Source organism: Mesorhizobium neociceri (assembly GCF_013520985.1).
Classification (GTDB): Bacteria; Pseudomonadota; Alphaproteobacteria; order Rhizobiales; family Rhizobiaceae; genus Mesorhizobium; species Mesorhizobium neociceri.
Genome location: NZ_JACDTY010000004.1, coordinates 112,775 through 170,445, shown reverse-complemented (window position 1 = coordinate 170,445; position 57,671 = coordinate 112,775). Strand labels below are relative to the sequence as shown.

Here is a 57,671-nt window from a genome sequence, read left to right as displayed (position 1 = left end):
GATGGTCGATGATCCCCGACAGTAGGCGCGCTCGCTCCAGCGGCTGGCCATGACGTCAACTCCGGCGGCGCGAAAGTCGGCCTGGCAACGCATCTACCTTGAGCTCAAACGGGCGAGGAAATATCTCCAATCGCCAGGCGCGAGCCTTGGCGGCGTGCTGGTTGCGGCAAAGCGAACGCTCGAGCATAGGCGCGATGTCAAGCTTCGCAACAGGGCGGCGCGTGACGCATACCCTGCTTTGCCGGTTGCGGTGGCGAAGGACAGCTTCATGCTCGTCCGCATCATTGGCAACGATCTCGAGCCGCGGCACCGCAAAGGCCAGTCTTTCGACAATGCCCGCTTCATCCTGGACAATGAGCCGGCCTTTCCTGACTGCGACAAATTCTGGATCGTCAATCGGATAGCCGATCCGGATGAAGAGGCCCGCATCGCCAGGCTGCTGGAAGGCCGCGGCCAGAGCTTTCTGCGCATCCCCTTCGATCTCGAGGTCTATGGCAGGATTGCGTGGGACATCGACGGGCTGGCGGCAAAAGAGCTCCGGTTTTCCGGCAAAAACGACCAACCGGCCGAGCTCACGGCGCGCTATGAAACGCTCATCAGGCGCAGCAAGAACCGCTATCTGATGAACAACAACGGCGCCCGCAACAAAGCGCTCGAGATCGCCCGCGAGCGAGCGAAGTGGCTGATGCCGTGGGACGGAAACTGTTTTCTGACCGAGCAGGCATTCCGGCAGATACGATGGGCAATCGAGGCGAGGCCGTATCTGCCCTATGTCATCGTGCCGATGGCGCGCATCGTCGAAAATCTGGCTTTGCTCGACGAGAATTTCAAACCGCCGGCCGGGGAGGAGCCCCAGATCATCTTCCGCGCCGATACGACCGAGTTGTTCGACGAAAACTATGCCTATGGCCGCCGGCCCAAGGTTGAAATGCTGTGGCGGCTCGGCGTCCCCGGGCCGTGGGACCGCTTCCGCGACGACACTTGGGATTTCCCACGCCCGTCGCTGGCCGCCGATGCCGGGCTTTTCCACAAGGCCGGCTGGGTGGCGCGCCTGGATTCCGGGCGCTCGCATCTGGAAATCGGCAAGGCCGGTTTCCTCGCCCGCTGGACCAGCCGGGACGAAGCCATCGTCGATATGATCGACCGCTGCGATGCCCTGGCGACCGCAGCCAGGCTCGACCCGTCGCGCCTGGTTTTTTACGACGACGCTGTTCTTGCCGCGGCATCCCAAGACCATGACGTCGAGCTTCGCCATCTCGAAACGGCCGCCAGCGAGGTGCTCAATCGCCCTTCTGGCCCCGATCTCCATCAAGCAGGCGATCCTGCCCGCCTGCGCCACGTCCTGCACGACGCCACCGTGCTAGCCCTGGCGGCGACGGTGCTCGGTGAGCAGCGCTTTGCCGTTGATGCCGCGCAACGAATCCGCGCATGGTTCATCGACCCCGACACAAGAATGCACCCGCCTTGCTCGCAGCAAAGTGTCTTCGCGCTTGGTGATCTCCACTTCTTCCTCGACGCCGTCCGCCTTGTCGAACGGGCCGGGGGGCTGAATGGGCAGGACCGGGAGGACTTCCGGGCTTGGCTCGGCAGCTACGGCAAATGGCTGATCACCGCACCGGCGACAGAGTTTGGCAATCACGGTGTCGTCAGCGATCTGCAACGGGCATCGATCGCAATGTTTCTGAACGACGGCGCAACGCTGGCCAGGGTCCGCCTCCGCGCCCGCGAAAGGCTGGCGGCCGAGATCGCATCCGACGGCTCGCTTTTGAACCAAACGTCGAGCCTGCACGACACCATGCTCGCCTTGCAAGGCTGGACTTCCCTGGCACGGCTCTTGTCCTCGGTCGGCGACGATCTATGGCGGCATCAGGCTGCCGAGGGACAGGGCCTGATCCCGGCGCTGCGCCGGTTTGCAGCCAATATCGGCAGTCAAGATAATGAGACCATCGACCGGGATCTGGCTCGGCCAGTGCTGTTCGATCTCGCATGCCACGACCCGGAGACGACTACGCTTGCCGATATCGGCGCCATGACGGCCAGACAGCTTTTCCATCCCGACCAAGGCATCGCACCGTTCTGGTTCTGGCGGACTAAATTCTGATCCCGGCTTTCCAAAGCCGCAGCCGCGCTTTCAACAGCGGGCTGGATTCACGCGTCGCGATCGGCCGGATGTAGCGCCTGATCGTCCGGAACAATGCATTGGCCGGTTCTGCAGCCTGCGATCTGGCGATCATCTCAAGCGCCGGTTTCAGTTCGCCGAACCCATCATGCAGAATATGGGCCGAACAGGCCGTGGCATAGGGATGACCGGCCCGCGCCGCGGCAAAGTAGGACGCGAAATCCTTGCCCATGGCGTGGCCATGCACTGTCTTGCGCGACAGGGCCAAAAGCATTGGCAGCGGCACCTTGGGACGCGCCTCGAATTGTGCCGTCATGCGCGATTTCAAAATGGCTTCGCCGGCAGCGTAATCCTTCTCGCGAAAGTAAGAGGCCACGATCTTGAGCGCATAGACATCGTTTTCAGGGTCGAGCGCGTAGCCTTTGCCAAGAATCTCCCTTGCCCTGACTGGGCTGATTTCGTCCTCGATGGCCAGGAACGCCGACAGATAGCCGAAGGCCGCCTCGCGCGGATGATAGTCGGCGTGATTCTGGGCCAGCTCTCCGAGCATGAGTTGCGCAGCCCGCGGCGGGCTGAACAGCTTGGTGGCCTTGATGTGCGGAGAGCCACCCATCACCGAGGCCACCGACGCGAACACGCTGCTGCCGGCATAGATGCGCTGGCAGCGCGCCAGAAGCGCCATCTCGAAAAATGCCCTCAGCGTCTGATCCTCGAATTCGTTGGCGCCGAAATCGTCAGTCAGCAATGCGCCGGTTTGCGACCTCAGATAGTCGAGCGTCGCACGATCCTGGCCGACCAGCAGCGTCGCCATGCCCTGTGACGCGAGCTCGGCGATAATCGCCTTGGCCAGGGTCGAAGGGATCACCTTGCCGTTGAAATTCAGCATCGAACGGTATTTGCCGCGAACGATATCGCCGCTGCGCAGATGCAGCCCGACCATTTGCCCCGGAAAATGACAAGACTCGGCAGTACGCAGCGCATGTTGCACCGACTCGGCAAAGCCGATCGTCCTGATCGTTTCGGATGTCGCCAGCGGCTTTCCGTTGTCGCGAAAAGACTCCAGAACATTGAAATCGTTGCAGAGCCAGCCGCGAAAATAGCTTCGGCGGGCTGATGCATTCAGGCTTGCGCGAGTAAACTTGTTTTTCTTCAGAACCGCGAGATTCGTCTCTCTGATCTTTTCGCCCAGCCAGTGTTTTTCGATGAAGTCGGGATTAAAGATGTTGTCGACCGTATCGACGATGTGAAACGTCTTGTCCGAAACGGCTCTCTTCCAGGTGAAACCAAAGCGGTGGCCTGTTGCATCGGCAAGCGCCTTGGCGTTGACCATGGCCAGAAGCCGGCCGCCCAGCCCATCATCCCTGGTCGCGGCAATCAATTTTGCATGCTGAGAATTGGGATCAGGCCGCGCCGAGGCGGACATCACCTTTCTCAACATGCTGGAGAAACCACGCATATGTCTGTTCCAATCCACTGCGAAGCGCGTATCGCGGGCGCCATCCCGTTGCGAACAGCTGCGACACATCCATCAGTTTGCGCGGCGTGCCATCCGGCTTGGTCGTATCGAAGGCGATCGTAGCCTCGACGCCGGCGACGGATGCGACGGCTTGGGCGAGCTCGGCAATGGTGACATCCTCCCCCGGGCCGACATTGACGTGGCTGTCGCCGGCATAATTCTTCAACAGCCAGACCAGCGCATCGGCGGCGTCGTCGACATGCAGGAATTCGCGCCGCGGCGTGCCCGACCCCCAAACCTCGAGGTTGTTGCCGCCGCTCAGTGCCAGCGCATGCGCCTTTCGCATGAGCGCCGGCACGACATGGCTGCTCTGAAGATCGAAATTGTCGCCTGGACCGTAAAGGTTGGCCGGCATCGCCGAGATGTAGTCGACCCCATATTGGCGCTGATAGGCCTGGCACAGTTTTAGCCCGGCGATCTTGGCGATCGCATACCACTCATTGGTGGGTTCGAGCGGGCCGGTCAGCAGAGCGTCTTCCCGGATCGGCTGTGGCGCGAGCTTGGGATAGATGCAGGACGAGCCGAGAAACAAAAGCTTGCCGACCTCGCTGCGAAAGGCGCTTTCGATGACATTGCTCTGCACAACCAGATTTTCCTGCAGGAAATCGACCGGAAACCTGTCATTGGCCAGGATACCGCCAACTTTGGCGGCCGCCATCACCACCGCATCCGGCTTGTTGTCGGCCATCCAGCGCCGTACCCCTGCCTGGTCGAGCAGGTCGAGCCTGTCGCGGGACACGGTGAGCACTTCGCAGTCTTCGCTCGCCAGCCGTCGAACGATGGCCGAACCGACCATGCCGCGATGCCCGGCGACGAAGACACGCTTGCCTTTCAGTTCAAATGTCGCGTCCATCGGCGTGCCTCACGCAGAGCGGCTGTTCTGCCGCGTGCCGCCGGCCGCGCGCGCCAGATCGGCCTGCACCATTTCCGCCACCAGATCCCTGAACCCGGTGGTGTGCGACCAGCCGAGTCTTGCCTTGGCCTTTGCGGAGTCGCCGAGCAAAAGGTCGACTTCGGTCGGCCGGAAATAGCGCGGATCGATGCGCACCAGGACAGTGCCCGAGCCGCCATCGACACCGACCTCGTCTACACCCTCGCCTTGCCAGTCTATGCTGCGTCCGGTCTCGGCAAACGCCAGTTCGACGAATTCGCGCACCGAATGCGCCTCGCCGGTCGCCAGCACGAAATCGTCGGCTTCGCTGTGCTGCAGAATGCGCCACATGCCCTCAACATAGTCGCGTGCATGGCCCCAGTCACGCTTGGCATCGATGTTGCCGAGATAGAGCGTATCCTGCAGGCCGTGATGGATCGAGGCCACGGCCCGCGTGATCTTGCGGGTGACGAAGGTTTCACCGCGCGTCGGGCTTTCGTGGTTGAACAGGATGCCGTTGGCCGCAAACATGCCATAGGCCTCGCGGTAATTGACCGTGATCCAGTAGGCGTAGAGCTTGGCCGCCGCATAGGGCGAACGCGGATGGAACGGCGTCGTTTCGCTTTGCGGGATTTCCCGCGCCTTGCCGTAAAGCTCCGAGGTCGAGGCCTGGTAGAAACGCACCGACCTCTCCATGCCGAGGATGCGGATCGCCTCCAGCAGCCTGAGCGTGCCCAGCGCGTCGGCATTGCCGGTGTATTCCGGCGTCTCGAAACTCACCTGGACATGGCTCTGGGCGCCGAGATTGTAGATCTCGCTGGGCCGCGTCTCCTGCACCAGGCGGATGAGGTTGGTTGCGTCGGTCAGGTCGCCATAATGCAGGAAGAAGCGCGCACCACGCTCATGCGGATCGACATAGATGTCGTCGACGCGCTCGGTGTTGAACGAAGACGAGCGGCGTTTGACCCCATGGACAATATAGCCCTTCTGCAGAAGCAGTTCTGCAAGATAGGCCCCGTCCTGCCCGGTTACACCGGTGATGAGCGCCACTTTGTCCGTCATTGCCGCGTTCGTCCGCATCTAATCCCGGCAACGGAATACAGATTTGAAGCAAGAACGCAAATCCCCCATACGGGGGATACTTTTCAGCCGGCGATTGTGTCGTCCTCAGACACCTGCAACCGCGCAGAAATGCTTCATTCTGGCCAGCGCGAGCGTGGGATCGGCGAGCAACCCTGCCTGGTCGGCAAGGCGAAAGATGTCGGCGTAGTGCAGGATACCGCGCGCCGACTGCATGCCGCCGACCATGGCGAAATGATCCTGATGGCCGTTGAGCCAGGCCATGAAGACGATGCCGGCCTTGTAGTACTCGGTCGGCGCCTCGAAGATTTTGCGCGACAGCGGCACTGTCGGCGCCATCAGCGCATCATAGCCGGCGCGGTCACCATCAGCCAGTTTCGCCAGGGCCGCGTTGGCGACCGGGGCGATGGTGTCGAAAATGCCGAGCAAGGCATGCGAATGCCGCTTCCCGTCACCGGCGATCAGCTCGGGGTAGTTGAAGTCGTCGCCGGTGAACATGACGACGCCTTCCGGCAATCGGTTGCGCAAGGCGACTTCCTTGCCGGCATCGAGGAGCGATATCTTTATCCCCTCGACCTTATCAGCGTGGCGCTCGATGATGGCGACGACGGTGTCGAGCGCAGCCTCGAAATTCCCGCTGCCCCAATAGCCCTTCAGGGCCGGATCGAACATGTCGCCCAGCCAGTGCAGGATGACCTTGCCGGAGGCCTGACTGAGGATGCGGTCGTAGACTCTGATATAGTCGTCCGGGCCTTTGGCGACCGCCGCCAGCGCTCGGCTGGCCATCATGATCGCCTTGCCGCCCTCGCCTTCGACGAAGGCGAACTGCTCCTCATAGGCAGCGATCACGTCATCGAGCGTTCTGGCATTGCCCGGCGCCAGGTGATCGGTGCCGGCGCCGGACGCGAGGTCGGCGCCTTCGACACTGCGCGCCTCGGCGATCGCACGGCGGATCAATTCCTTGGCATTTGTCCAGTCGAAGCCCATGCCGCGCTGCGAGGTGTCCATCGCTTCGGCGATGCGGAAGCCAAGCCGCCACAGATGGTGGCGGAACGCCATTGTCTTGTCCCAGTCGACCACAGGGCGCGACCACGGATCGGTCATGGCAAAAGGATCGGCGACGACATGGGCTGCGGCATAGGCGATGCGCGGGAAAACCGCACCGATCCTGGGCTCCACCGGGTGGCCCACGAGCTTGTAGCTGACGCGGCCGCCATTCTCCGCAGGCAGGGTGATATCCATGGCAACCTCCGTTTGCGGTACTCTATAAATGGAACGTTCCAATAAATCAAGAACCTTTATGATTCCGGCGATTGAACCGGTACAAACGCCAAAAGGAGGCTAAGTCCCTTGTTGTGCACCCATATCGATCAATTTTTCAGCCCTCGTCAGAATCCCGATTGACTCTCGTTTGGCACAGTGATTAGAACGTTCCAATAGATTTGCCAATTCAGGCGGAGGAAACAAGCGTATGGCCAGCCGGGCCAAGGCAACGATCCTGGACATTGCCCGCGAGGCCGGCGTGTCCAAATCGACGGTGTCGCTCGTGCTGCAGGGCAGCGGGCTGATCCGGCCTGAGACCGCGGTCAAGGTTCGCAAGGCGATCGAGGATGTCGGCTATGTCTACAACCGCGGCGCCGCCAATCTGCGCAAAGCCCACTCCAACGTCATCGGCATGGTCATCAACGATCTCACCAACCCCTTTTTCGCCGAACTGGCGGTCGGCATGGAGCGTGTGTTCCAGTCGGCCGGCATCGTGCCCTTCATCGCCAACACGGCGGAGAATCCGGTGCGCCAGGAGGAAGTGCTGAAGTCGCTGATGGAACAGGGCGTCGCCGGGCTGATCGTCTCGCCGGCGCGCGGCACCACGCCAGGCGCCTTCCGCCGCCTCGAGACGGCCGGCGTGCCGGTGGTCTTTGCCATGCGCCGGCTGCCGGACAGCCGTATCCCTGTCATTGCCCCCGACAACCATCGCGGCGCGTACCTCGCCGCCGCCCATCTCATCGGCAAGGGCCATCGCCGGCTGGCCTTCTTCGGCGGCACCTCCGATCTGGTCGTCTATCAGGAGCGCCTGGGCGGTTTTCGCGAGGCATGCGAAACGCTTGGCATTGCCAGGCGTGACGTGCTCATCGTCGAAGGCGAGACCAGCCGCAGGGGCGGCATCGCCTGCCTGGAAACCGCCCTTGCCATGGCAGAGCCGCCGACGGCGGCCCTGTGTTTCAATGACGCAGTCGCCTTCGGCGTCATGCTGGCGCTGCGCAAGCGCGGGCTGGAGCCCGGCGCTGATTTCGCCGTCGTCGGCTTCGACGATGTGGTCGAGGCCGAGCATTACATGCCGGCGCTGACCAGCGTCTCGGTGGACACGGCAGGCCTTGGCGAGCGCGCCGCCCACGTCATGCTGAAGATGATCCAGTCGCGCACCACGCGCGCCGAGGACCATATCGGCGCCGTCAATCTGGTCGTCAGGGACAGCTGCGGTCCCGATCGCCGCGCCAGGCCAGCAGGAATGGGAGACGCGGCATGAGCGTCAGATGGGGACTGATCGGCGCCAGCACGATCGCCAGACAATTCATGATCAACGCCATCCGCGCGCAAGAGGGTGGCGAGATATCAGCGGTGATGAGCTCCAGTCCGGAGCGGGCCAAGACCTACGCCGCTGAACACAACATCCCGTTTGCCGTCTCGACGCTTGACGATTTGCTGGGCGCCGACATCGACGCCGTGTACATCTCGACCACCAACGAACTGCATCTCGAGCAGGCCCTGGCCGCGATCAAGGCGGGAAAGCATGTTCTGTGCGAAAAGCCGCTGGCGCTGACCAGCACTGACGCACGCACAATAGTCGCCGCGGCGAAGGCTGCCGGCGTCGTCCTTGGCACCAACCACCATCTGCGCAATGCCGGCGCCCACCGCGCCTTGCGCGACGCCATATCGGCCGGCCGCATCGGCAAGCCGATCGCCGCCCGCGTCTTCCACGCTGTTTACCTGCCAGAGAACCTGCAGGGCTGGCGCATTACAAAGCCCGAAGCCGGCGGCGGCGTGGTGCTCGACATCACCGTGCACGATGCCGACACACTGCGCTTCGTGCTTGGCGACGACCCGATCGAGATTTCCGCCTTCACCCAATCGGCCGGCATGGCCGGTAGCGGGTTGGAAGATGGCGCCATGTGCATCTGGCGCTTCAGGTCCGGCGTGATTGCCCAATCGCATGAAGGCTTCACCACGAAGTTCGCCGACACCGGCTTCGAGGTGCATGGTTCCGAAGGTTCGCTGATCGCCAAGAATGTGATGACGCAGAAGCCGGTCGGCTCGGTGCTGCTGCGCACCGCCAAGGGCGAGGAAGAGCTGAGCTTCGACCGCGAAGACCTCTATGTCAGGTCGCTGCGCCAGTTCCACGCCGCCATAAGCGGCAAAGGCCAGCCCTCCGCCACCGGCGAGGACGGCGTCTGGTCACTGGCCTCAGCCGAAGCCGCGCTGCAGTCGGAGAAATCCGGCAAGGCGGTCGCCATCGACCCGAAGCTTGGGAGCGTGAAGTGAGCAAGGTCGTCTCAGCACAGCAGGCAGCCGGCCTGATCAGAGATGGCATGACCGTGTCTGTCTCCTCGTCGAGCGGTCTTGGCTGCCCGGACGCGGTGCTCGCCGCCATCGGCGAGCGCTTCGACACTGAAGGTCATCCCAAGGGTATCACCACCCTGCACCCGATCGCCGCCGGCGACATGTACGGCATCAAGGGCATCGACCATCTGGCCAAGCCCGGCCTGCTGAAGCGAACTTTGTGCGGCTCCTATCCCTCGGGCCCCTCCTCGTCCGAACCGCCGCAGATATGGAAGATGATCGGCGACAATTCGGTCGCAGCCTACAATGTGCCCTCTGGCATCCTGTTCGACATGCATCGCGAAGCCGCCGCCAAGCGGCCGGGCGTGCTGACCAAGGTCGGCCTCGACACCTTCGCCGACCCGCGCCATCAAGGCTGTGCCATGAATGCGGCGGCTAGCGAGCCGATCGTCTCGGTGCAGCAGTTCGACGGCGAGGAATGGCTCTATTTCCGCTCGATCGTGCCCAACATCTCGATCATCCGGGCGACCACAGCAGACGAGCGCGGCAACCTCACCTATGAACATGAAGGCGCCTATCTCGGCGGCCTCGAACAGGCGCTCGCCGCCCGCAACAATGGCGGCATCGTCATCGCGCAGGTCAAGCGCGTCGTCGAAAACGGCACGCTTAAGCCGCATGATGTGCGCGTGCCCGGCGTGCTGGTCGACCATATCGTGATTGCGCCCGACCAGTTGCAGACGACGCTGACGCCTTACGATCCGGCGATCTCGGGCGAGATCTTCCGACCGCTGTCGAGCTTCCGCAACGCCGAGATGAACGTGCAGAAGGTGATCGCGCGCCGCGTTGCGATGGAGCTTCGCGACGGCATGGCCGTCAACATCGGCTTCGGCATCTCCGCCAATGTGCCGCGCATCCTTCTTGAGGAAGGCCAGCACGGCAAGGTCACCTGGGTGATCGAACAAGGCGCGGTCGGCGGCGTGCCGCTGCTCGACTTCAAGTTCGGCTGCGCCTCCAACGCCGAGGCTATCATGCCCTCGCCGCACCAGTTCATCTATTTCCAGGCTGGCGGCTTCGACGCCTCGTTGCTGTCCTTCCTGCAGATCGACCGCCACGGCTCGGTCAACGTGTCGAAACTGTCGGCACGGCCGCATGTCACCGCCGGCGCCGGCGGCTTTGTCGACATCACCGCGCGGGCGAAGAAGATCGTCTTCTCCGGCTTCTTCAACGCCGGCGCCAAACTGTCGCTCGCCGATGGCGGCATCCGCATCGACGCCGAAGGTAAGGTAAAGAAGGTGGTCAACGAGGTCGAGCACATCTCCTTCTCCGGCAAGCGCGCGGTCGCGCAAGGGCAGGACATCACCTACGTCACCGAGCGTTGCGTGATGAAGCTGACGCCGGACGGACTGATGGTGACCGAACTGGCGCCCGGCATCGACCTCGAGCGCGATGTGCTGGCGCAGTCCGAGACACCGCTCGGCGTTGCCAACGACCTCAAGGTGACGCCGACGGCACTCTATCACGACCGGCCGATCGGCCTGTCGCTCAATGGCGGCGCTTCGCTTGGAGGCGCGCATGGCTGAGCGCCTCGTCACCTTCGAGCAGGACGGTCCCATCGGCACCGTGACGCTGCGCCGGCCGGAAAAGTTCAACGCGCTGAACATTCCGATGCTGCGCGCTCTCGAAGCAGCGCTCGACGACGCGGAGATGGCTGAAGGCGTGCGCGTCGTGCTGATCCGTGGCGAAGGCAAAGGCTTTTGCGCCGGTGGCGACGTCGAGGCCTGGGCGCAAATGAGCGCCGCCGATTTCCAGGTGCAATGGGTGCGCTATGGCCACCGCGTCTTCGACCGGCTGGCCAGACTGCGGCAGCCGACCATCGCCGTTCTGTCCGGACATGCGCTGGGCGGCGGACTGGAACTGGCGGTCGCCTGCGACTTCCGCGTTGCCGAAACCCAGATCAAGCTCGGCTTCCCCGAGACGTCGATCGGCGTCGTCCCAGGCTGGTCCGGCACGCAGCGCGCCGTGCGCCGCCTCGGTGCGCAGGTCGTGCGCCGCATGGCGCTCGGTGGCGAGGTTTTTGCCGCCCCCGACGCGCTTGCCCTCGGCATCGTCGACCGCGTGGTCGAGACCGGCCAGGCGCTCGCCGAAGCCAAGGCATGGGGAGAAAAGATCGCCGAGCGCGGACCGCTCGCAACCGAAGCCGCCAAGCTGATGATCGCTGTCGCCGAAGGCGAGGACAGTGCCGCCGCGACCGAGGCGCTCGCCAGCGGTTTCATTGCGCTCACCGGCGACCTCAAGGCCGGCGTCGACGCCTTCAAGGCCAAGCAGAAGCCGGCCTTTTCGAGATCCTAGAGAAAGCACGATGAACGCACCGCTCAACATTTCCATGCCGACTGAGGCGTCCAAGGCGCCGAAGGCTTACAAGCTGCTGATCGACGGCAAGCACGTCGATGCACGCGACGGCCGCACGCTGGAGCGCAACAGTCCCGGCCACGGCTTCACCGTTTCGCGCTATGCGCAGGCCGGCGAGGCCGAAGTGGAAGCGGCGATGCAGGCGGCGCACAAGGCTTTCGAGACCGGCCCCTGGCCGCGCATGAAGGCGGCCGAACGCGCCGCCATCCTGCTCAAGGCGGCCGATCTGATCGAGGCCCGACTCGAAGACATCGCCCGCCTCGATGCACTGGAATCCGGCAAGCCGATCGCCCAGGCGCGCGGCGAGATCGGCGGTGCCGTCGACATCTGGCGCTATGCCGCCTCGCTCGCCCGCACGCTGCACGGCGAGAGCTACGCCAATCTCGGCGACGCCATGCTGGGTGTCGTGCTGCGCGAACCGATCGGTGTCGTATCGATCATCACGCCGTGGAATTTCCCCTTCCTCATCGTCAGCCAGAAACTGCCCTTCGCGCTGGCCGCCGGTTGTACAGCGGTGGTCAAGCCGAGCGAAATGACCTCGGCCTCGACCTTCGTGCTCGGCGACATCCTGATGCAGGCCGGCCTGCCCGCCGGCGTCGTCAACATCCTTGCCGGCCTCGGCGCCGATGTCGGGGCGCCCATGGTCAGCCATCCGCTGGTCGAGATGGTGTCGTTCACCGGCTCGACCCGCGTCGGCAAGATGACCATGGCGTCCGCCGCGCAGTCGCTGAAGAAAGTCTCGATGGAACTCGGCGGCAAGAACGGCCAGATCGTCTTCCCCGATGCCGATCTTGAGTCTGCCGCGGATGCGGCGGTGTTCGGCGGCTTCTTCAATGCCGGCGAATGCTGCAATGCCGGCAGCCGGCTCATCGTGCATGAGGCGATCGCCGACGATTTCCTCGCCACTGTTAAGGCCCTGACCGCCAAGGTGAGGGTCGGCGATCCGCTCGACGACCGCACCAAGGTCGGCGCGATGATTTCCGCCGATCATCTGAATAAAGTCGCGGGTTACGTCACGGCAGCCGCGAGCGGCGGCAGCGATGTCTATAGCGGGGGCGGCCAACTGGCCTCCAATGCCGGCCAATACCTCGATCCGACCATTATCCGCGGCGTTACCGAGGACATGGCCATTGCGCGCGAGGAAGTGTTCGGGCCGGTGCTCTCGGTGCTGACTTTTGAAACGATTGAAAAGGCGTTGCACATCGCCAACAACACGCCTTATGGTCTGTCGGCAGGGGTGTGGAGCGCCAGCATCGACACCTGTATGTCGGTGGCGCGTGGTGTGCGTTCGGGGACGGTCTGGGTGAACACATTCATGGAAGGCTACCCCGAGCTGCCATTCGGGGGCTACAAGCAGTCCGGCATCGGACGCGAACTCGGCAAACGCGCTGTCGAGGATTATACCGAGGAAAAGACAATCCAGTTTCATCGCGGCCAGCGCACCGGTTGGTGGGTCGGCTGAGTTTGGAAGAACCCGGTGGGCTTTCACCGGTCGTGTAATGCAACAAGGGAGGTAGTACATGTTGCGCAAACTGCTTATCGGAACGGCTCTGGCGACGACCTTTGCTTTCTCGGCGCATGCCGAGGACGTCAAGGAAGTTCAGATGCTGCATTGGTGGACGTCGGGCGGCGAAGCGGCTGCTCTCAACGTCCTCAAGGGCGACCTGGCCAAGGAAGGCTATGCCTGGAAAGACGTGCCGGTGGCCGGCGGTGGCGGCGACGCCGCCATGACCGCGCTGAAGGCAATGGTCGCGGCCGGCAATTACCCGACCGCATCGCAGATGCTCGGCTACACCGTGCTCGACTACGCGGCGGCCGGCGTCATGGGCGATCTGACCGAGACGGCGAAGAAGGAAGGCTGGGACAAGTCGGTTCCGGCAGCCCTGCAGAAGTTCTCCGTCTATGACGGCAAGTGGGTCGCGGCTCCGGTCAACGTCCACTCCGTCAACTGGCTGTGGATCAACAAGGCGGTGATGGACAAGATCGGCGGCGCCGAGCCGAAGACCTTCGACGACTTCGTCGCTCTGCTCGACAAGGCCAAGGCGGCCGGCGTCATCCCGCTCGCTCTCGGCGGCCAGAACTGGCAGGAAGCCACCATGTTCGACTCGGTCGTGCTTTCGACCGGCGGACCTGAGTTCTACAAGAAGGCCTTCAACGATCTCGACGACGCTTCGCTCAAATCCGACACGATGAAGAAGTCGTTCGACAACCTCGCCAAGCTCGTCACCTATGTCGACCCGAACTTCTCGGGCCGCGACTGGAACCTGGCCACCGCCATGGTCATCAAGGGCGACGCTCTTGTCCAGGTCATGGGCGACTGGGCCAAGGGTGAGTTCCACGCCGCCAACAAGACCCCGGGCACGGACTTCCTGTGCTATCGCTTCCCGGGCACCGACGGCTCCGTGATCTACAACTCCGACATGTTCGGCATGTTCAACGTTCCGGACGACCGCAAGGCCGCCCAGGTCGCGCTGGCCACCGCAACCCTGTCGAAGAGCTTCCAGTCGGCCTTCAACGTCGTCAAGGGTTCGGTTCCGGCCCGTACCGACGTTCCGGACACCGACTTCGACGCTTGCGGCAAGAAGGGCATCGCCGACCTGAAGGCCGCCAACGACGGCGGCACGCTGTTCGGCTCGCTGGCCCAGGGTTATGGCGCGCCTCCGGCGGTCGCCAATGCCTACAAGGACGTCGTGTCGAAATTCGTCCACGGTCAGATCAAGACCTCGGATGAAGCCGTGACCGAACTGGTCAAGGCAATCGACGACGCCAAGTAAGCGCTAGCCACCAAAACACCTTCCCCGCTTCGGCGGGGAAGGTTTCACCTCAGGATTGGCCGGCTAGCGCAATTCCAGGAAAAGTGTGAGCGGTTTTCCGTCCGGAATTGCGCAAAAGAAAGAGATAGAGCGGTTCGCCGTTTCCGTGAAACGGTGAAAACGCTCTTGAACACCATGCCGACCAAAGACCCGTATGCACGGGGCCGCCTTGCCGCCTGACGGCAGAGCATGGACGACCCGAAACGGGAGGAGCCTCATGAGTGTAGCGACAAGCCAGATCAAGCTGACGCCGGAGCGGTCGCGCCCCTCGGTGCGCTCGCGCCTGCAGGATGCGCTGCCGAAGATCGTGCTGGCGCCGAGCTTCGCCATCACCATCGTCTTCGTCTACGGCTTCATCCTGTGGACGATCTATCTGTCCTTTACCAACTCCAAGACCTTCCCGTCCTATGTCATCACCGGACCGCGCGCCTATCAACGGCTGTGGGGCTGGACTTTCGACTCCGACCCGCCATCGAGCTGGTACACGTCGATCGTCAATATGGGCATCTTCGGCTTTCTCTACATCGCCATCTGCCTGGCGCTCGGCCTGTTCCTGGCCATCCTGCTCGACCAGAAGATCCGCGGCGAAGGGGTGTTGCGGCCGATCTATCTCTACCCGATGGCGCTGTCCTTCATCGTCACCGGCGTCGCCTGGAAATGGTTCCTCGATCCCGGTCTCGGCCTCGAGCAGACCCTGCATCAGTGGGGCTGGACGAGCTTCCATTTCGACTGGATCAAGAACAAGGATTTCGTCATCTACACGGTGGTCATAGCCGGCGTCTGGCAGGCTTCCGGCTTTATCATGGCGATGTTCCTGGCCGGCCTGCGCGGCATTGACGGCGAGATCATGAAGGCGGCGCAGATCGACGGCGCCACCACCTTCCAGCTCTACCGCCGCATCGTCATTCCGCTGCTGCGGCCGATCTTCCTGTCGGCCTTCATCGTGCTCGCCCACCTTGCCATCAAGTCGTACGATCTGGTCGTCGCGCTGACCAGCGGCGGCCCCGGCGGATCGGCCTGGCTGCCGTCCAACTTCATGTATGAGTACACCTTCAAGCGCAACGAAATGGCCGTCGGCTCGGCAAGTGCGGTGATCATGCTGATGACCATCGTCGCCATCATCGTGCCCTATCTCTATTCGGAACTGCGGGAGAAACCGCGATGAGCGCTGTCGCCACCCCTGCCCGCCAGGCCTCCGGCGGCATGAGCACCAAGACCCTCAACCGCATCGTCATCTACGGGCTGCTGGCGCTGTTTGCGCTGTTCTATCTAATGCCGCTGTTCGTCATGCTGGTGACGTCGTTCAAGACCATGGACGAGATCCAGAACGGCAACATGCTGGCGCTGCCCAAGGCGCCGACCTTCGACCCGTGGATAAAGGCGTGGAGCGAAGTTTGCTCGGGCCTGACCTGCGTCGGCATGAAGGGCTATTTCTGGAACTCCATCAAGATGGTGGTGCCGGCGGTGCTGATCTCCACACTGCTCGGCGCGCTCAACGGCTACGTGCTGACCAAATGGCGCTTCCGCGGCCATACGCTGGTCTTCGCGATGATGCTGTTTGCCTGCTTTATCCCGTTCCAGTCGGTGCTCTTGCCGATGGCGACGATCCTCGGCAGCTTCGGCCGCTTCGGCGTTACCCTGCAGAACGCGACCGGTTTCAATTTCGGCCTCGGCAATTCGACCGTCAATCTCGTCTTCGTCCACGTGGTCTACGGCATTGGCTTCACCACGCTGTTCTTCCGTAACTATTACGAAGCGTTCCCCAACGAGCTGATCAAGGCGGCACAGGTCGACGGCGCCTCGTTCTTCCAGATCTTCCGCCGCATCATGCTGCCCAACTCGCTGCCGATCATCGTTGTCACCGTGATCTACCAGTTCACCAACATCTGGAACGACTTCCTGTTCGCCTCGGCCTATGCCGGCTCCGGCGACGTGATGCCGATGACGGTGGCGCTGAACAACGTCGTCAACACCTCGACCGGCGTCGTCGAATACAACGTCAACATGGCGGCCGCGATGATCGCGGCTCTGCCCACCCTGATCGTCTATGTCGTCGCCGGCCGCTATTTCGTGCGCGGGCTGATGGCCGGCGCGGTCAAAGGCTAAGCTATCAGGAAGGAACTACCCATGGCTTTTCTGGAAATTGATGGGCTGAAGAAGCGCTTCGGGAATGTTGAAATCCTGAAGGGTATCGATGTCGAGCTCGAAAAGGGCGGCTTCCTGGTTCTGGTCGGCCCGTCCGGCTGCGGCAAGTCCACCTTGCTCAACACCATCGCCGGCCTGGAGCAGATCACCGAGGGCGAGATCCGCGTTGACGGCCGCGCCATCAACGATCTGCATCCGTCCAAGCGCGATATCGCCATGGTGTTCCAGAGCTACGCGCTCTACCCGAACATGACGGTGGCCGGAAACATCTCCTTCGGCATGGAGATGCGCGGCGTGCCGGCCGACGAGCGCCAGAAGGCGATCGACAAGGTGGCCAAGGTCTTGCAGATTGGCCATCTCCTGCAGCGCAAGCCGAGCCAGCTTTCGGGCGGCCAGCGCCAGCGCGTCGCCATGGGCCGGGCGCTGGTGCGCGACCCAAAACTGTTCCTGTTCGACGAGCCGTTGTCCAACCTCGACGCCAAATTGCGTGTCGACATGCGCATCGAGATCAAGCGCCTGCATGCCACCACCGGCACGACAATCGTCTACGTCACCCACGACCAGATCGAAGCGATGACGCTGGCCACCAAGATCGCCGTCATGCGCGACGGCGAGGTGCAGCAGTTCGGGACCCCGGCCGAGATCTACAACAACCCGACCAATTTGTTCGTTGCCGACTTCATGGGCTCGCCAGCGATGAACCTTATCCCGGCGACCATCGCCACGTCAGGCAATGCGCTGTCCGTCGTGCTGCAGCGCGAGGCGCGCGAGCCGATCACTCTGCCGATGGCCAATGCGCCGACAGGTCTTTCGGCCTTCCAGGGCAAGCCGATCATCTTCGGCGTGCGGCCCGAAGCGCTGACCGATCCGGAAGGCGCCGAACGCAACGCTTCCAACATCGCCACCGCCGACCTCCACATCGAAGTCGTCGAGCCGGCGGGCTCCGACACGTTCGCGGTCACCAATCTCGGCGGCAAGCCCGTTGTGGCGCGGTTGCGTGCCGACGCCAACATCCAACCGGGCACCAGCACGCCGCTCGCCTTCAACCTGACCAAGGCAGTGTTCTTCGATCCGGCGACCGAGAGCCGCATTCGCTGATGTATGTCGCCCAAAAGTGGATCCGGTTTTGGGGCAACGACATGCATCAAAACAAAAAACCTAAAGCGCGTCAGGACGCGATTTAGGCTATGACAAATCCTGATATCGTCATCATCGGTTCCGGCATTGGCGGCGCCACGATCGCCTCCGGTCTGGTCGGCAGCGGCGCCTCGATCCTGATGTTGGAGCGCGGCGAACCCTTGCCGGCGACGCCGCATGCGCGCGACACGCGCTCGATCTTCGTCGATGGCCATTACCGTCCCAAGGAGATGTGGCGCGAAGCCGGCGGCGCTGCCTTCAATCCCGGCAATTACTACTATGTCGGCGGCAATTCGAAATTCTACGGCGCTGTGCTGATCCGCTACCGCAAGGAAGATTTTGCGGCCATGGAACACTTTGGCGGCGTCTCGCCGGCCTGGCCGTTTTCCTATGACGAATTCGAGCCCTGGTATTCGAAAGCCGAGCAGTTGTTTCGTGTGCGCGGCACGCTGGGCGAAGACCCGACTGAGCCATTCCACTCGATCCCCTATGCCTTCAAGCCGGTGCCCGACGAAGCGCCGATCGCGCGCGCCCGCGCCGAACTCAAAGGGCTGGGCCTACATCCGGCCTCGCTGCCACTCGGCGTCGACATCGACACCTGGCTGAAGGAGGGCAGGACCGGCTGGGACGCATTCCCCAACACCGGCCAGGGCAAGATGGACGCCCAGACGGCACCGCTGGCGGCGGCGCTAAAGGACAGCAACATCCGGCTCGAGACCGGCTGCTATGTCGAGTATCTCGAAGCGGCGCCCGACTGCAAAACCATCGCCGCCATCCACTACCGGCAGAATGGCGAGCTGAAGAAAGTAGCGCCGAAGCTGGTCATCCTGTCCGCCGGCGCGGTCAATTCCGCAGTGATCCTGCTGCGCTCGCCCTCATCTGACGGCAAAGGCCTCGCCAACCGCTCCGACCAGGTCGGCCGCAATTTCATGAACCACAATTCGAGCGCCATGCTGGCGATCGATCCGCGCCGCAGGAACGATGCCGTCTACCAGAAGACGCTGATGCTGAACGACTATTATCTGTCCGACGGCAAGGGCGGCAAGCCGCTCGGCAATGTCCAGCTGCTCGGCAAGATCGACGGCAATATGTTGAAGGCCAACGTCAAGCGCGTACCGAAATTCGCGCTCGATTACATGGCCGGCCACGCCGTCGACTGGTACCTGATGTGCGAGGACCTGCCCGATCCCGAAAGCCGCATCATGGTCGACGGCAAGGACATCGTCATGCAGTGGCGGCGCTCCAACATGCAGTCGCTCGACGGGCTGACCAAGGTGATGCGCGAACACTTCCGCGCCTGCGGTTACCCCATCGTGCTGTCGCGCCCTTTCGACAAGCGCACACCGTCGCACCAGTGTGGCACGATCAAGATGGGTGACGATCCGGCGACCGCGCCACTCGACCCCTTCTGCCGCGCCTTCGACCACCAGAACCTGTTCGTCGTCGACGGCAGCTTTCTGCCAAACTCCGCAGCGGTGAACCCGGCACTGTCGATTGCAGCACAAGCGCTGCGGGTGGCTGACCATATCCGTAAGGTGGAGCTTGCCGCATGATAGGTCGGCGCCGCCCCTCATCCGCCTGCCCGTCCTCCGCAGCAGCTGCGCTGCAGCTGCGGAGGGTGGACCGGAACCTGCTCCCCGTAAACGACAGGGCAATCGCATTTGGCGGTGCCAGTCCCCCACTCCGGCCGCTGCGCGGCCACCTCTCCCCCATGTCCATGGGGGAGAGGAAACCCAAGCCTTTCAAAGCAGCGACCTTGGCGATTGGCATTTCCTCTTCCCCCACGAATGTGGGGGAGAGGTGGCTCGGCGAAGCCGAGACGGAGTGGGGGAGCGCCATATGCGATTGACCCGTCCCGCAGCCATCGTCACCGGCGGCGCGCGCGGCATTGGGCTGGCCTGCGCCGAAGCTCTGGCCGATACGGGCTTCGACATTCTGATCGCCGATCTTGCTGATCAAACTCTCGACGAACTTGCTACCGACATCACCGCGCGCGGCGCAAAGTTCGCCTATGTCCGTTGTGATATCGCCAACCTGGACAACCATGCAGCCCTCGTCGACGCCGCAACAAACGCCTTCGGCCGCATCGACTGCCTCGTCAACAATGCCGGCGTCGGCGCCGTGGTGCGCGGCGATCTGCTGGAGCTGAAGCCGGAGAATTTCGACCGTGCACTGAACATCAACCTGCGCGGCACCGTCTTCCTCAGCCAGGCCGTCGCGAAGGCGATGCTGGCGGCGCCGGGCGACCATCCGAAATCGATCATCACCATCACTTCGGTCAGCGCCGAAATGGCGTCACCGGAACGCTCGGACTACTGCGTCTCGAAGGCCGGGCTTTCCATGTGGGTGAAGAACCTGGCGCTTCGCCTCGCCCCGGAAAACATCGGCGTGTTCGAGCTGCGGCCGGGCATCATCCGTACCGACATGACGGCGGGCGTCACCGCCAAATACAACGCGCTGATCGACGGCGGCCTGGTGCCGGCAAAACGCTGGGGCGAAGCCTCCGACATCGGTGCGGTGGTGGCGACGCTTGCCGCCGGCAAGCTCGGCTTTTCGACTGGCTCGATTATCAATGTCGACGGCGCGCTCTCGGTGCCGCGACTGTAGGTGGATAGTGTCATGACCGACTACATCATCGTGGGCGCCGGCCCGGCCGGCTGCGTTCTGGCCAACCGGCTAAGTGAGGAACCCTCAAATTCCGTTCTGTTGCTGGAAGCCGGCGGCAAGGACTGGCACCCTTACATCCACATGCCGGCGGGGTTTGCCAAGATGACCAAGGGCATCGCCTCATGGGGCTGGTCGACCGTGCCGCAAAAGCACATGCAGGACCGCGTCTTCTGGTACACGCAGGCCAAGGTCGTCGGCGGCGGCTCCTCCATCAATGCCCAGATCTACACGCGCGGCAACGCCCGCGACTACGATGCGTGGGAGAAGGAAGAGGGCCTGACCGGCTGGGGCTATCGGGACGTGCTGCCCTATTTCAAGCGGGCCGAGAACAACCAGCGCTTCGCCAACGATTTTCATGGCGACCAGGGTCCGCTCGGCGTGTCGAACCCGATTTCGCCGCTGCCGATTTGCGAGGCCTATTTTCGCGCCGGTCAGGAGATGGGCATCCCCTTCAACCCGGATTTCAACGGCGCCAGCCAGGAAGGCGTCGGCTATTATCAACTGACCCAGAAGGACGCCCGGCGTTCATCCGCTTCGGTCGCCTATCTGAAGCCGATCCGCGCCCGCAAGAACCTGACCGTCAGGACCGATGTGCTGGTGACCCGTATCGTCGTCGACAAAGGCCGCGCCATCGGCGTCGAGATCGTCGACAAACCCGGCGGCCAGAAGACCATCCTGCGCGCCGAGCGCGAGGTGATCGTCTCGTCCGGCGCCATCGGCTCGCCGAAGCTGTTGATGCAATCCGGCATCGGCCCGGCCGATCATCTGAAGTCGGTCGGTGTGACGCCGGTGCATGATCTGCCCGGCGTCGGCTCCAATCTGCAGGATCATCTCGATTTGTTCGTCATCGCCGAATGCACCGGCGACCACACCTACGACAACTACGCCAAGCTGCACCGCACGGCATGGGCCGGCCTGCAGTACCTGCTCCTGAAGAAAGGGCCGGTCGCCTCCAGCCTGTTCGAGACCGGCGGTTTCTGGTACGCCGACCCGACAGCCGCCTCGCCCGACATCCAGTTCCATCTCGGCCTCGGCTCCGGCATCGAAGCCGGCGTCGAAAAGCTGAACAATCCGGGCGTCACCTTGAACTCGGCGTTCCTGCGCCCGCGCTCGCGCGGCACGGTGCGGCTGAAGACCGGCGATCCGGCCGACCACCCGCTGATCGATCCGAACTATTGGTCCGATCCATATGACCGCGCCATGTCGATCAAGGGCCTGCGGCTGGCGCGCGAAATCATGCGGCAGAAGGCGCTTGCACCTTACGTGCTGCGCGAAGTGCTGCCCGGACCATCGCTCGCCAGCGATGACGAGCTGATCGATTATGCCTGCCGCACCGCCAAGACCGACCATCATCCGGTCGGCACCTGCCGGATGGGCCATGACGCCATGGCCGTGGTGACGCCGGACCTGCGCTTGCGCGGGATCGAAGGCTTGCGCGTCTGCGACGCTTCGGTGATGCCGCGTGTGCCCTCCTCCAACACCAATGCGCCGACCATCATGATCGGCGAAAAGGGCTCGGATATTATCCTTGGCCGCGAACCGCTGCCGCCGGCGGTGTTTTCTGGAAACCGCGCAGCGTAACAGGTTCAGGAAGGACCCCCAGATGATCAGGCACTGCGTCTTCGTACGCTTCCGCAGCGATGTCGCCGACACTGAACGAACGGCAATCCACGCCGACCTCGAAGGGCTGCGCCAAGTGGTCGAAGGCATGGACACGGTCCATTTCAGCGCCAATGTCAGCCCGGAGCCGTTCGCGCGCGGTTTCAGCCACGGCTTCACAATCGACTTTCGCGATGCCGCCGCCCGCGACGCCTATCTGGTGCATGAAGCGCATCAGCGTGCCGGCGGCCGATTGGTCGCAGCCCTCGAAGGCGGCACCGACGGGCTGATGGTGTTCGATCTCGATATTACGAAAAAGTGACCACCGTCTTTTCGAAAGCCGGCTGATCGCTGTTCTCTTTTGCGAGCCGAGGAACATATCGTTCCCCGGGGGATGCATTGGAGTACCGTCGTGACCCTCACCTCTCAGCAGAAGAAAACCGTCCTTGCCTCCTTCCTTGGCTGGACGCTCGACGCTTTCGATTTCTTCCTTCTGACCTTCCTGCTCACCGATATCGCAACTGAATTCAACACCGACGTCCCGGCGGTCTCCAAGGCGCTGTTCCTGACGCTGGCGACGCGCTTCATCGGCGCCTTCTTCTTCGGCATGCTGGCCGACAAATACGGTCGCAAGCCCATCCTGATGCTCAACATCGTAAGCTATTCGGTGATCGGCGCGCTGGCCGCCTTCTCGCCCAATCTCGGCATTTTCCTGGCGCTGCGGGCCTTGTTCGGCATCGCCATGGGCGGCGAATGGGGGCTCGGCAGTTCGCTCGCCATGGAATCCATTCCGCCCAGCGCCCGCGGCATGGTCTCGGGCATCCTGCAATGCGGCTATCCCACCGGCTATCTCTTGGCGGCCGTGGTCTATGGCCTGCTCTATCAGCAGACGATCGGCGGCTATACGATCGGCTGGCGCACAATGTTCCTGCTCTCCTTCCTGCCGGCGCTGATCGTTCTCTTCGTCCGCTCGCATGTGCCGGAATCGCCGGCCTTCGTCGAGGCGCAGAAATCCGTCAAACCGGGACTGCTTGAAACGCTGCAGAAGCACTGGGGCGTCGCCCTCTATGCGGTCGTGCTGATGATGTTCTTCAACTTCTTCAGCCATGGCACGCAGGACCTCTATCCGACCTTCCTGAAGAAGCAGCATGGCTTCGACCCGCACACGGTGAGCTGGATCACCATCGTCGCCAACATCGGCGCCATCGTCGGCGGCCTGGCGTTCGGCGCGCTGTCGGAGAAGATCGGCCGCGTCAATGCCATCACGCTGGCCTGCTTGATCGCCCTGCCGTCGATCCCGCTGTGGGCCTACAGCTCGACGCCGTTCATGCTGGCCATCGGCGCCTTCGTCATGCAGGTCGCTGTCCAGGGCGCCTGGGGCGTCATCCCGGTGCACCTCAACGAGCTGTCGCCCGGTGCGGTGCGCGCGACCTTGCCAGGCTTCATCTACCAGGCCGGCAACCTCGCGGCGTCCTACGGCGGTCCCTACCAGGCAGGCATCGCTGAAGCGCCTGGAGGCAGCTATGGCTACGCGCTGGCGCTGTTCGCCGGCGTGGTCGCCGTCTGCATCATCGTCGTCATCCGCTTCAGTCCGGAGCGCCGCGGCCAGGTAATGACGGTGCTGGGCTAACCCAGCCTGAGCGCCACAACACCGGCGACAATGCTGAGCGCGGCGGCACCGCGCCAGCCCGTCATCTTTTCGCCCAGCGCGAAGACCGAGATCATCATGGCAAACAGGATCGAGGTCTCGCGCAGCGACGCCACCGAGGCGATCGGCGCCTTGGTCATCGCCCACATGACGATCCAGTAGGCGGCACCGCTGAGCACGCCGGTGAACAGCCCGGCCTTCCAGTCGCGCGCCAGCACAGGCAGTGCCTGCGGTCCACGGAAGACGAGACAGAGCACCAGCGCGCCAAGGGCGTCGCAGATGAACAGCCAGGCGGCATAGCTTTGCGCCGTCGCCGCCAGCCGCGCGCCGCTGCCGTCGGAGAGCGTGTAGCTGGAGATGAAGATCGAAGTGCCGAGCGCAAAGCCGACCGCGCGCAGATTGATCCGTTCCAGATGCGCGCCGCCGCGAAACGACATCACCAGCGTGCCGGCCGACAGCAGCAGGATGCCGAGGACGGCGAACGGCGCCGGCATCTCCTGCACCACAACAACGCCGCCGAGCGCGGTCAGCAGCGGCGCCGTGCCGCGCGCCAGCGGATAGGTCTGGGCGAAATCACCGGCCTTGTAGGCGCCGATCAGGAAGGTTCGGTAGCCCATGTGAAAGATCACCGAAGCGATGATGTAGGGCCACACTTCGGCTTTCGGAAACTCGACAAAGGGCAGCACGAACAGCGCGGCAAACCCCATGCCCAGCGTCATCAGTGTGATCGACAGGAAGCGGTCGAGATGCACCTTGACCAGCGCGTTCCAGATCGCGTGCATGGCGGCCGCAGCAAGCACCGCGAAGAAGACGAAAAGCGTCATGGAGGGCTCAACGACCTCCCGAGCCCAATGGCGTTTCGAGATCGATGTCGACCCGGACCGGGAAATGGTCCGAAGCGATTTCGCCGATATCGGCGCTGACCGAGCGGACTCGGTCCGCGAACATGCCGCCGACGAAGCAATGGTCGAGCCGGCGCTTCGCTACCTTGCCGTCGATGGTCTTCACATGGGTGTGGAAATCGGCTGGCGGCTCGCTGGCAACGGCAGCCGCATCGACAAAACCATCGAGATAGGCGGCGCCGCGATGATAGGGCGTGCTGCCGACGATGTGGCGATATTCGGCGCTGCCCGGCTCCATGTTGAAATCGCCGAGCCAGATCGCCGCCTGCGGATTTTCCGGCTCGGCCTCGCCGCTGGTCCAGTTGCGCGAGGGCTCGTCATCGACGCCGCTCCACGGCCCGCCCTCGGACGGTGCGCGGCGATGCTCGTTGAGCAGATAGTCGATCTGTTCAAGTCGCTCCTCCGCCGCGATATGGGCGAGATGCAACGACAGGAACCGCACCGGGCCGGCCGGCGTGCGGATCATGCATTCGAGCGCCGCATTGCGGGTGTTGAGGGGCCGCAAAGTGCGACGCATCGGCAGCGTGTGCAGGCGCGACCAGACGATCGGCAATTTCGACAGCAGCGTGGTGCCGAACTGCCGGCGGCGGTTGACGATGCGACCGCTCTCCTCCTGGCTGGCGTCCATGTCGAAGGCCGGACCATAAACCCAATGATAGTCCGGCAGCAGCCTGGACAGGATCTCTGGCTGGTCGTCCTCATTGCTCCGCTGCCAGTGCCGCTCCACCTCCTGGAGCGCAATGATGTCGGCGCCATCAACGATCCGCGCCGCGCGCGAAAGGTCATAGCGACCGTCGCTGCCGAACCCGTACTGAATGTTGTAGCTGACCAGCTTCATTGCTTACCCGGCTCACTTTCGCTGATGGCAGTAACGGTTCGCTGGATAGGTTACAATGTGCCGGGCGGATGGCGGAACTGGGCCAGCGTCTATGACGTCGTCAGCGGCTGGAAACTACCCGCCGGCGATGCCGCCAGTTCCGCCCAGTCGATTTCTTCCTCCAGCCGGTGATAGGCCTCGTCGCCGATCGTGCCGTTGCTGCGCAATTCCTCGAGCGTGTCGCGCTGGCGGTTGATGGCAAAGAGGCGCAGCCGGTCATATTCGGTTGCGGCTTGGGCGTCCTCAGGGTTTTCCGCGATCAGGCGCTGCGCTTCATATTGCTCTCGCACGACGGCGGCAGCCGCCGAGGTCTTGCGGCTGAGCACGTCGAGTGCCGCCTGCATGATGGCGACACGCGCCTGCGCCACCTCGGTGTCGACGCTTCTGTCCGGGTCGAAGTTGATCCAGCGCAGCAGTGGCTTCAGCGTCATGCCTTGCAGCACCAGCGTGCCCAGAACCACCGCGAAGGCGGCAAGCACGATCGGATCGCGGCCGGGAAAATCGGCAGGCAGCGCGATGGCCACCACCAGCGTCACCAGTCCGCGCATGCCGCACCAGCCGACCAGCACGGCGCCGCCGAATGTCGGCAGATCGCGCCTTGCTTCTTGGCTGCCGAGGCGGGCAAGCCATCGGATGATAGCGACGTAACTCCCCACCCAGACAAGACGCGCCACGATGACAACGACCAGCACGGTTCCGGCAAAGAGAAAGGCTTCGCCCTGCCCGTCGCCGGCAAGCCTGCCGACGATCGAGCGTGCCTGCAGGCCCATCAGCACGAAGGCCAGTACGTTGAGCACGAACACCGCCGACTCCCAGACGGAATAGGTGCTGACGCGGCGTCTGGCCGACATGCGGCGCGGCGCCCTGCGCGCGATGGTGATGGCGTAGACAACGATGGTGATGATGGCTGAAAGGCCGAGCTTGTCGGCGATGATCCAGACGGCAAAGGTCCCGGCAAACTGCACCACCGTGCTGCTCGCCGCATCCTCGATGCGGCCGAGCGTCAGCAGCGAGACGCGGCCAAACAAATAGCCGGCGATAACGCTGCCGATCGTTGCCAGCAGAATCACCGGAATGGCGTTGCTGAGCATGATCGTGCCGAGCGCCGCCGAAACCGCCAGCCGGTAGATCAAGAGTGCGGTGGCATCGTTGAGCAGGCTCTCGCCCTGCAGGATGGCGGTAATGCGGTGCGGCACCTTGAACTGGCTGAGCACAGCACTAGCCGCCACTGCATCCGGCGGCGCGACGATGGCGCCGAGCGCGATCGCGGCCGCGATCGGCAGGCCGGCCATCTTCCAGCCGACGAAGGCAACCACCACGGTGGTGAAGACGACTGCGCCAAGCGCCAGCAACGCCAGCGACAGCCGGTAGCGTTTCAGGTCCCGTAGCGAGGTATCATAGGCAGCGTCGAGAAGCACCGGCGCGATGAACAGCGCAAGCGCAAGTTCCGGATCGATCTCGATCGTCGGCGCACCCGGTACGAAGGCAATCGCGACCCCGGCCAGAGCCAGCAGGGAGGGATAGGGAATCTCCAGCTGTCGCGACAGCGCCGTCAGCGCGACGGCAGTCAGCAGCAGGACAAGGGTGAGTTCGAAAAGCGCCATGGCCCATGGTAGCGGTGAAGCGGCATCGTGGGCAGTGGCCGGATGGCAAGATGCTGTTGATTGTCCAGTGCACTCCCGGCCCCGGCCTACAGCCGCTCATCGCGCCGGCTTGAATCGACCGCCTCAGTTTTCCTGAGGATGCTGCTTTTACTAGTGCAGCACCAGCATATCGCTTGAAGAGAACGATATGTCGGCCTTCTCGCCGACTGCCGGCGGCGGCGTCGCCGGGCTGTTGAAGGTGTCGAGCGACACCGTGTTGCCGCCGATGCCGACGCGAACGCGGATCACCGAGCCGAGGAAGTGCACTTCGGAGATTTCGCCCGACAGGCTGGAGTCACGGCCCGGCTGGCGTCCCAGCGAAATCGCTTCGGGCCGCAGTGCCAGCGACAGCATATCGCCGGACTTCGAACCGTTGAGCTTGCCCTTGAGCGAGACTTCCTGGGTGTTGACCTGCACCGTGCCAGCCGCGGCGTCGGTGACCCTGCCTTCGAGCACGTTCAGCGTGCCGACGAAATTGGCGACGAACTTGGTCGACGGCCGATTGTAGATCTCGAACGGCGTGCCGACCTGCTCGGCCTTGCCGCCATACATGACTGCGATGCGGTCGGAGATCGACAGCGCCTCTTCCTGGTCATGGGTGACGAAGATGGTGGTGATGTCGAGCTTTTTCTGGATCGAGCGGATTTCCTCGCGCAACGACACGCGCACCTTGGCGTCGAGCGCCGACAGCGGCTCGTCGAGCAAGAGCAGCTTCGGCTTCGGCGCGATGGCGCGCGCCAGCGCTATACGCTGCTGCTGGCCGCCCGAGAGCTGGTAGGGATAGCGATCCGCCATCTGCGGCAGCTTGATCATGTCGAGCATTTCGGCGACGCGGCGGTCGGCGTCCGGCTTGTTCATGCCTCCGACTTTCAGCCCGAAGGCAATGTTCTGCGCCACCGTCAGGTTCGGGAACAGCGCATAGGCCTGGAACACCATGCCGACATTGCGCTGGTTGGGCTTCAGCCTTGTGATGTCCTTGCCGGCGACGACGATCTTGCCGCCCGACGGCTCTTCGAACCCGGCGACCATGCGCAGCACCGTCGTCTTGCCGCAACCGGATGGGCCGAGGAACGAGACGAACTCGCCCGGTTCGACATCGAGGCTGAAATCCTGGACCACGGTGTTGGTGCCGTAGGACTTTCGCACGTGCTGGATGGAGAGGAATGGCTCGGCCATGGCTTTTTCTTTCGATCAGTTCGCGGCGATCAGTTCGGGCGGTTCGCCGATTTCGGCGCAAAGCGGGACAGGAGTTGGATCAACGACATGCAGCCCCAGGTAATGGCGAAGGCGATAACGGCAAGTGCTGCCGGCTCATAGGCGCGGTTGGCGCCGATGTTCTGCAAATACGGGCCGAAGGCTGGCCGGTTGAGCAGGCTGGCCATGGTGAACTCGCCGATGACAATGGCGAAGGTCAGGAACGCGCCCGACAGCACCGCGATCAGCACATTGGGCAGGATGACGCGGGTGATGATCGTGCCCCAGCCGGCGCCAAGGATCTGCGCCGCCTCGGTCAGCGTGCGCACGTCAATGGTACGCAACCCGGTATCGACGGCGCGGTACATATAAGGCAGCGCCAATGTCGCATAGCCGATCACGAGCAAGGCGCTGGCGCCGAAATCGCTGGCCAGGAACGGCAGTGGCGAGTTCGAGCCGTACATCCTGATATAGCCGAAGACGATGACGATGGCCGGAATGACCAGCGGCAACAGCGTGATGAATTCGACGATTGGCCGCAGTTGCGGCAAGCGCAGCCGGATCCAGTAGGCCGCCGGCACCACGACCAGCACGCCCAGGATGATGGTGAACACCGCGGCAACCACCGAATACAGGAACGTCGCCTGGAAGCGCGGATCGCCGAGCACGATCTGATAGGCGTCGAAAGAATGGACGCCGCGCCGCAGGCGCAGCGAAAACTCGAACGTCGCAATCAGCGGAATGAAGAAATAGGCCGCGGAAACAATAAAGACGACCCAGGCCCAGAACTTACCCGACTTCATTTGAGCCACCTCTCGGAACGGGTCCGGAACCAGATATAGAAGACGTTGGCCAGCCCGGTGATGACGATCATGCCGAAGGCGATGGCATAGCCGAGTTGCGGATTATGCAGCACGTCGCCGTTGATCTGCGAATACAGCTTGATGGGAACGATGTTGAGCGTCGGACCGGTGAACGCATAGGCCGTCGCAATGGCCCCGAAGGCATTGGCAAACAGCAAAATGACAGTGCCGAGGAAGCTCGGGAACAGCACCGGGATCACCACCATGCGCCAGTACTGCCACTGGGTGGCGCCAAGCGTGGCGGCGGCCTCGTTCCATTCCTTTTTCAGGCCATCGATCGCCGGCACGATGATCACCACCATCAGCGGGATCTGGAAGAACAGATAGACGACGATGAGACCCGAACTGGTCAGAAAATTGAAGCCCATCGCATAGATGTTCATGCCGAACACGTCGCGCAGGATGATCGTTACGATGCCTACCCGCCCAAGCGTCGCTATGAAGGCAAAGGCGAGCGGCAAGCCGGCGAAATTGGAAGCCACGCCTGAGAAGGTAAGCGTCGCGGAGCGCACCCAACTCGGCAGACCGCCGCGCACAATCGCAATCGCCAGCGCGAGCCCGGCAAACGCCCCGATAATGGCCGACCAGAAGCTGATCCAGATCGACGCCCAATAGGAATTGCTGATGGAGGGATCGCTCACCAGCTGCAATATATTGTCGAAGGTGAATTGGCCTTCACCGTTCTGGAACGCGCCCAACACCAGATAGAGCGTGGGCAGGATCAGGAACATCAGGACAAAGATAAAAAAGGGCGTCACGCCGATCCAATGCGTTGGAAAGCGGAAAGCGGTCGCCTCTTTGGGCGACGCCGGCTTGGTGGCAAAAGCCTGATTTGAAAGCGAGAGATCGGTCATGCGCCGGCTACCGTCTTCGAGGAAAGGCCGGGCGACCGCTTGGCCGCCCGGTGGATTTCAAACTTTACTTGACGTTGGCGCCTACAGTGGCGTCCCAGTTCTTGCTGATGGTTTCCTTGGCCTTGCCCTGCTCGTCGAGCGTCGGGAACACCGCGGCCGCATAGGACTCTGCTGGCGGCAGCTTAGCCAGCACGTCCGCCGGAATCTTGCCGTTCTTGGCGAGATCGTTGAAGCGGATCGGGTGGCAGTAGCCCTTCAGCCAGCCGATCTGGCCTTCGTCGGAGTAGAGATACTCTAGCCACAGCTTGGCAGCGTTCGGATGCGGCGCGTAGGCGCTGATCGCCTGCACGTAGACGCCGGCGACTACACCGGTCTTCGGCACGACGACGTCGACCGGCGGGTTGCCTTTCAGCGTGTCGCGGCCGGCAAGCGCGTTGTAGTCCCAGGTGACGAGGATCGGGGTCTGGCCCTGGGCGAGCGTTGCGGCCTTGCCGACGACCGGAACGAAGTTGCCGGCGGCGTTGAGCTTCTTGAAGAAGTCGAGACCGGCGGTGCCGGCGGCTTCACCAGCGGCGGCGCCCGTCGACAGGCCAGCGGCATAAACCGCCTGGATGGCCTGGTTCGAAGCGCGCGGGTCACCGGCAAGGGCGACTGCGTTGGCGAATTCCGGCTTCAGGAGGTCAGCCCAGTCGGCCGGAGCTTCCTTGACCAGATCCTTGTTCACTTCGAAAGCGAGCACGCCGTAATAGTCGCCGGTCCAGGCGCCGTCGGCATCCTTGGCGCTGTCCGGGATCGAGTCCCAGGTCGACACCTTGTAGGGCATCAACAGGCCGTCGGCCTTGGCGGTCGGGCCGAAGGACAGGCCAACGTCGATGACGTCGGGAGCCTGCGGGCCCTTATTGTCCTTGTTAGCCTTGATCGCCTCGACCTCGTCGCCGGAACCGGCGTCGGGGTTGAGCTCGTTGATGGTGATTTCCGGATACTTCGCCTTGAAGCCGGCGATGACGTCGCCATAACCGCACCAGTCATGCGGCAGCGCGATGGTGGTGAGCTGGCCTTCCTTCTTCGCCGCGGCAACCAGTTCATCCATGGACTGGGCCGACGAGATAGCAGAGGTCGCCATGAGGGCGACGGCCGATAGGGAAAGCACTTTCCCCGTAAACTTGAACATGTGTTCTCTCCGTTGAACTGGCGTCGCTGGACGCCTGCGATGCGGTATCGTTTTCATGTGACAGCCAGATGAAAGCTTTTTGAAACTGGCCCCCGGCGGTACGAAAAGTTAACTCTTTTTAACGGGCCGTAGCAATTAGCCTCTACTTAATTTCCCGGCTAATGGTTTATGGCCTTGCGTTTTGCCCCCTTGCCCTTTCCTTTCCCCTCGTTTCCAGATCAAGTTCCGGCACCAAACTGCGCCTCAGACGGTGCCGGCTATGGCGTTCTCGAGCAGCGTCAGCGCCGCTTTCTTGGTCAGCTTGACCGGATTGCCGCCGGCGGTCGGATCCACCACGGCCATGTCTGCGATCAGCGCCTTGCGCTTCTTGTCCATGTCGAGCCCCTTGATCAGCCCAGGCAGCGCATGCGGCACCTTCAATTCCTTGCGCAGCTTGATGATCGCCTTGGCAAAGCCGTCGAAACCGCCCTTGATGCCGCAATAGGCGGCGAGCCGGGCGATACGCTCCTCGATCGAGTCGCGATTGAAGGCCAGCACATAGGGCATGAACACGGCATTGGTCATGCCGTGATGGGTGTCGTAAAGCGCGCCGATCGGATGCGACAGCGAGTGGATGGCGCCCAGCCCCTTCTGGAAGGCTGCAGCGCCCATGGCGGCCGCACTCATCATATGGGCGCGGGCGACCAGGTCCTTGCCGTTGGCATAGGCCTTGGGCAGGTTCTCGAACACCAGCCGCGCGCCTTCAACGGCAATGCCGTCGGCCATCGGGTGATAGCCCGGCGCGCAATAGGCTTCCAGGCAGTGGGCGAGCGCATCCATGCCGGTGCCGACGGTGATGAAACCGGGCATGCCGACCGAAAGTTCCGGGTCGGCAATGACGATTGCCGGCAAAAGTTTCGGATGGAAGATCACCTTCTTGGTATGCGTCGCCTCATTGGTGATGACGCCGGCGCGGCCAACTTCCGAGCCGGTGCCGGCGGTGGTCGGCACGGCAATGATCGGCGCAATGGCGTCGGAATCGGCGCGCGTCCACCAGTCGCCGACATCCTCGAAGTCCCAGATGGGCCTTGTCTGGCCGGCCTGGAAGGCGATCAGCTTGCCGAGATCGAGCGCCGAGCCGCCGCCAAAGGCGATGACGCCATCATGCTTGCCCTTCTTGAACACGGCGATGCCGGCGGTGAGATTGGAGTCCACCGGGTTCGGCTTCACTTCGGAAAACACGCCATAGGACACCTTGGCGTCGTCGAGGATCTTTAGGGTCGAAGCGACAACCGGCAGCTTGGCGAGGCCCGGATCGGTGACGAAGAGCGGCCGCTTGATGCCGGTGGCCGCGAGCACGTCGGGCAATTCCTTGATGCGCCCAGCGCCGAAGCGGACGGTGGTCGGGTAGTTCCATTTGGAGATCAGCTTGGACATGTCTTGTCTTTCAAAAATCAGGTGGCTTCGCGCAGGTGGAAGGATTTCGGCCTGGTCAGATTGTCATAACCGAGCGCCGACAGGGCAACACCTTTGCCGGTATCCTTGACGCCGGTCCACACCAGCGCCGGATCGAGATAATCGCAGCGGTTCATGAACACCGTGCCGGTCTCGACGCGGTCGCCGATCGCCACCGCATGCTCGATGTCGCCGGTCCAGATCGAGGCCGTCAGGCCGTAGGGGCTGTCATTCATCAGCGCGATCGCCTCCTCGTCATTGCGCACCTTCATGATGCCGACGATCGGGCCAAAACTTTCCTCACGCATGACGCTCATCTGGTGGTCGACTTGGGTCAGCACTTCCGGCGCCAGGTAGGGTGAGCCGGCCTGGTCATTAGCCACCTTCATATTGATATGCGCGACCGCACCCTTGCGCAGCGCCTCGGCCTTCTGCTCGCGGATCAGGTCGGCAAAGCGCGCCAGCGCCATCGGACCCATAGTGGTCGCCTGCTCCAGCGGGTTGCCGACGACATAGTTCTTGGTCTCAGCGATGAAGCCTTCGACGAACTGATCGTAGACCTTCTCATGCACATAGACGCGCTCGATGCCGCAGCAGCACTGGCCGGAATTGTAGAAGGCGCCGTCGACAAGATTGGCCACCGCATGGTCGAGCTTCGCGTCCGGCAGCACATAGGCCGGATCCTTGCCGCCGAGTTCGAGGCCGAGCGTCATAAAGGTGCCGGCCGCAGCCTTTTCGATGGCACGGCCGCCGCCGACCGAACCGGTGAAATTGACATGGTCGATCTTACCGGAGCCGAGCAGTTTCTCTGTCTGGGCATGGTTGAGCACGACATTCTGGAAGACGCCTTTGGGCAGGCCAATCTTGTCGAAAGCCTGCTGGAAGCGTTCGCCGACCAGCAGCGTCTGCGCCGCATGTTTCAGAATCACCGTGTTGCCGGCCATCAGCGCCGGCACGATGGTGTTGACGGCCGTGAGATAAGGATAGTTCCACGGCGCGATCACCATGACCACGCCGAGCGGATCCTTCTTCACATAGCGGCGGAAGCCGTCCTTCGGATTGGAAGCCGGCACGGATTTCAGCGCAGCTTCAGCGATCTCGACCATGTAATTGGTGCGTTCCCTGACGCCGCCGAACTCGCCGCCATAGCGCACCGGGCGACCCATCTGCCAGGCGATCTCCGGCACGATCTCGTCGGTCATCGCGACCAGCGCCTCGAGCATCGCCAGCATGTACTTGCCGCGTTCGACAATCGGCGTCAGCGCCCACTTCTCCTGCGCCGCCTTGGCGCGCTCGACCGCGGCATTGATCGCCTGGTCGGTCGCGATCGGCCGCTCCGCATAGATCGAGCCATCGATGGGGGATTTGAGTTTGACCGTTTCGGTCATCGTTTAAGTCCTCGCACTTCTTTAAAATCGAAAATCATCTGGCTTTGTGCTGCCCCTCATCCGCCTGCCGGCACCTTCTCCCCGTATAGTGACGGGGAGAAGAGAAAGCTCCAACGTCGACGCCCCCTCTCCCCGTTCTTCACGGGGAGAGGGGGCGGTGAGGGGCAGCGCCGACGTTTCGCGGACCACCCTTAGTACCGCTCGAACCCCCTGTGCAGTTCCCAATCCGTAATGCGGCGGTCGTATTCAAACTGCTCCCATTTCGCAGTGTGGACATAATGCTCAAGCACATCGTCGCCGAGCGCCTGCTTCAGCATCTTCGACTTGGCCAGCGTCTCGGTGGCGTCGCGCAGCGTCTTCGGGATCTCCGGCAGGCGCGACGCCTGGTAGGCATCGCCGACGAACGGCTTTTGCAGTTCGAGTTTCTCATCGATGCCGGCAAGGCCGGCCGCGATCAGGGCGGCGAAGGCGAGATAGGGGTTCAGATCGGCGCCGCCGATGCGGCATTCCATGCGGATGCCCTTGGTGCCCTCGCCGCACAGGCGGAAGCCGGCGGTGCGATTGTCCTCGCTCCACATGATCTTGGTCGGCGCGAAGGTGCCGGCCTGGAAGCGCTTGTAGGAGTTGATGTAGGGCGCCAGGAACCAGATGAATTCCTTGGCGTATTTCAGCTGTCCCGCCGCCCATTGCTGGCCGAGCGTCGACAAAGTCCAATCGGCTTTCTTGTCGAAGAAAAGCGGCGTCTTGCCGTCGGCGCTCCACAGCGAATTGTGGATATGGCTGGAGTTGCCGGCGAGCCCGTAATTGTATTTGGACATGAAGGAAATCGCCTTGCCTTCGGACTCGGCAATCTCCTTGGCGCCGTTCTTCAGGATGACGTGGCGGTCGGCCATGTCGAGCGCCTCGGCATAGCGCACATTGATCTCTTCCTGGCCCGGACCCCATTCGCCCTTGGAGTTTTCGATCGGGATGCCGGCCGCTTCCATCTCATTGCGAAGCCGGCGCATGACGCCTTCTTCCTTGGTGGTGATGCCGATCTGGTAGTCGCCGATGTAAGGCGACGCGGTGTCGAGACCCTGCCAGTGCTTCTTGCGGGCGGAATCATAGGTCTCGTTGAACAGGTAGAATTCGAGCTCGGAAGCGAAGTAGCCGATATAGCCACGCTCGGTGAGCCGCTTGACCTGCTTCTTCAGGATGGCTCGCGGCGAATGCGGTAGGTCGTCATGGGTGTGGTGGTCAAGCACGTCACAGATCACCAGCGCCGTCTTTTCCAGCCATGGAATGCGCCGCAGTGTCGCCAGATCCGGCTTCATGACGAAGTCGCCATAGCCCTTCGACCAGCTTGCCGCTTTGTAGCCCGGCACCGGCTCCATATCGATGTCGGCGGCGAGCAGATAGTTGCAGCCATGCGTCTCGTCATGGGCGGAATCGACGAAGTACTGCGCCAAGAAGCGTTTTCCGGCGAGCCGCCCCTGCATGTCGACGATGCAGGCCAGCACCGTGTCGATCTCGCCATCGGAGACCGCTTTCTTCAACTGATCGAACGAGAAATTTCCGGCCATTCCTTTGGCTCTCCAGCGCTGGTCGATTGAGTGGGAAACGAAACCATGGCCGGCACGATGCCGGCCATGGCCATGATGGTTTACGTCAGTGGCCGGTTTCGCCGACCGCCTGCTCGGCCGCCTTGATCGCCGCCTGGCGGGCCGCGATGATGTCGCCGAGCGGTGGGCCCTGGAAGCGATTGCGCTCGAAGGCGAACCAGACGATCGCCGTCAGGATGAAGAAGCCGACGGTGATGTACAGCGCCCAGTCGTTCGGTGGCTGGATGCCGATGACGAAGATCAGGATCATCGAGATGATCGAGAGAACGCCGAACAGCATGAAGATGCCGCGGCCCATATTCCACGGCCCCATCTTGTCCCACTTCGGCGTGCCCCAGGCCAGCATGCCGAGCACGATCGGCACGATGAAGGACAGGAACAGGAAGATGACGGTGCACGACACGACGATAGTGTAGGCCGAGGTGCCGGCGACCGAAACCAGCGTCGAGCCCCAGACGAACAGCACCGACAGGATCGACGCCGTCCAGATCGCCGCCACCGGCGTGCGGTAGGTCGGGCTGACCTTGGCGAGCGCAGAAGAGCCCGGCAGGCCGCCGTCACGCGAGAAGGCGAAGATCATGCGCGAGGCCGAGGTAACGGTTGCAAGGCCGCACAGCAACTGGGCCAGGAACACCACGAGGTAGACGAACTCCTTGAGGCCGGGGCTGACGCGCTGATCGAAGGCCCAGAAGAACACGTTCCAGCCCTGCTTGGCGGCGTCGTCCATGTTGGGGATCATCAGCACGAAGGCAGCGAGGAAAAGGTAGCCGAACAGGGCCGACCAGATGACCGACATGACCATGGCACGCGGCACCGATGAGGCCGCCTTGATGGTTTCCTCGGAAGTGTGCGCCGAAGCATCGTAGCCGGTGATGGTATAGATCGGCAGCAGGAGGCCAAGCGCGAACACCCAGGCATTCGATACGGACGGCCAGACGCTGGCACCGGCTTCGCCCGAGTAGTTGTGGAAGGTGAACAGGCGGCTGAAATCCCAGGTCTCTGCCGAGAGCAGGCAAACGATCGCGATCAGGATCGAACCGAAGAAAATCAGGTAGCCCGAGAAGTCGGTCAGCTTCGCCGTCAGCTTGATACCGAGATGGTTGATCAGCGCCTGGGCGCCGGTGATGATGATGAGGAAGATCATCTGGTTGGTGAGCGTGCCCTCGATGCCGAGCGTCGGCCCGAAAGCGCCGACGAAGAACGTCCAGGTGCCGACATTGATGGCGCCGAGCACGGTGATCAGGCCCAAAAGGTTGAGCCAGGCCGTCACCCAACCGGTGCCGCGGTTGCCGAGGATCGAACCCCAGTGATAGAGGCCACCGGCCGTCGGATAGGCCGAGCTGATCTGCGACATGGCGACTGCGAAGGTCAGCGAGACGAAGCAGCCGACCAGCCAGCCAATGCCGATGCCGATGCCGCCGGCGCCCGACGTTGCCTGCGCCAGCGAATTGATGCCGCCCGACAGGATGCAAATGATGGAGAAGGAAACCGCGAAGTTCGAAAAGCGGCTGAGCCGCCGCTCCAGTTCCTGGGCGTAGCCCATGCTGTGGAGGTGCTTTACGTCCTCCGCCTTATCAACTTCGGTATAACCCGGTGCTGCCATTTGAAGTCCCCTTTGCGTTCTTAGCTGGCCGACCCTGCCCCGGACGGCTTGCGCCGGCCGGAGCATCTAGTCTTGCTGTTAACCCGCCGTCTGACCGACGGCTTTTTCCGCAGCCGCGATCTCCACCGCGCGGCGAGCAATGTCGGCGCCGATCGGCGGGCCCTTGAAGCGGCGCGATTCGATGCCGAACCAGAGGACCACGAGCAGAATGATCAATCCGATGGCATAGTTGATCAGGATGTCGAAGGGCGGCTGGATGCCGGCATACATCAGGACCAGAACGCCAAGCACCGTGATGACGGCGAATGGCTTGGACCAGATGCCGAGGCGGAATGGACCGAATTCGGTCCAGCTCTTGCCCTCCGCAAGCAGGCCGGCGGCTACCGGCATCGCGTAGGACACATAGAGGAACAATGCACAGCCGGCGGCCAGTGCGGCAAAAGCCGGCGAGTACAGTGTCGCTGCGACCGCGAGCACCGCCCCGAGCCAGATTGCCGGCACAGGCGTACGCCATGTCGGACTGACGGTCTTCCACACCGACGAACCGGGCAGGCCGCCGTCACGCGCGAAGGCAAAGATCATGCGCGAGGTCGACGTCAGTCCGGCGAGCGCGCAGATGAAGTTCGCCAGCACGATTGCGATGGCAATGATGCTCTTCAGCCAGAATGGTGCCGGCAGGTTGTTGAAGAGATTGAACCAGGCATTGGCGCCATCCTTGGCCGTTGCTGCCAGATCCGGGCTGGCCAGCACGAATGACACGGCCATGACGAAGCCAAACACCAGCGACCACAGAACCGAATGGATCATGCCGCGCGGCACCGCCACGCGGGCATTATGGGTCTCTTCGGACGTATGGGCCGAGGCATCGAAGCCGGTGATCGTGTAGAGCGGGTAGAGCAGGCCGATCAGGAAGGCGACCAGTGCCGTCCGTGCGGTAGGAACATAGCCGGCGCCGGCGTCACCGGTGTTGTTGACGAAGGTGGTGAGCCGCGAGAAATCCCAGCTCGCGCCCCAGATCAGGAACATCGCGGTCAACACGACGGCGACGACCAGAATGAGGTAGCCCGAGAAATCCGTCAGCATGGTGGTGAGCTTGATGCCGAAATGATTGATCAGCGCCTGCGCGACGGTGATGATCACAACGCCGGTCACTTGCTCCTGATACCCCCAGGCGGATACGTCGTGACCGAACACGCCGGACCAGACAAGGTCCTTGAACAGTGCATAGACACCGACATTGACCGAGGCGACGACGAAGACTAGGCCGAGCAGGTTGATCCAGGCCGTGGCCCAACCCCAGCCGCGCCCGCCAAGAATTGACGACCAGTGGTAGAGGCCGCCGGCCGTTGGATAGGCCGAGCCAATTTGGCCAAGGGACGCGGCCACGACAAGCGCAAAGACACCGCCGATGATCCAGCCGACAGTCGCCTCGAAGCCGCTGCCGGTCGCCATGGCCAGCGGGAAGGACGTGATGCCGCCCGCCAGAATGCAAATGATCGAAAAGGAAATTGCGAAGTTCGAGAAGCCGCTCATGCGGCGAGCCAATTCCTGGGCATAGCCCATGCTATGAAGCGTTTTTACGTCCTCCGACCTCTCATGGTCTGATGTATCCGGTCCTGCCATTTTCGTTCCCCTGTTGTTTCTAGCTGGCCGATTGAACTGACTTTCCCATTGCGTGTCGTCGGGAACCCTTGGCCTCCTCGGGTTCCAGATTCAAAAAGATGCCGGTGAGCAGATCCGCCCATTTCCGCTGCCCGGTCTCGCCGGATATTTCGTCGTTGCGGATTTCGATCATTGCGCAGCCAAGACCGCGCGAGCGCGCATGACGCTCGAGGGTGAAGTAAACGCGGTCGGCCGGCGAATAGGGTTCGTTGACGCCGACGGTGACGCCGGCAAGACGCTGCAGCGCCGCTATCAGCGGCGACGCCAGCCGGCGGTCGTCATCATGGATGATGCCGATATGCCAGGGCCGGTTCTTGCCCTTGTAGACCGGGGTGAAGGAGTGCACGGACACCAGCCGCGTCTCCTGCCCGCGCGCCTGCCGGTCGTCGATGATGTCTGCGATCGTGTCATGGAACGGGCGCCACGACAGCGCGATGCGCTTGGCGCGCTGCGCGTCCGACAGGCCGGCATTGCCGGGAATGATCGTCGTCTCGCTGACCGGCGGCACCAGGTCCGGCGCGTCGAGCGGACGGTTGCAGTCGATGATCAGGCGCGAGATGCGGGTTTCGATGAGCGTCGCATCGAGCGCGGCGGCCATGCGGCGGGCCACCGGCAGCGCGCCTGGGTCCCAGGCGATGTGGCGGGAGAGATCATCGGCGGTCAGGCCGAGCGTGCCGAATTCAGCCGGCAGGAAATTGGAAGCGTGGTCGCAGGTCAGCACGAAAGGGCTGGATCCGCCGGGATTCGTCACCCCTACGGTATCAGACGATGCAAGGCTGGCGGGCCGTGCTCTCTCCATACTGCCGTCCCCTGGGGAGCGCTGTATCTTATGTTACGTATTTTGCCTCATTGCGTCCCTGTGGATGATTTCATACAGTTTGTCAGGCTTTGTCAAATGCGATTTCGGGGAAGTGCTGCAGACTAGGCCAAGGGTGGGGGATAACCATGATTTCCAGCATTGCCGAACTGATTTCGGACCGTATCGGCACGATGCCGGCTGGTGAGCGGCGTGCCGCACAAACGCTGATTGCCAACTATCCGCTGATCGGGCTGAAGACGGTCGCCGAGTTCTCGGCCGCTGCCGGCGTGTCGTCGCCGACGATTCTGCGCTTTGTCTCCAGGCTGGGCTTCCAGAACTATCCCGAATTCCAGTCGGCGCTGCAGGACGAACTGGCGGCGCAATTGCAGTCGCCGGCATCGCGCACGCTCAATCCGGCGTCCCCAAGCGGTGCAATATCGCCGATGCTGGAAGCGACGCTGGAAAACATGCGCGAGACCTTCAGGCATCTCTCCGACAGGCAGCTTGCCGACATCGCCACCAGGCTCGCCGAGCGGCGCGGCAAGACCTTCCTGATCGGCGGGCGCTTCACCGACCCGCTGGCGCGCTACATGGCCGCCCACCTCGCCATCATCCAGCCCGATGTCTATCACCTCGCCGGCCAGGAGAGCATCTGGCGCGACCGGCTGATCGACATGGGCAAGCGCGACGTGCTGGTGATCTTCGACATCCGGCGCTACCAGGACAGCCTGGTGCGCTTCGCCGAGACGGCGCATCAGCGCGGCGTGCAGATCGTGCTGTTCACCGACCAGTGGCTGTCGCCGATCGCCCGCTTCGCCCGCCATGTCATCGCCGGACGCACCGCGGTGCCGTCGGCCTGGGATTCCTCGGCGGCATTGTTCGTTGTCGCCGAGACGCTGATCGGCGCCGTCACCCGGCAACTCGAGGCCGACAGCGCCAAGCGCATCCGCGACCTGGAAGGACTACGATAGGCTTTCCTTCAGCGGCATCGGATCGGTGGCCGCCGGCATAGGCGCTGGGCGCGATCAGGCGATCGAATAGCCGCCATCGGCAAGCAGGCCATGGCCGGAAACGAATGAGGCATCGTCCGAGGCGAGGAAGGCCACGACCGTCGCCATCTCCTCGGGCGACCCGGCCCGACCTGGCACGGTCGATGCGGCGAAGGCATCCTTGGCCTCGGTGCTCGGCCAGATGCGATCCTGAAACGGCGTATCGATTATGCCGGGATTGATGGCGTTGACGCGGATGCCTTGCTTGAACAGCTCGATCGACGCTGTCTTCGTCAGGCCGAGAACGGCGTGCTTGCTGGCAATGTAGAGGCCCGCATTGGCGAAGCCGATCACGCCCCCCATTGAGGCGTTGTTGATGATGGTGCCGGCACCCTGGGCCAGCATCGCCTTTGCCTCGTGCTTCATCGACCAGAAGACACCGCGAACGTTGGCGTTGAAAATGGTGTCGTAGGTTTGGTTGGTTTGGTCGACGAATGGCGAGAACGCACCCTCGGTGCCGGCATTGTTGAAGGCGATATCGATCCGCCCGTAGATAGAGACCGTTTTCGCGACCAGGTCGATCACGCTCTGCTCGACATTGACGTCGCCAACCACAGCGGTTGCCTCAAAGCCTTCGTTCCTGATGTCGGCGACGAGCGTTTCGATCTCGGAAGCACGTCGAGCGCTGGCAATCACCTTTGCCCCACGGCGCGCAAGTTCAACTGCGGTAGCCCGGCCAATACCGGAGCTCGCTCCCGTGACGAGCGCAACTTTACCGTCAAGCGTGCGGAATGGCGTCTTGGTCATGATGAACCTCCATCTGTTGAATGCCCGGCCGGGCGCCAACTGATGGCCAATCTGCCGGTGCCCATTATCTAGACGGTCCGAATAATGATGATTAGTCGATGAATTCTGACTAGAGTAGTGAATATGGAATACCAATTGGGACGCACAGCATCATGCACGGAACCGAGCTTGCCGAGTTGTCGACTTTCCTGGCTGTCGCCCGCTACAGGAGCTTCAGGCAGGCCGCGGTCGAGCGGGGCGTGGCGGCTTCGGCGATCAGCCACACGATCCGCAGCCTGGAGGAACGTGTGGGCGTGCGGCTGTTCCACCGCACCACGCGAAGCGTATCGCTGACCGAAGCGGGCGCACGATTTCATTCCGAGCTGCATCCCGCTTTTGAGCAAATCGAAAAGGCACTCGACAGCCTCAATTCCTTCAGGGGCACGCCGTTTGGCACGGTCCGGATCAACGTTCCAACCTCGATCGCGCCCTTTGTGCTGCATGACGTGATGGGGCCATTGCTCAGACAGAATCCGGGCCTTCACCTCGACATCGTGGCCACGGACAGGCTGGTCGACATTGTCGAGCAGGGCTTCGACGCTGGTATCCGCTTTGGCGAGCGGCTGATGCAAGACATGATCGCCGTTCGCATCAAGCCGACCCTGCGCTTCTCGGTCGTCGGCTCTCCCGCCTACCTCGCCGGGCGCAAGACGCCCGTCATGCCCGCCGATTTGCGCGAACACGCTTGTATTCGCTACCGCTATCCCAGCGGCATTATCTACAACTGGCAGTTCGAGAAGAATGGCGAGGCAGTCGATGTTGAAGTCAACGGCCCCATCACCCTCGACGACCAGGAACTGATGGTCGAGGCCGCGTTGCAAGGCTGTGGCCTCGCTTATGTCTGGGAGAACCACGTGATGCGCCACTTGGCAAGCGGCGCGCTAATCCGCTGCCTGGATGACTGGTGTGCTCCGGACGACGGCCTGTGTCTGTACTACCCTAGCCGGCGGTATCTTTCCGCTGGTCTGCGAGCCGTGATCAACATGCTCAAGACCGGTTCCTAGCGGGCGCGCGTCTATCCAACCTTACGCAGATTTAATGTGCATGGCTGCGGCAGAATTGCCATAAAGCCATGATATCGCCGTGGCTTCGCACATACCGGGTGCGTCGCTGCGCGTTTTTTGCTTGGGGAAACCGGTAGACGTGTTGCCAACCGGAGTGCCGATGGCCGCCTGGAAACAGATCGTTCTTGCGCTTGTGATCCTGGTCGCGGTTGTCCTCGCCTGGGCGCGCTTCTTTCCGGGTGCGCCGGAGGTTCTGGCACGCTGGGGCATCGACTGGGCCTATGCTTCGGCGCCCGCCACCACCGGCGCGGTCGACACGACGAAACAGGCAGGCGGCCGTAACGCCGCCGGGCGGCCGGCAAATGTCGTTGCCTTGCCGGCGACCACCGCGACCATCAACGATCGCTTGCAGGCGATCGGCACCGGCCGCGCCTACGCCTCGGTGACGGTCAACCCATACAGCTCCGGCCGTCTTGTTGAATTCCTCGTCCAGTCCGGCACCCGCGTCGACAAGGGGCAGATCATCGCCATCCTCGATTCCGAAACCGAGGTGATTTCGCAGGATCGCGCCAAGCTCGCTCTGCAGGATGCCCAGGCCAAACTCGAGCGGGTGAAATCGCTGCGCGCCTCCAATGCCGCCACCCCGGTCGCCGTCGCCGATGCCGAAGTGGTGCTGGCAGGCGCCAAACTGGCGCTTAGCGATGCCGAACTCGCCTTGCAGCGCCGCTCGATCGTCGCGCCGATCGCGGGCACGGTCGGCATCTTGCCGATCTCGGCCGGCAATTACGTGACCAGCCAGTCGGCGATCGCCACGCTCGACGACCGCTCCTCGATCCTGGTCGAGTTCCTGGTGCCCGAGCGCTTCGCCGCCGCGATCAAAGTCAGCGCGCAGCTGTCGGCGACGCCGATCGCCAATCCGAGCAAAGCCTATACCGGTACGGTGTCGGCCATCGACAACCATATCGACGAGAAGAGCCGCACGCTGCTGGTCAAGGCGGCAATCGCCAATCCGGCCGATTCGCTGCGCGCCGGCATGTCGTTCGGCATCATCATGCGCTTCCCCGGCGACACCTATCCGGCGGTCAGCCCGCTGGCCATCATGTGGGGCTCGGACGGCGCCTATGTCTGGCAAATCGAGGACGGCAAGGCCAGGCGCGTTCCCGTGCGCATCATCCAGCGCAACACCGAGACAGTGCTGATCGACGCTGACATCGAGGATGGCGACATGGTGGTCACCGAAGGCACTCAGAGCGTCAGCGAAGGCGGCGAGGTCCGCATCGCCGGCCAGGACCAGCGCGCCGCGACCGCCGCCGAAGGCTCATGACCGCAACCGCCAACACCGCCAGCGAAACCGGCTTCACCGCCCTCTTCATCCGCAGGCCGGTCATGGCCTTCGTGCTCAACACGCTGATTGCTGTCGCTGGCCTTGCCGCCTTCTACGGCGTCGAGATTCGCGAACTGCCCGATGTCGACCGCGCCGTGGTCACCGTGTCGACGGCCTTCGAGGGCGCCGCCGCCGAAACCGTCGACCGTGAACTGACCGACACCATCGAGGGCGCGGTCGCGCGCGTCTCCGGGGTCAAGTCGATCTCGTCGACCTCGTCCTTCGGCTCGAGCCGCGTCACCATCGAGTTCAATGACGGCGTCGATTTGAACGTCGCTGCTTCCGATGTGCGCGACGCCGTCGGCCGCGTCGCCAACCAGATGCCGGAGACCGCAGATCCGCCGCGCATCGTCAAGGCCGACGCCAATTCCGATCCGGTGATGCGGCTGGCCGTCACCTCCGATAGCATGTCGGTGCAGGATATGACGGTGATCGTCCAGGACCAGATCGAGGACGAGCTGGCTGCCGTGCCCGGCGTCGCCGACGTCCAGGTCTATGGCGACCGCGACAAGATTTTCCGCATCGATGTCGACCAGAACAAGCTCGCCAGCCTCGGCTTCACCGTCGCCGACCTCAGGGCCGCGCTCGCGTCGGTGGCTTTCGATTCGCCGGCCGGCTCGATCACCACCACCAACCAGGATCTCATCGTCCGCACGACCGCTGACGTCACGACGCCGGAAGAATTCGAAAACATCATCATCGGCGGCACGACGCGCATCCGCGACGTCGCCACCGTCACGCTTGGCCCCGACATAGGCCAGACCTCGCTGCGCTCGGACGGCAAGACCGGCATCGGCCTCGGCATCATCCGCCAGGCGGAATCGAACACGCTGGACATTTCCACCGGGGTAAAGGCTGCGGTGGCCAAATTGCAGGAAAACCTACCCAAGGGCATGTCGATCAAGATCACCAGCGACGACGCGGTCTTCGTCAACGGCGCCGTGCACGAGGTCGAAATCGCGCTCGGCCTGTCGATCTCCATGGTGCTGATCGTCATCTATGTCTTTCTACTCGACTGGCGCGCGACGCTGATCCCCGGCCTGTCGATGCCGGTCGCCATGATCGGCACCATCGCCGCCATCTACCTCGCCGGTTTCTCGATCAACATCCTGACCTTGCTGGCGCTAGTGCTGGCGACGGGCCTCGTCGTCGACGACGCCATCGTCGTTCTCGAAAACATCGTGCGACGGCGCAATGAAGGCATGGGGCCCCGTGCCGCCGCCGTGCTCGGCGCCCAGGAAGTGTTCTTCGCCGTCATCGCCACGACGCTGACGCTGGTCGCCGTCTTCGTGCCGATCTCGTTCCTGCCGGGACAGACCGGCGGGTTGTTCCGCGAATTCGGCTTCGTGCTTGCCATGTCGGTGCTGCTCTCCTGCGTCGTCGCGCTGACGTTGTGCCCGATGCTGGCCTCGCGCATGCTGACTGGCGCCGCGCTCCACCACGAAGGCGGTCACGGCATTGGCGCACGCATCGGCGGTGCGCTGAATGCAGCCTACAAACGCGCCCTGCATGCCTGCCTCGGCGCGCCGTGGATCGTGCTTCTGGTCGCCGTGCTGTTTGCCGCCACGGCCTTCACGCTGTTCGGCACCATCCGCCAGGAATTGACGCCGAGCGAGGACCGCGCCGTCGTGCTGTTGCGCATCAACGCGCCGCAAGGCGTCAGCCTCGATTACACCACCCAGCAGATGCAGAAGATCGAGCGGCTGATCCAGCCGCTGCGTGATTCCGGCGAGATCGTTAGCACCTTCGAAAACGCCGGCCAGAACGGCGCCTATAACTCAGGCTTCATGGTGATGACGCTGGCGCCGTGGGACGAGCGCGCGCGCAGCCAGCAGGAGATTATGGCTCAGATCACCCAGCTGACCCGGCAGGTGCCCAGCGTGCGCATCTTCCCGGTCCAGGCCAACAGCCTCGGTATCAGAGGCGCCGGTAACGGCCTGCAGTTCGCGCTGGTCGGCAACGACCGCAAGGCGCTCGGCGACGCGGCGGTCAAGATCATCGCCCAGATGCAAGCCGACCCGCGCTTCCAGACGCCACGGCTCTCCGTCGACCCGACGCAGCCGCAGCTGGCGGTCGCTATCGACCGCGAGCGCGCTTCCGATCTCGGCATCGATATCACCGGCCTGGCCAACACCTTGCAGGCGATGCTCGACGGCAACGATGTCGTCGATGTCTACATCGCCGACCGCAGCTATGGCGTGAAGCTGGTCTCGACCACCAACCCGATCAACGATCCGACCGATCTCGAAAACATTTTCCTCAAAACCGCCGACGGCCGCTTTGTGCCGATGTCGACCATCGCGACGCTGACCGAGCGCGCCGTGCCGCCGTCGCTGACGCGCGAACAGCAGCAGCCCTCGGTGGCGATCACCTCCAATCTGAACGGCAATTTCGCGCTCGGTGATGCGCTTGGTGTCGCCGAGCAGATCGCCACGCCGCTGCTGCCGCCGGGCAGCCGCATCCTGCCGCTGGCCGAAGCCGCCACACTGGGCGAAACCAACAGCGCCATGGTCACCATTTTCGGCTTCGCGCTGGTCATCATTCTGCTGGTGCTTGCTGCACAATTCGAAAGCTTCGTCAGCGCCGTCATCATCATGGCGACGGTGCCGCTCGGCCTCGCCTGTGCGATCTTTGCGCTGCTGCTGTCGGGCACCAGCCTCAACGCCTACAGCCAGATCGGCCTGGTGTTGTTGGTCGGCGTCATGGCCAAGAACGGCATCCTCATCGTCGAATTCGCCAACCAGTTGCGCGACCGTGGGCTCGGCGTGCGCGAGGCGATCGGGCAGGCCTCGATTATCCGGCTGCGGCCGGTGATGATGACGATGATCTGCACCATCCTTGGCGGCGTGCCGCTGGTGCTGGCCGCCGGCGCGGGTGCTGAGGCACGCATCGCCCTCGGCTGGGTCATCGTCGGCGGGCTGGGTCTCGCCACCGTCTCGACGCTGTTCCTCACTCCGGTCGCCTACCTCCTGCTCGGCCGCTTCGTCACGCCGAAGACGCATGAGGAAGCCAGGCTGAAGCGCGAGCTGGAGGAAGCGGCATACACGAATGTGGAGCCGGCGGAGTAGCTCCCTTACCCTCCCCCTTGTGGGGAGGGTCGGACCGCAGGTCCGGGGTGGGGGTGCAGCGCAGACCGAGGTGAGAAGTGGGTCAGGCCGGCCGTAAAGGCAGGCGCCAAGCACCCCCACCCCGGTTCATGAACTTCGCCAGGCGATGTTCATGAACCGACCCTCCCCACAAGGGGGAGGGTAAAGAAGGTCACGGCCTGATAAACACCTTCCCGTTCGGCTTGGCGAGTTCCGCCGGAACCTTCGCCATCGCCTCGTCCAGCGGCAGCACCGCCGTCACGTCGGTCGACCAGCGGCCGTCGGAAAAGCGCTTCTGCGCTTCCATGATCGCCGGGCCGCGCTTGTCGCGGAACTGGCGCATCCATTCGACCAGCCAGAACCCTTCAATATGCTTGTGCTGGAAGATCAGCTGGCCGGGTTCGCGGATGACAGTGGTGTCGGGGTCGAGCCGGCCATAGATGATCCAGCGCGCGCGCTTCGGCATGGCGTCGAATATGGCCGACGCCAACGGTCCGGTCACCGCGTCGAGGAAGATGCGCGGCTGCTCGGTCTTGACCACCTCGCGCAGCGCCGCCTTGAAATCCGGCGCCTTCTCGTTGAGCACATGGGCCGCCCCGATCTCCTTCAAGTGCGGGATCTGCTCGTCGCGGCGCACGGTGACGATCGGCCTATACCCTGCCTCCTTGGCGAGGCCCGCGATAAGCTTGCACAGCTGGCTGGCCCCGGCGGTCATGATGAAGGCTTTTTCGCCCGCTTCCTTGACGATGTCGAACATGGCGAGCGCGGTCAGCGGATTGACGATCAACGCCGCACCGTCCTCGTCGCGGACGGTGTCGAGCAGCGGGATGCAGCCCGCGGCTTCGGCGACCGCGTATTCGGCCCACGAGCCCCAGTTGGTGACGCCGGTGGCGAAGGCGATGCGCCTGCCGATGAGGCTTTTGGCATAGGGCTCGCCGCCGCTGGCAACGACTGTGCCGACGCCCTCGAAACCGGCCGGCTGGCCCTTGGCGCGCGGCTGGCCGTATTGCCCCTTGATGAAGGCGACATCGGACGGATTGATCGAGGCGAGGCTGACCTTGATCAGCACCTGGCTCGACCCCGGCGTCGGCACGCCGATGTTGCCCGGCTGCAGATAAGGCTCCATCGCCGCCAGCACGCTGCCGGAAGGCGTCCTGGTGTAGCCGTCGCCGGTCAGCAGCAGCGCTTTCATCTCGGAAGGGATGGCCATGGCGGGCTCCTTACGGTTTGAGGATGAGCTTGCCTGAAGAACCGCGGCCGAGCACGCGCTTCAGCACCGCGGCGGCGTCGGCCAGCGGATACGTGCCTTCGATCACTGGCCGCACCTTGCCGGAGAGATACCAGCCGACAAGCTCCTTCATATTGTCGGCATAGACGCGCGGCTCCTTGGCGGTGAACGCGCCCCAGAACACGCCGACGACCGAAAAGCCCTTGACCAGCGCCAAGTTGACCGGGAATTGCGGGATGGTGCCGGAGGCAAATCCGATGACCAGCAGCCGGCCGCTCCACGCCATCGAGCGGGCGAGCACGTCGAAGGTTTCGCCGCCGACCGGATCGAAGCCGACATCGACCCCCTTGCCGCCGGTGACCTCTTTCAACGCTTCCTTCAGATTGTCGTAGCCGAGCGCGATATCGGCGCCGGCTTCCGCGGCAATGCGGCGTTTTTCCTCCGACGAGGCGACACCGATGACGCGCGCGCCGAGCGACTTGCCGATCTGGATGGCGGCGATGCCGGTGGCGCCGGCCGCGCCCAGCACGCAGAGCGTTTCGCCTTCGCGCAACACGCCGCGCTGCTTAAGCGCATAATGCGACGTGCCGTAGCCGGCCAGCAACGCGCAGGCCTCAGTGGCGGGCATATCGGCCGGCAGCGGCATGACGAAGGGTTCGGCGGCGCCCACCCGCTCGGCATAGCTGCCATGGGTCGAGAGCGCGGCGACGCGGTCACCGATCTTGACTGATTTCACACCCGGCCCGACCGCGATGACGCGGCCGGCGACCTCCATGCCGGGCACGAAAGGCAGCGGCGGCTTCATCTGGTAAAGGCCCTGGACGAGCAGCCCGTCGGGATAGTTCACACCGATTGCCTCGGCCTCGATGACGACTGTGTTGCCCTTGGCCTCCGGCTCCGGCCAGTCGCCATAGACCAGCTGGTCGAGCGGCGCGAAATCGCGGGCGATGATGGCTTTCATGCGCTCAGACCCTTTCCTGCGTGTACTTCCTGAGCTCGGTGCGCGCCACTTGCCGGCGGTGGACTGCATCTGGTCCGTCGGCGAGCCTCAGGGTTCTGAGATGCGTCCATGAACGCGCCAGCGGCGTGTCCTGGCTGATGCCTTGCGCGCCGAACATCTGCACGGCTTCGTCGGTAACCTTGAGCGCGACGCGCGGCGCGATGACCTTGATCTGGCTGATCCAGGGGGCTGCGGCGCGGGCATCGCCCTGGTCGATCATCCACGCCGCCTTGAGGCACAGCAGCCGCGCCATTTCGATCTCCATGCGGCATTCGGCGATGATGTCGAAATTGGCGCCGAGTTTTGCCAAGCGCTGGCCGAAGGCTTCGCGGCGCACGGAGCGCTGGCACAGCAGCTCCAGCGCCATTTCGGCCTGGCCGATGGCGCGCATGCAGTGGTGGATGCGGCCGGGGCCGAGCCTGCCTTGCGCGATCTCGAACCCCCTGCCCTCGCCGAGGATCAGGTTTCCCGCCGGCACCCGCACATTGTCGAAGCGAAGATGCATGTGGCCGTGCGGCGCGTCGTCGTCGCCATAGACCTGCATCGGCCGAACCTTGCTCACGCCCTTGGTGTCCGACGGCACCAGGATCATCGAATGGCGGCGGTGCTGCGGCTCGCTTTCGCCACCGGTGCGGACCATGACGACATAGATGGCGCAGCGCGGATCGCCGGCGCCCGACGCCCACCATTTCTCGCCATTCAGCACATAGTCGTCGCCTTGCCGTTCGCAGCGCATGGCGATGTTGGTGGCGTCGGAGGAGGCGACATCCGGCTCGGTCATCAGATAGGCCGAGCGGATTTTTCCCTCGAGCAGCGGCTCCAGCCATGCCTTCTTGTGATCGTCCGAGCCGTAGCGCTCCAGCACCTCCATATTGCCGGTATCGGGCGCCGAGCAGTTGAAGGTCTCGGCGCCAAGATGCGCCTTGCCCATCTCCTCGGCCAGATAGGCATACTCGACGGTCGACAGACCGTAGCCGCGTTCGGAGCCGGTCAGCCAGAAGTTCCACAGGCCACGCTCTTTGGCCTTGTTCTTCAGCCCTTCGAGGATCTCGGTCTGCCGCGCGGTGTAGACCCAGCGGTTGCCGGCCTTGCCGACCTCGCTCAAAAATTCGTGGTCGAGCGGCATGATCTCGTCGCGCACCATGGCGGCGACGCGGGCGTGGATCGGCTTCAGCCGCTCGGTCATGCCGAGATTCATGTCGCTCATCGTGTGTTCTCCTCAGCCGCACCCAGGCCGCGCGCCGCGAAAGCGACGACCTCGCCGACAATTGCCTCGATATCCTCGTCCGTTTCAGTCGGACGCGGCGTGTACCAGAACAGCGGCGAGTTGAGGGTCAGGAACATCAACTGCTCGGCAATGCCGATCGTGCCGAAGCGCATGTCGCCCTCGTCGCGCGCGGCGGCGATCGCCTCACGAAAGATGCGGCCGTAAGCGTCGCGCGACTGCATCAGCCGGGTGAATTCCTCGCGCTGTTCGGGCGTGGTCGCGCCACGCAAATAAAGCTCGACGCCTTCCCAGACGACGCGCTGGAAGGGCTTGGTGCGGATCATCTGGCCGCAATGGATCGCAGCCATCTTGCGCCAGCGTCCAATCGCCGGACCAGGCTGCACGCGCACCGGCTCTATCGCCGCAAAATTCATGTCCATGCCGGCGCGGAACACGTCGGCGAACAGATCGGCCTTGGACGGGTAATGGTGATAGATGCGGCCCTTGGTCGAACCGAGGCTGCGCGCGACGTCGTCGATGGAGCTCGCGGCATAGCCGCGCTGCATGAAACAGATGGCGGCGGCGCGCAATATGTCGGCGCGCGGGCGATCCAGCAGTGGAATTTCGACGCCGAGCATCGGATTTCGCCTTCCGCCTGCTTTCCGCAATGATGATGCGGGAATTGAGGCCTTTACGACTGACCAAAAGTTCAACATACTACCGGGTATGTTGTCAATGCGGCAACCGCCCAAAGAGGCGAAGTTCCGCGGGGAGGATCGATGAGCTATCTCGACGAGCTGTTCTCAGTCGCTGGGAAAACCGCACTGGTGACCGGAGCCGCGACCGGCATCGGCCGCATGGTTGCGACCGCCTTGGTCCAGGCCGGCGCCACCGTGATGATCGCTTCGCGCAAGGGCGAGGATTGCATCAAGGTCGCCGCTGAACTGAACGAACTCGGCGCCTCCGGCCATGCCGAAGGTTTCGCTGGTGACGTGTCGAGCGAAGCAGGCATTGCCGCTCTGGTCGCCGAGGTCAAGGCGCGGACCGAGCGGCTGCACATACTGGTCAACAATGCCGGCATATCCTGGGGCGCCTCGCTCGAGGATTTTCCCTACCACGGCTGGGCCAAGGTGTTGGCCGTCAACGTCACCGCCGTCTTCCATCTGACGCGCGAATTGCTGCCGCTGCTGGAAGCCGCCGCCAGCGATGCCGATCCGGCCCGTGTCATCAACCTGGGCTCGGTGATGGGCACCCAGCCGCTGGCCGACGATGCCTATTCCTACACGGCGTCCAAGGGCGCCGTTCACCATCTGACCCGCACGCTGGCGATCGAGCTCGCGGCGAGGCGCATCACCGTCAATGCCTTCGCTCCCGGCCCCTTCCAGAGCCGGATGACCGCCTTTGCCACCGGCACCGAGGAAAAGGCCAGACATGTCGGCAGCCATGTGCCGATCGGCCGTATCGGCGTGGCGGATGACATTGGCGGCGCAACGCTCTATTTGTGCAGCCGTGCCGGTTCCTATGTCACCGGCGCCATCCTGCCGATCGATGGCGGGCAGTCGGTGCAGCATGGGCTGACACTGTTCAAGGAATAAGCCGCGATCGGCGACAAGTGGAGGACATCGCAGTGGAACCGATCAGTCTCGATGTGCTTTTGGCCAGCGTCGGCAAGGAAGTCGGTGTCTCACCATGGCGCGTGGTCACGCAGACCATGATCGACCAGTTCGCCGACGCCACCGACGACCATCAGTTCATCCATTGCGATCCCGAGCGCGCCCGGCTGGAGACGCCGTTCGGCGGCACCATCGCGCATGGCTTCCTGTCGCTGTCGCTGCTCTCGGCAATGACCTTCGAGACCATGCCGCCGCTGGAAAAGAGCAAGATGGGCGTCAATCACGGCTTCGATTCGCTGCGTTTCCTGGCGCCGGTGAAGACCGGCGCGCGCATCCGCACCCGTTTCGTGCTGGCCGACGTCAAGGTCCGACCGTCGGGTTGGGTGCAGACGGCGCATGACGTGACCATCGAGATCGAAGGCTCGAAAAAGCCGGCACTGACCGCGCGCTGGCTGACGCTGACGCTGATCGAGCGTGAGCCGGAGACCGCATGAGCGGCGACGCCAACGCGATCGATCAGGCAGCACTTGCGCCCTATCTCGAGGCGCACATCCCGGGTTTTGCCGGGCTTCATTCCATTGAAAAATTCAAATCCGGCCAGTCGAACCCGACCTATTTGCTGACGGCGTCCAGCGGCCGCTATGTGCTGCGCGCCAAGCCGCCGGGGCAGCTGCTGAAATCGGCGCATCAGGTCGACCGCGAATTCACCGTGATGAAGGCGCTCGCCGGCACCGCCGTGCCGGTGCCTCAGATGCTGCATCTGTCGGGCGAGGACTCGCCGATCGGCCGCATGTTCTACGTCATGGACTTCCTCGACGGCCGCATCTTCTGGGATCCGGCCGTGCCGGAAGCCAGCGGCAACGGCGAGCGCGCCGCCCTCTACGATGCCATGAACGCCACGCTGGCAGCGCTGCACGACGTCGACGTCGGAGCCGTCGGGCTCGGCGCGTTCGGCAAGTCAGGCAATTACTTCGAACGCCAGCTGGCCCGCTGGACCAGCCAGTATCGCGCCTCGGAGACCGGCACAGTCGCCGACATGGACCGGCTGATCGCCTGGCTGGAGACGCATATGCCGGCCGATGACGGCCTTATATCCCTGGTCCATGGCGACTACCGGCTGGACAACATGATCTTTGCAGCCAGTGAGCCGAAAGTGCTGGCGGTGCTCGACTGGGAACTGTCGACTCTCGGCCACCCCTTCGCCGACATTGCCTATCAATGCATGCAATGGCGCCTGCCGCACGCCTCGGGCTTTCGCGGCCTTGGCGGCGTCGACCGCGCCGCGCTCGGCCTGCCCTCGGAGGAAGCCTATGTCGCGGCGTATTGCCGGCGGCGCGGGCTTGCCGGCATCGATATCTGGAGCTTCTTCCTCGCCTTCTCCTTCTTCCGTTTGGCCGCCATCTGCCAGGGTGTCTACAAACGCGCGCTCGACGGCAACGCCTCCAATCCCGAAAAGGCCAAGACCTATGGTGAGGCGGTCAAGCTGCTGTCGCATCTTGCCGGAAAACTGATCGACCGAACCTGAACCGACAATGAGATATAATGGGAGGCATGATGGGCCGTTTCGATGGAGCGACGGTGCTGATCACCGGCGCCGCCGGCGGCCTTGGTCGCGGCGCGGCGAAAGGTTTTGCCGCCGAAGGCGCCTGCCTGGTGCTGTCCGACATCGACGACAAGGCGCTGGCCGAGCTTGCCGGTTCGCTGGAGGCCGAGACCGCTATTCTCGCCGGCAACATCGCCGACGAGAAACTGTCTGAGGGCCTGGTGAAACTGGCGGCGGAGAAATTCGGCCGGCTGGACATCGCCATCAACAATGCCGGCATCGTCCAGAATTTCGTGCGCCTGCCGCAAGTCGCCTCCGACGAGGCGCGCCGCGTGCTGGAAATCGACCTGCTCGGCGTCTTCTATGCCATGAAGCACCAGATCCCGCAGATGGAGCGGCAGTTCAAGGCTACGGCCAAGGGCGGCGCCATCGTCAATATCGCCTCGGTTGCCGGGCTGGTCGGAGCGCCGAAACTGTCGGTCTATGCGGCCGCCAAGCATGGCGTCGTCGGGTTGACAAAATCGGCGGCCGCCGAATACGCCACCAAGGGCATTCGCATCAATGCCGTCTGCCCGGCGCACACGCGTACCGCTATGGTCGACGGCTTCGTGCGCATGTCCGGCGCGCCGGAGGCCGAAGCGCTGGCTGAACTAACGCGCGGCGTGCCGATGAAGCGGGTGGCCGAAGTGGACGAGGTTGTGTCAGCCATCCTGTTTGCCGCTGACCCCTCCAATTCCTTCATGACCGGACACACGCTGGCCGTGGATGGCGGCGTCGGCGCGATTTGATAGCCCCGATTTGGTAACCATACCGGTGGGGAGCCTGCGGCGCCCTTGTTCGTTTCCGTACAGCGTATATAATTTAGCCAACACCCACCACATGAAGGCAGACTCACGTGCCGCTGAGCGTCCAGAAACGCCGCGAAAAACAAAAGGCCGAACTGCGTTCCGAGCTGCTCGACGCAGCCCACAAGCTCGTCAAGGAAGAGGGCTATGAAGGCCTGACCATCCGCAAGCTGGCCAACCGGGTCGGCTATGCCCCGATGTCGGTCTATTCCTACTTCGCCGACAAGCAGGACATCCTGTTTGCGCTGGCCGAGGATGCGTTCGAAACACTTGCCCGCAGCATCGAGGCGCACCCCTCCGACGACCCGATCGAGGCGCTGAAGGCAGTGATGACCGAGTATGCCGCCTTCGGGCTCGGCAATCCCAACGAGTACCGTACCGTCTTCATGACCGAAAAGACCAAGCTGCCGGAGGGCAGAAGCTATGAGGACATGGAAGACGGCAACCCGGCGATGAAGGCGCTGATCTCAAGGGTCGAGGCCTGCGTCGCCGCCGGCAAATTGCACGGCGATGCGCGCGCCATCGCCACCATGCTGTGGGCGGTGGGCCACGGCACCATCTCGCTGCTGATCACCTTTCCGTTCTACCCCTTTGGCGATCCGGAGGCTTTTGTGAAGCGGATGTGCGATTCCACCCTTGCCTCGCTCACCACGCAGGACGTGCCACCGCTGACCAAGACCCCGGTCAACTGCTGAGCACTGGGGCTCCCCCGCCCTCCAATTGAACATCCGGCCTGACAGCTTCGGCTATGTCAGGGCGCCGCAATTTTCGGCGTTCAATAAAATTTGTCGTACGTGTACGTTTTCTGACTTGAAAACCCGTTTCCTCGGACGTATGTGTACACTGTATCGTACATGTACGAAACCAATTTAACCGGTGGAGACTGACATGAACAAGACCCTTCTCGCCCTCGCCGCCGTGCTGGCGCTTTCCGGTTCGGCTTTCGCCGCTGGCGACAACCATTCGGCCAAGCAGGCCCCGGCTGCCACCTGCGTCGACACCAAGACCCATGCCAAGCTCGATTGCGGCGTGACCGGCTCGGTCGAAAAGTCGGACGTCAAGGCCAAGGGCCCGCGCCTGGGCATCGAGATCAACCCGTGGATCGTGCCAAGCACGTTCTGAACTGGCATGAGCTCCGAACAGCACAACGATTGAGGGCGGCAGGATAATCCCGGCCGCCCATTTTTCCCTCGGTGCAGGCCGGGATTTTTGAGTTCAGGCCCAGGCGTCGAGAAACGGATTATTTCTTCCGCGGTTTGCGTCCTGGCACGGTCTTGGCCTTGCCTGGCCTCGCCGGCGCACCCGGGATGGAGGTCGAGGTGATCGACACCGGATCGCTGGCAGGAAACGTGTCCTCGAGACCTTCCTCGAGTTCCTCTTCCGCACTCACTTCGTGGTGCCGTTCATGTTCGAGCGAGCGGACCGCCGCGGTTTTCCTGGCTGACTTTGGCGCGGATTTCGACGGCATTGGCATTCTCCCTCGACAGGCGGAAGCAGAACGGCGTTGAGCGTTAGTCGTTCCCAGAGCAATCCTGGGGAAAAGCGTTTAGCGCTTTCCCGGGGATTGCTCTACGCCGCCGCGTCGCTGGCTGCCTCCGACAGGAAAGTAAAGACATAGTCGGAGAAGGAACGCCAGCACTCGACCCGGAAGGCGTCGGCTGCCGTGCGCAGCAGCACGATCTCGCACTTGCCGAGGATGGTGCGCGATGCCGCGCCTACAGGGAAAGCTTCCAGCGACAGGTCTTGCGGGCAGCCGGCATTGATCGCGGCCGCAGCCGCCGGGCCGGCAACAGTGAAGGCGACGTTGCGGTGCGAGATGCCGACCGCCGAATGCAGCGCGGATACCTTGGCGCAGTCGGCCAAAAGATCCTTGCCAGCCTCGTCGATCACAAACCATTCGTCCGGCCCGAGCCACAGCGCCGTGCGGCCGGCCTTGACCGCCGAACTCTTCGGGCTCTTCGGCAAGGTCAGCCCGAGCGCCTTCGACAGCGCTGCGACCGAAGCCTCCGGCGCGCGCAGCGACATGCGCTCCGCCGGCGGCAGCACCTCGACCCTGACGTTCTTCGCCGACACGCTGCGGCCGGCCTGCGCCGGTCGACGCTCGGCCGACGCAGCAGACGCGCTTGTTTTCGCAGCAGCCTTAGCCGCAGCAGCCTTAGCCATTGAGGCGCCCTCCCGTCTCGTCGAAGAACACCATGCCGGCAACCTCCACTTCGATCACCCCGTTCGGCATCGGCACGTAGAGCGTCTCGCCCATCCGGTCGCGCCCACCGGCGACCAGCCCCAGCGCGATCGAGCGGCCGCAATTTTGCGACCAGTAGCTGGACGTCACGTGCCCGATCATCTTCATCGGGATCGCCTGCTTGGGATCCGCGACGATCTGCGCACCCTCTTCGAGCACCACTTTCGGATCCTTGGTCTTGAGGCCGACCAGTTGCTTTCGGCCCTTCGCGACAAGATCGGGCCGGGTCAGGCCACGGATACCGACGAAGTCGGCCTTCTTCTTGCCGACCGCCCAGTCGAGCCCGGCATCGTTCGGCGTCACGGTGCCATCCGTGTCCTGGCCGACGATGATGTAGCCCTTTTCGGCGCGCAGCACGTGCATGGCCTCGGTGCCATAGGCGGCGGCACCATGCTTCTGGCCCTCGGCCCACAGCGCTTCCCAGACCGCCTGGCCGTAATCGGCCGGCACGTTGACTTCAAAACCGCGCTCGCCGGTGAACGACATGCGGAAGAGCCTTGTCGGCACGCCGCAGATCTTGCCTTCGCGCACCGACATATGCGGCAGCGCCTGGTCGGACATGTCGATGCCTTCGACCAGCGGCGCGATGATGTCGCGCGACTTCGGGCCTTGCACGGCGATGACCGCCCACTGTTCGGTGATCGAGGTCAGCCAGACATTGAGATGCGGGAACTCGGTCTGGAGATAGTCCTCCATGTGGTTCATGACGCGCGGCGCACCGCCTGTCGTCGTCGTCACATGGAAGCGGTCCGGCGCCAAGCGGCCGACGACGCCATCATCATAGATAAACCCGTCCTCGCGCAGCATGATGCCATAGCGGCAACGGCCGGGCTCCAGCTTCTCCCACGGATTGGTGTAGAGCAGCTCCATGAACTTGGCCGCATCCGGCCCGACGACTTCGATCTTGCCCAGCGTCGAAGCATCGAACAGGCCAGCATTGGTGCGCACCGCGACGCATTCGCGGTCGACCGCCGCATGCATGTCCTCGCTGCCCCTAGGGAAATACCAGGCGCGCTTCCACTGCCCGACATCCTCGAACACAGCACCCTGCGCTTCGGCCCAGGGATGGATCGCGGTTTTGCGCGTCGGGTCGAACAGCGGCCCGCGCGAATGGCTGACGATCGCGCCGAAGGT

General features: G+C 63.3%; 50 protein-coding genes (1 of these 50 cut by a window edge). 25 read left to right on the top strand and 25 right to left on the bottom strand.

Annotated elements, in window-relative coordinates; translation table 11 throughout:
- Positions 1-49: 49 nt before the first annotated feature.
- On the top strand, positions 50-2,101 hold the full coding sequence (locus H0241_RS11005) for an alginate lyase family protein (protein ID WP_181057441.1): 2,052 nt from the start codon (positions 50-52) through the stop codon (positions 2,099-2,101).
- Here the strand turns inward: H0241_RS11005 and H0241_RS11000 are convergent.
- The 4 genes from H0241_RS11000 to H0241_RS10985 form a co-directional block, all read right to left on the bottom strand.
- Positions 2,091-3,497: an O-fucosyltransferase family protein gene (locus tag H0241_RS11000; RefSeq protein ID WP_235984226.1), complete on the bottom strand. Its 1,407-nt coding sequence runs from the start codon at positions 3,495-3,497 to the stop codon at positions 2,091-2,093. The genes H0241_RS11005 and H0241_RS11000 overlap by 11 nt on opposite strands.
- Before the next feature lie 22 nt (positions 3,498-3,519).
- A complete protein-coding gene (gene fcl / locus H0241_RS10995) occupies positions 3,520-4,488 on the bottom strand; it encodes a GDP-L-fucose synthase (protein ID WP_328824650.1) in 969 nt (322 codons plus the stop codon).
- Between the two features lie 9 nt (positions 4,489-4,497).
- On the bottom strand, positions 4,498-5,568 hold the full coding sequence (gene gmd, locus H0241_RS10990) for a GDP-mannose 4,6-dehydratase (protein WP_181057440.1): 1,071 nt from the start codon (positions 5,566-5,568) through the stop codon (positions 4,498-4,500).
- 105 nt (positions 5,569-5,673) lie between these two features.
- A complete protein-coding gene (locus H0241_RS10985; RefSeq protein ID WP_181057439.1) occupies positions 5,674-6,828 on the bottom strand; it encodes a dihydrodipicolinate synthase family protein in 1,155 nt (384 codons plus the stop codon).
- A gap of 229 nt (positions 6,829-7,057) precedes the next feature.
- Here H0241_RS10985 and H0241_RS10980 point away from each other — a divergent pair, with 229 nt between their 5' ends.
- The 14 genes from H0241_RS10980 (at position 7,058) to H0241_RS10915 (ending at position 23,541) form a co-directional block, all read left to right on the top strand.
- A complete protein-coding gene (locus H0241_RS10980) occupies positions 7,058-8,110 on the top strand; it encodes a LacI family DNA-binding transcriptional regulator (protein ID WP_181057438.1) in 1,053 nt (350 codons plus the stop codon).
- Complete coding sequence (locus tag H0241_RS10975; RefSeq protein ID WP_181057437.1) at positions 8,107-9,123, top strand: Gfo/Idh/MocA family protein; 1,017 nt, start codon at positions 8,107-8,109, stop codon at positions 9,121-9,123. The genes H0241_RS10980 and H0241_RS10975 overlap by 4 nt, the downstream gene beginning before the upstream one ends.
- Positions 9,120-10,721 (top strand): acyl CoA:acetate/3-ketoacid CoA transferase, encoded by a 1,602-nt coding sequence (locus tag H0241_RS10970; RefSeq protein ID WP_181057436.1) that lies wholly within the window; start codon positions 9,120-9,122, stop codon positions 10,719-10,721. Before H0241_RS10975 ends, H0241_RS10970 begins: the two co-directional genes overlap by 4 nt.
- The gene (locus H0241_RS10965) at positions 10,714-11,490 is read left to right on the top strand and encodes an enoyl-CoA hydratase/isomerase family protein (protein ID WP_181057435.1); all 777 of its coding nucleotides are present in this window, start codon (positions 10,714-10,716) and stop codon (positions 11,488-11,490) included. The genes H0241_RS10970 and H0241_RS10965 overlap by 8 nt, the downstream gene beginning before the upstream one ends.
- Before the next feature lie 10 nt (positions 11,491-11,500).
- Complete coding sequence (locus H0241_RS10960) at positions 11,501-13,012, top strand: aldehyde dehydrogenase family protein (RefSeq protein ID WP_181057434.1); 1,512 nt, start codon at positions 11,501-11,503, stop codon at positions 13,010-13,012.
- A 58-nt stretch (positions 13,013-13,070) separates the two neighbouring features.
- Positions 13,071-14,324 (top strand): ABC transporter substrate-binding protein, encoded by a 1,254-nt coding sequence (locus H0241_RS10955; RefSeq protein WP_181057433.1) that lies wholly within the window; start codon positions 13,071-13,073, stop codon positions 14,322-14,324.
- 256 nt (positions 14,325-14,580) lie between these two features.
- Positions 14,581-15,528, top strand: coding sequence for a carbohydrate ABC transporter permease (locus H0241_RS10950; protein ID WP_235984225.1), 948 nt, complete (start codon positions 14,581-14,583; stop codon positions 15,526-15,528).
- Positions 15,525-16,469 (top strand): carbohydrate ABC transporter permease, encoded by a 945-nt coding sequence (locus H0241_RS10945; protein ID WP_181057431.1) that lies wholly within the window; start codon positions 15,525-15,527, stop codon positions 16,467-16,469. The genes H0241_RS10950 and H0241_RS10945 overlap by 4 nt, the downstream gene beginning before the upstream one ends.
- A gap of 21 nt (positions 16,470-16,490) precedes the next feature.
- Positions 16,491-17,606 carry an ABC transporter ATP-binding protein gene (locus tag H0241_RS10940; RefSeq protein WP_181057430.1) on the top strand — a complete coding sequence of 372 codons (1,116 nt, stop codon included), beginning with the start codon at positions 16,491-16,493 and terminating at the stop codon, positions 17,604-17,606.
- Between the two features lie 89 nt (positions 17,607-17,695).
- Entirely contained in the window at positions 17,696-19,198 is a 1,503-nt protein-coding gene (locus H0241_RS10935; protein ID WP_181057429.1) for a GMC oxidoreductase, read from the top strand.
- A gap of 286 nt (positions 19,199-19,484) precedes the next feature.
- Complete coding sequence (locus H0241_RS10930) at positions 19,485-20,252, top strand: 3-ketoacyl-ACP reductase (RefSeq protein ID WP_181057428.1); 768 nt, start codon at positions 19,485-19,487, stop codon at positions 20,250-20,252.
- A gap of 12 nt (positions 20,253-20,264) precedes the next feature.
- Complete coding sequence (locus H0241_RS10925; RefSeq protein ID WP_181057427.1) at positions 20,265-21,893, top strand: GMC family oxidoreductase; 1,629 nt, start codon at positions 20,265-20,267, stop codon at positions 21,891-21,893.
- A gap of 22 nt (positions 21,894-21,915) precedes the next feature.
- Positions 21,916-22,233: a Dabb family protein gene (locus H0241_RS10920; protein ID WP_181057426.1), complete on the top strand. Its 318-nt coding sequence runs from the start codon at positions 21,916-21,918 to the stop codon at positions 22,231-22,233.
- A 90-nt stretch (positions 22,234-22,323) separates the two neighbouring features.
- Positions 22,324-23,541 (top strand): MFS transporter, encoded by a 1,218-nt coding sequence (locus H0241_RS10915; protein WP_181057425.1) that lies wholly within the window; start codon positions 22,324-22,326, stop codon positions 23,539-23,541.
- Here the strand turns inward: H0241_RS10915 and H0241_RS10910 are convergent.
- The 13 genes from H0241_RS10910 to H0241_RS10850 form a co-directional block, all read right to left on the bottom strand.
- Complete coding sequence (locus H0241_RS10910) at positions 23,538-24,383, bottom strand: EamA family transporter (protein WP_181057424.1); 846 nt, start codon at positions 24,381-24,383, stop codon at positions 23,538-23,540. The two genes, H0241_RS10915 and H0241_RS10910, sit on opposite strands and share 4 nt — an antisense overlap.
- A 7-nt stretch (positions 24,384-24,390) precedes the next feature.
- Positions 24,391-25,299: an endonuclease/exonuclease/phosphatase family protein gene (locus tag H0241_RS10905; RefSeq protein ID WP_181057423.1), complete on the bottom strand. Its 909-nt coding sequence runs from the start codon at positions 25,297-25,299 to the stop codon at positions 24,391-24,393.
- Between the two features lie 89 nt (positions 25,300-25,388).
- Entirely contained in the window at positions 25,389-26,942 is a 1,554-nt protein-coding gene (locus tag H0241_RS10900) for a cation:proton antiporter (RefSeq protein WP_181057422.1), read from the bottom strand.
- Positions 26,943-27,092: 150 nt separating this feature from the next.
- Positions 27,093-28,157, bottom strand: a complete 1,065-nt coding sequence (locus H0241_RS10895) for an ABC transporter ATP-binding protein (protein WP_181057421.1) — start codon at positions 28,155-28,157, stop codon at positions 27,093-27,095.
- A gap of 29 nt (positions 28,158-28,186) precedes the next feature.
- On the bottom strand, positions 28,187-28,978 hold the full coding sequence (locus H0241_RS10890) for an ABC transporter permease (protein ID WP_181057420.1): 792 nt from the start codon (positions 28,976-28,978) through the stop codon (positions 28,187-28,189).
- Complete coding sequence (locus tag H0241_RS10885; protein ID WP_181057419.1) at positions 28,975-29,892, bottom strand: ABC transporter permease; 918 nt, start codon at positions 29,890-29,892, stop codon at positions 28,975-28,977. Before H0241_RS10885 ends, H0241_RS10890 begins: the two co-directional genes overlap by 4 nt.
- A gap of 64 nt (positions 29,893-29,956) precedes the next feature.
- Positions 29,957-31,063 carry an ABC transporter substrate-binding protein gene (locus tag H0241_RS10880; RefSeq protein WP_181057418.1) on the bottom strand — a complete coding sequence of 369 codons (1,107 nt, stop codon included), beginning with the start codon at positions 31,061-31,063 and terminating at the stop codon, positions 29,957-29,959.
- 243 nt (positions 31,064-31,306) lie between these two features.
- Positions 31,307-32,479, bottom strand: a complete 1,173-nt coding sequence (locus H0241_RS10875; protein WP_181057417.1) for an iron-containing alcohol dehydrogenase — start codon at positions 32,477-32,479, stop codon at positions 31,307-31,309.
- A 17-nt stretch (positions 32,480-32,496) separates the two neighbouring features.
- The gene (locus tag H0241_RS10870) at positions 32,497-33,885 is read right to left on the bottom strand and encodes an aldehyde dehydrogenase family protein (RefSeq protein WP_181057416.1); all 1,389 of its coding nucleotides are present in this window, start codon (positions 33,883-33,885) and stop codon (positions 32,497-32,499) included.
- A gap of 191 nt (positions 33,886-34,076) precedes the next feature.
- Positions 34,077-35,447, bottom strand: a complete 1,371-nt coding sequence (locus H0241_RS10865) for a glutamine synthetase family protein (protein WP_181057415.1) — start codon at positions 35,445-35,447, stop codon at positions 34,077-34,079.
- An 85-nt stretch (positions 35,448-35,532) separates the two neighbouring features.
- Positions 35,533-37,089 carry an amino acid permease gene (locus H0241_RS10860; RefSeq protein WP_181057414.1) on the bottom strand — a complete coding sequence of 519 codons (1,557 nt, stop codon included), beginning with the start codon at positions 37,087-37,089 and terminating at the stop codon, positions 35,533-35,535.
- A 78-nt stretch (positions 37,090-37,167) separates the two neighbouring features.
- Entirely contained in the window at positions 37,168-38,712 is a 1,545-nt protein-coding gene (locus H0241_RS10855) for an amino acid permease (RefSeq protein ID WP_181057413.1), read from the bottom strand.
- A gap of 19 nt (positions 38,713-38,731) precedes the next feature.
- Positions 38,732-39,550: an N-formylglutamate amidohydrolase gene (locus tag H0241_RS10850; RefSeq protein ID WP_181057412.1), complete on the bottom strand. Its 819-nt coding sequence runs from the start codon at positions 39,548-39,550 to the stop codon at positions 38,732-38,734.
- A 146-nt stretch (positions 39,551-39,696) separates the two neighbouring features.
- Between H0241_RS10850 and H0241_RS10845 the strand changes: the two genes are divergently transcribed.
- Positions 39,697-40,521, top strand: a complete 825-nt coding sequence (locus tag H0241_RS10845; protein WP_181057411.1) for a MurR/RpiR family transcriptional regulator — start codon at positions 39,697-39,699, stop codon at positions 40,519-40,521.
- A 54-nt stretch (positions 40,522-40,575) separates the two neighbouring features.
- Here the strand turns inward: H0241_RS10845 and H0241_RS10840 are convergent, their stop codons facing one another.
- Positions 40,576-41,346 (bottom strand): SDR family NAD(P)-dependent oxidoreductase, encoded by a 771-nt coding sequence (locus tag H0241_RS10840; protein WP_181057410.1) that lies wholly within the window; start codon positions 41,344-41,346, stop codon positions 40,576-40,578.
- A gap of 152 nt (positions 41,347-41,498) precedes the next feature.
- Here H0241_RS10840 and H0241_RS10835 point away from each other — a divergent pair, with 152 nt between their 5' ends.
- From H0241_RS10835 to H0241_RS10825, 3 genes are all read left to right on the top strand, one after another.
- Positions 41,499-42,389, top strand: a complete 891-nt coding sequence (locus H0241_RS10835) for a LysR family transcriptional regulator (protein WP_181057409.1) — start codon at positions 41,499-41,501, stop codon at positions 42,387-42,389.
- Positions 42,390-42,549: 160 nt separating this feature from the next.
- The gene (locus tag H0241_RS10830) at positions 42,550-43,713 is read left to right on the top strand and encodes an efflux RND transporter periplasmic adaptor subunit (RefSeq protein WP_181057408.1); all 1,164 of its coding nucleotides are present in this window, start codon (positions 42,550-42,552) and stop codon (positions 43,711-43,713) included.
- A complete protein-coding gene (locus tag H0241_RS10825; RefSeq protein WP_181057407.1) occupies positions 43,710-46,841 on the top strand; it encodes an efflux RND transporter permease subunit in 3,132 nt (1,043 codons plus the stop codon). The genes H0241_RS10830 and H0241_RS10825 overlap by 4 nt, the downstream gene beginning before the upstream one ends.
- A 190-nt stretch (positions 46,842-47,031) precedes the next feature.
- Here H0241_RS10825 and H0241_RS10820 read toward each other — a convergent pair whose 3' ends face one another.
- Genes H0241_RS10820 through H0241_RS10805 form a run of 4 tightly spaced genes read right to left on the bottom strand, consistent with a single transcriptional unit; the run spans position 47,032 to position 50,932 of the window.
- Positions 47,032-48,069 carry a zinc-binding dehydrogenase gene (locus tag H0241_RS10820; RefSeq protein WP_181057406.1) on the bottom strand — a complete coding sequence of 346 codons (1,038 nt, stop codon included), beginning with the start codon at positions 48,067-48,069 and terminating at the stop codon, positions 47,032-47,034.
- Positions 48,070-48,079: 10 nt separating this feature from the next.
- Positions 48,080-49,048: an NADPH:quinone oxidoreductase family protein gene (locus tag H0241_RS10815; protein ID WP_181057405.1), complete on the bottom strand. Its 969-nt coding sequence runs from the start codon at positions 49,046-49,048 to the stop codon at positions 48,080-48,082.
- 4 nt (positions 49,049-49,052) lie between these two features.
- On the bottom strand, positions 49,053-50,294 hold the full coding sequence (locus H0241_RS10810; protein WP_181057404.1) for an acyl-CoA dehydrogenase family protein: 1,242 nt from the start codon (positions 50,292-50,294) through the stop codon (positions 49,053-49,055).
- On the bottom strand, positions 50,291-50,932 hold the full coding sequence (locus H0241_RS10805) for a TetR/AcrR family transcriptional regulator (protein ID WP_181057403.1): 642 nt from the start codon (positions 50,930-50,932) through the stop codon (positions 50,291-50,293). Before H0241_RS10805 ends, H0241_RS10810 begins: the two co-directional genes overlap by 4 nt.
- A gap of 141 nt (positions 50,933-51,073) precedes the next feature.
- Here H0241_RS10805 and H0241_RS10800 point away from each other — a divergent pair, with 141 nt between their 5' ends.
- From H0241_RS10800 to H0241_RS10775, 6 genes are all read left to right on the top strand, one after another.
- Entirely contained in the window at positions 51,074-51,889 is an 816-nt protein-coding gene (locus H0241_RS10800) for an SDR family oxidoreductase (RefSeq protein WP_181057402.1), read from the top strand.
- Positions 51,890-51,915: 26 nt separating this feature from the next.
- Positions 51,916-52,401 (top strand): MaoC family dehydratase, encoded by a 486-nt coding sequence (locus H0241_RS10795; protein WP_407941741.1) that lies wholly within the window; start codon positions 51,916-51,918, stop codon positions 52,399-52,401.
- Complete coding sequence (locus tag H0241_RS10790; protein ID WP_181057400.1) at positions 52,398-53,432, top strand: phosphotransferase; 1,035 nt, start codon at positions 52,398-52,400, stop codon at positions 53,430-53,432. The genes H0241_RS10795 and H0241_RS10790 overlap by 4 nt, the downstream gene beginning before the upstream one ends.
- 29 nt (positions 53,433-53,461) lie before the next feature.
- Positions 53,462-54,238 carry an SDR family NAD(P)-dependent oxidoreductase gene (locus H0241_RS10785; RefSeq protein ID WP_181057399.1) on the top strand — a complete coding sequence of 259 codons (777 nt, stop codon included), beginning with the start codon at positions 53,462-53,464 and terminating at the stop codon, positions 54,236-54,238.
- 107 nt (positions 54,239-54,345) lie between these two features.
- On the top strand, positions 54,346-54,990 hold the full coding sequence (locus H0241_RS10780) for a TetR/AcrR family transcriptional regulator (protein ID WP_181057398.1): 645 nt from the start codon (positions 54,346-54,348) through the stop codon (positions 54,988-54,990).
- A gap of 193 nt (positions 54,991-55,183) precedes the next feature.
- On the top strand, positions 55,184-55,417 hold the full coding sequence (locus H0241_RS10775) for a DUF680 domain-containing protein (RefSeq protein WP_181057397.1): 234 nt from the start codon (positions 55,184-55,186) through the stop codon (positions 55,415-55,417).
- Positions 55,418-55,535: 118 nt separating this feature from the next.
- Here H0241_RS10775 and H0241_RS10770 read toward each other — a convergent pair whose 3' ends face one another.
- The 3 genes from H0241_RS10770 to H0241_RS10760 all read right to left on the bottom strand — a co-directional run.
- Positions 55,536-55,763, bottom strand: coding sequence for a hypothetical protein (locus H0241_RS10770; RefSeq protein WP_181057396.1), 228 nt, complete (start codon positions 55,761-55,763; stop codon positions 55,536-55,538).
- Positions 55,764-55,864: 101 nt separating this feature from the next.
- Positions 55,865-56,458 (bottom strand): sarcosine oxidase subunit gamma, encoded by a 594-nt coding sequence (locus H0241_RS10765; protein WP_181057395.1) that lies wholly within the window; start codon positions 56,456-56,458, stop codon positions 55,865-55,867.
- A protein-coding gene (locus tag H0241_RS10760; RefSeq protein WP_181057394.1) for a sarcosine oxidase subunit alpha crosses the window boundary here: on the bottom strand, positions 56,451-57,671 show its end. 1,773 nt of this gene lie beyond the right edge of the window; only the last 1,221 of its 2,994 coding nucleotides appear in the window; the start codon falls outside the window, past its right edge; the stop codon is at positions 56,451-56,453. Before H0241_RS10760 ends, H0241_RS10765 begins: the two co-directional genes overlap by 8 nt.

What these genes read in the sequence shown, in the direction of transcription:
- H0241_RS10960 (WP_181057434.1), top strand. Translation starts at nt 11,501, where the DNA reads ATGAACGCACCGCTCAACATTTCCATGCCGACTGAGGCGTCCAAGGCG.
- H0241_RS10875 (WP_181057417.1), bottom strand. Translation starts at nt 32,479, where the DNA reads ATGTCCAAGCTGATCTCCAAATGGAACTACCCGACCACCGTCCGCTTC.
- H0241_RS10790 (WP_181057400.1), top strand. Translation starts at nt 52,398, where the DNA reads ATGAGCGGCGACGCCAACGCGATCGATCAGGCAGCACTTGCGCCCTAT.
- H0241_RS10855 (WP_181057413.1), bottom strand. Translation starts at nt 38,712, where the DNA reads ATGGCAGGACCGGATACATCAGACCATGAGAGGTCGGAGGACGTAAAA.
- H0241_RS10905 (WP_181057423.1), bottom strand. Translation starts at nt 25,299, where the DNA reads ATGAAGCTGGTCAGCTACAACATTCAGTACGGGTTCGGCAGCGACGGT.
- H0241_RS10860 (WP_181057414.1), bottom strand. Translation starts at nt 37,089, where the DNA reads ATGGCAGCACCGGGTTATACCGAAGTTGATAAGGCGGAGGACGTAAAG.
- H0241_RS10870 (WP_181057416.1), bottom strand. Translation starts at nt 33,885, where the DNA reads ATGACCGAAACGGTCAAACTCAAATCCCCCATCGATGGCTCGATCTAT.
- H0241_RS10825 (WP_181057407.1), top strand. Translation starts at nt 43,710, where the DNA reads ATGACCGCAACCGCCAACACCGCCAGCGAAACCGGCTTCACCGCCCTC.
- fcl (WP_328824650.1), bottom strand. Translation starts at nt 4,488, where the DNA reads ATGGACGCGACATTTGAACTGAAAGGCAAGCGTGTCTTCGTCGCCGGG.
- H0241_RS10770 (WP_181057396.1), bottom strand. Translation starts at nt 55,763, where the DNA reads ATGCCGTCGAAATCCGCGCCAAAGTCAGCCAGGAAAACCGCGGCGGTC.
- H0241_RS10935 (WP_181057429.1), top strand. Translation starts at nt 17,696, where the DNA reads ATGACAAATCCTGATATCGTCATCATCGGTTCCGGCATTGGCGGCGCC.
- H0241_RS10885 (WP_181057419.1), bottom strand. Translation starts at nt 29,892, where the DNA reads ATGACCGATCTCTCGCTTTCAAATCAGGCTTTTGCCACCAAGCCGGCG.
- H0241_RS10820 (WP_181057406.1), bottom strand. Translation starts at nt 48,069, where the DNA reads ATGGCCATCCCTTCCGAGATGAAAGCGCTGCTGCTGACCGGCGACGGC.
- H0241_RS10940 (WP_181057430.1), top strand. Translation starts at nt 16,491, where the DNA reads ATGGCTTTTCTGGAAATTGATGGGCTGAAGAAGCGCTTCGGGAATGTT.
- H0241_RS10895 (WP_181057421.1), bottom strand. Translation starts at nt 28,157, where the DNA reads ATGGCCGAGCCATTCCTCTCCATCCAGCACGTGCGAAAGTCCTACGGC.
- H0241_RS10925 (WP_181057427.1), top strand. Translation starts at nt 20,265, where the DNA reads ATGACCGACTACATCATCGTGGGCGCCGGCCCGGCCGGCTGCGTTCTG.
- H0241_RS10800 (WP_181057402.1), top strand. Translation starts at nt 51,074, where the DNA reads ATGAGCTATCTCGACGAGCTGTTCTCAGTCGCTGGGAAAACCGCACTG.
- H0241_RS10930 (WP_181057428.1), top strand. Translation starts at nt 19,485, where the DNA reads ATGCGATTGACCCGTCCCGCAGCCATCGTCACCGGCGGCGCGCGCGGC.
- H0241_RS10945 (WP_181057431.1), top strand. Translation starts at nt 15,525, where the DNA reads ATGAGCGCTGTCGCCACCCCTGCCCGCCAGGCCTCCGGCGGCATGAGC.
- H0241_RS10815 (WP_181057405.1), bottom strand. Translation starts at nt 49,048, where the DNA reads ATGAAAGCCATCATCGCCCGCGATTTCGCGCCGCTCGACCAGCTGGTC.
- gmd (WP_181057440.1), bottom strand. Translation starts at nt 5,568, where the DNA reads ATGACGGACAAAGTGGCGCTCATCACCGGTGTAACCGGGCAGGACGGG.
- H0241_RS10965 (WP_181057435.1), top strand. Translation starts at nt 10,714, where the DNA reads ATGGCTGAGCGCCTCGTCACCTTCGAGCAGGACGGTCCCATCGGCACC.
- H0241_RS10975 (WP_181057437.1), top strand. Translation starts at nt 8,107, where the DNA reads ATGAGCGTCAGATGGGGACTGATCGGCGCCAGCACGATCGCCAGACAA.
- H0241_RS11005 (WP_181057441.1), top strand. Translation starts at nt 50, where the DNA reads ATGACGTCAACTCCGGCGGCGCGAAAGTCGGCCTGGCAACGCATCTAC.
- H0241_RS10835 (WP_181057409.1), top strand. Translation starts at nt 41,499, where the DNA reads ATGCACGGAACCGAGCTTGCCGAGTTGTCGACTTTCCTGGCTGTCGCC.
- H0241_RS10980 (WP_181057438.1), top strand. Translation starts at nt 7,058, where the DNA reads ATGGCCAGCCGGGCCAAGGCAACGATCCTGGACATTGCCCGCGAGGCC.
- H0241_RS10840 (WP_181057410.1), bottom strand. Translation starts at nt 41,346, where the DNA reads ATGACCAAGACGCCATTCCGCACGCTTGACGGTAAAGTTGCGCTCGTC.
- H0241_RS10775 (WP_181057397.1), top strand. Translation starts at nt 55,184, where the DNA reads ATGAACAAGACCCTTCTCGCCCTCGCCGCCGTGCTGGCGCTTTCCGGT.
- H0241_RS10830 (WP_181057408.1), top strand. Translation starts at nt 42,550, where the DNA reads ATGGCCGCCTGGAAACAGATCGTTCTTGCGCTTGTGATCCTGGTCGCG.
- H0241_RS10810 (WP_181057404.1), bottom strand. Translation starts at nt 50,294, where the DNA reads ATGAGCGACATGAATCTCGGCATGACCGAGCGGCTGAAGCCGATCCAC.
- H0241_RS10910 (WP_181057424.1), bottom strand. Translation starts at nt 24,383, where the DNA reads ATGACGCTTTTCGTCTTCTTCGCGGTGCTTGCTGCGGCCGCCATGCAC.
- H0241_RS10845 (WP_181057411.1), top strand. Translation starts at nt 39,697, where the DNA reads ATGATTTCCAGCATTGCCGAACTGATTTCGGACCGTATCGGCACGATG.
- H0241_RS10805 (WP_181057403.1), bottom strand. Translation starts at nt 50,932, where the DNA reads ATGCTCGGCGTCGAAATTCCACTGCTGGATCGCCCGCGCGCCGACATA.
- H0241_RS10865 (WP_181057415.1), bottom strand. Translation starts at nt 35,447, where the DNA reads ATGGCCGGAAATTTCTCGTTCGATCAGTTGAAGAAAGCGGTCTCCGAT.
- H0241_RS10900 (WP_181057422.1), bottom strand. Translation starts at nt 26,942, where the DNA reads ATGGCGCTTTTCGAACTCACCCTTGTCCTGCTGCTGACTGCCGTCGCG.
- H0241_RS10955 (WP_181057433.1), top strand. Translation starts at nt 13,071, where the DNA reads ATGTTGCGCAAACTGCTTATCGGAACGGCTCTGGCGACGACCTTTGCT.
- H0241_RS10765 (WP_181057395.1), bottom strand. Translation starts at nt 56,458, where the DNA reads ATGGCTAAGGCTGCTGCGGCTAAGGCTGCTGCGAAAACAAGCGCGTCT.
- H0241_RS10880 (WP_181057418.1), bottom strand. Translation starts at nt 31,063, where the DNA reads ATGTTCAAGTTTACGGGGAAAGTGCTTTCCCTATCGGCCGTCGCCCTC.
- H0241_RS10785 (WP_181057399.1), top strand. Translation starts at nt 53,462, where the DNA reads ATGGGCCGTTTCGATGGAGCGACGGTGCTGATCACCGGCGCCGCCGGC.
- H0241_RS10890 (WP_181057420.1), bottom strand. Translation starts at nt 28,978, where the DNA reads ATGAAGTCGGGTAAGTTCTGGGCCTGGGTCGTCTTTATTGTTTCCGCG.
- H0241_RS10850 (WP_181057412.1), bottom strand. Translation starts at nt 39,550, where the DNA reads ATGGAGAGAGCACGGCCCGCCAGCCTTGCATCGTCTGATACCGTAGGG.
- H0241_RS10920 (WP_181057426.1), top strand. Translation starts at nt 21,916, where the DNA reads ATGATCAGGCACTGCGTCTTCGTACGCTTCCGCAGCGATGTCGCCGAC.
- H0241_RS10950 (WP_235984225.1), top strand. Translation starts at nt 14,581, where the DNA reads ATGAGTGTAGCGACAAGCCAGATCAAGCTGACGCCGGAGCGGTCGCGC.
- H0241_RS10985 (WP_181057439.1), bottom strand. Translation starts at nt 6,828, where the DNA reads ATGGATATCACCCTGCCTGCGGAGAATGGCGGCCGCGTCAGCTACAAG.